This is a genomic window from Thiohalophilus sp. (assembly GCF_046483665.1).
Taxonomy (GTDB): domain Bacteria; phylum Pseudomonadota; class Gammaproteobacteria; order UBA6429; family Thiohalophilaceae; genus Thiohalophilus.
In genome coordinates, this window is sequence record NZ_JAWOCR010000054.1 from 1 (window position 1) to 57,671 (window position 57,671).

At 55.7% G+C, this 57,671-nt stretch carries 54 protein-coding genes; 30 read left to right on the forward strand and 24 right to left on the reverse strand.

The features are described 5' to 3' along the window. Positions 1-1,592, forward strand: a 1,592-nt coding sequence (locus R6U90_RS11350) for a DUF6701 domain-containing protein (protein ID WP_410352806.1), incomplete at its 5' end; no start/stop codon positions are given. 154 nt (positions 1,593-1,746) lie between these two features. Here the strand turns inward: R6U90_RS11350 and ntrC are convergent. The 8 genes from ntrC to R6U90_RS11390 all read right to left on the reverse strand — a co-directional run bounded on the left by ntrC (position 1,747) and on the right by R6U90_RS11390 (position 10,439). Then, a complete protein-coding gene (gene ntrC, locus R6U90_RS11355) occupies positions 1,747-3,138 on the reverse strand; it encodes a nitrogen regulation protein NR(I) (protein WP_410352807.1) in 1,392 nt (463 codons plus the stop codon). Positions 3,139-3,145: 7 nt separating this feature from the next. After that, positions 3,146-4,210, reverse strand: a complete 1,065-nt coding sequence (gene glnL, locus R6U90_RS11360) for a nitrogen regulation protein NR(II) (protein WP_410352808.1) — start codon at positions 4,208-4,210, stop codon at positions 3,146-3,148. A gap of 228 nt (positions 4,211-4,438) precedes the next feature. Beyond that, the gene (locus R6U90_RS11365; protein WP_410352809.1) at positions 4,439-5,035 is read right to left on the reverse strand and encodes a DUF4124 domain-containing protein; all 597 of its coding nucleotides are present in this window, start codon (positions 5,033-5,035) and stop codon (positions 4,439-4,441) included. Between the two features lie 466 nt (positions 5,036-5,501). Further along, a complete protein-coding gene (gene glnA / locus R6U90_RS11370; RefSeq protein ID WP_410352810.1) occupies positions 5,502-6,908 on the reverse strand; it encodes a glutamate--ammonia ligase in 1,407 nt (468 codons plus the stop codon). A gap of 214 nt (positions 6,909-7,122) precedes the next feature. Further along, positions 7,123-8,307: a cation diffusion facilitator family transporter gene (locus tag R6U90_RS11375; RefSeq protein ID WP_410352811.1), complete on the reverse strand. Its 1,185-nt coding sequence runs from the start codon at positions 8,305-8,307 to the stop codon at positions 7,123-7,125. Beyond that, on the reverse strand, positions 8,294-8,539 hold the full coding sequence (locus R6U90_RS11380; RefSeq protein ID WP_410352812.1) for a sulfurtransferase TusA family protein: 246 nt from the start codon (positions 8,537-8,539) through the stop codon (positions 8,294-8,296). Before R6U90_RS11380 ends, R6U90_RS11375 begins: the two co-directional genes overlap by 14 nt. Further along, entirely contained in the window at positions 8,527-9,570 is a 1,044-nt protein-coding gene (locus tag R6U90_RS11385) for a tRNA (5-methylaminomethyl-2-thiouridylate)-methyltransferase (RefSeq protein WP_410352813.1), read from the reverse strand. Before R6U90_RS11385 ends, R6U90_RS11380 begins: the two co-directional genes overlap by 13 nt. A 287-nt stretch (positions 9,571-9,857) precedes the next feature. Further along, entirely contained in the window at positions 9,858-10,439 is a 582-nt protein-coding gene (locus R6U90_RS11390; protein ID WP_410352814.1) for a hypothetical protein, read from the reverse strand. Between the two features lie 195 nt (positions 10,440-10,634). On the opposite strand from R6U90_RS11390, the gene glyQ reads away from it, so the two are divergent. The 6 genes from glyQ (at position 10,635) to R6U90_RS11420 (ending at position 16,505) form a co-directional block, all read left to right on the forward strand. Beyond that, positions 10,635-11,555, forward strand: a complete 921-nt coding sequence (glyQ, locus tag R6U90_RS11395) for a glycine--tRNA ligase subunit alpha (protein ID WP_410352815.1) — start codon at positions 10,635-10,637, stop codon at positions 11,553-11,555. Continuing rightward, the gene (glyS, locus tag R6U90_RS11400) at positions 11,552-13,624 is read left to right on the forward strand and encodes a glycine--tRNA ligase subunit beta (protein WP_410352816.1); all 2,073 of its coding nucleotides are present in this window, start codon (positions 11,552-11,554) and stop codon (positions 13,622-13,624) included. The genes glyQ and glyS overlap by 4 nt, the downstream gene beginning before the upstream one ends. 4 nt (positions 13,625-13,628) lie before the next feature. Next, complete coding sequence (locus R6U90_RS11405) at positions 13,629-13,961, forward strand: MazG nucleotide pyrophosphohydrolase domain-containing protein (RefSeq protein ID WP_410352817.1); 333 nt, start codon at positions 13,629-13,631, stop codon at positions 13,959-13,961. Between the two features lie 85 nt (positions 13,962-14,046). Beyond that, entirely contained in the window at positions 14,047-14,592 is a 546-nt protein-coding gene (gene gmhB, locus R6U90_RS11410; protein WP_410352818.1) for a D-glycero-beta-D-manno-heptose 1,7-bisphosphate 7-phosphatase, read from the forward strand. Next, positions 14,593-15,312, forward strand: coding sequence for a lysophospholipid acyltransferase family protein (locus tag R6U90_RS11415; protein WP_410352819.1), 720 nt, complete (start codon positions 14,593-14,595; stop codon positions 15,310-15,312). 158 nt (positions 15,313-15,470) lie between these two features. Further along, complete coding sequence (locus R6U90_RS11420) at positions 15,471-16,505, forward strand: class 1 fructose-bisphosphatase (protein ID WP_410352820.1); 1,035 nt, start codon at positions 15,471-15,473, stop codon at positions 16,503-16,505. Between the two features lie 18 nt (positions 16,506-16,523). Here R6U90_RS11420 and R6U90_RS11425 read toward each other — a convergent pair whose 3' ends face one another. The 6 genes from R6U90_RS11425 to dnaA form a co-directional block, all read right to left on the reverse strand. Then, positions 16,524-17,207, reverse strand: a complete 684-nt coding sequence (locus R6U90_RS11425; protein WP_410352821.1) for a hypothetical protein — start codon at positions 17,205-17,207, stop codon at positions 16,524-16,526. A gap of 16 nt (positions 17,208-17,223) precedes the next feature. After that, on the reverse strand, positions 17,224-18,528 hold the full coding sequence (locus R6U90_RS11430) for an ammonium transporter (protein ID WP_410352822.1): 1,305 nt from the start codon (positions 18,526-18,528) through the stop codon (positions 17,224-17,226). Between the two features lie 723 nt (positions 18,529-19,251). Then, complete coding sequence (gyrB, locus tag R6U90_RS11435) at positions 19,252-21,672, reverse strand: DNA topoisomerase (ATP-hydrolyzing) subunit B (RefSeq protein ID WP_410352823.1); 2,421 nt, start codon at positions 21,670-21,672, stop codon at positions 19,252-19,254. 26 nt (positions 21,673-21,698) lie between these two features. Next, positions 21,699-22,775, reverse strand: a complete 1,077-nt coding sequence (gene recF / locus R6U90_RS11440) for a DNA replication/repair protein RecF (RefSeq protein WP_410352824.1) — start codon at positions 22,773-22,775, stop codon at positions 21,699-21,701. Between the two features lie 11 nt (positions 22,776-22,786). Further along, entirely contained in the window at positions 22,787-23,887 is a 1,101-nt protein-coding gene (gene dnaN, locus R6U90_RS11445) for a DNA polymerase III subunit beta (RefSeq protein ID WP_410352825.1), read from the reverse strand. Positions 23,888-24,111: 224 nt separating this feature from the next. Then, positions 24,112-25,542 carry a chromosomal replication initiator protein DnaA gene (dnaA, locus tag R6U90_RS11450; protein ID WP_410352826.1) on the reverse strand — a complete coding sequence of 477 codons (1,431 nt, stop codon included), beginning with the start codon at positions 25,540-25,542 and terminating at the stop codon, positions 24,112-24,114. 202 nt (positions 25,543-25,744) lie between these two features. Between dnaA and rpmH the strand changes: the two genes are divergently transcribed. From rpmH to R6U90_RS11480, 6 genes are all read left to right on the forward strand, one after another. Then, complete coding sequence (rpmH, locus tag R6U90_RS11455) at positions 25,745-25,879, forward strand: 50S ribosomal protein L34 (protein WP_410352827.1); 135 nt, start codon at positions 25,745-25,747, stop codon at positions 25,877-25,879. A 14-nt stretch (positions 25,880-25,893) separates the two neighbouring features. Next, positions 25,894-26,253 carry a ribonuclease P protein component gene (gene rnpA, locus R6U90_RS11460; protein ID WP_410352828.1) on the forward strand — a complete coding sequence of 120 codons (360 nt, stop codon included), beginning with the start codon at positions 25,894-25,896 and terminating at the stop codon, positions 26,251-26,253. Further along, a complete protein-coding gene (gene yidD / locus R6U90_RS11465) occupies positions 26,238-26,459 on the forward strand; it encodes a membrane protein insertion efficiency factor YidD (protein ID WP_310692377.1) in 222 nt (73 codons plus the stop codon). The genes rnpA and yidD overlap by 16 nt, the downstream gene beginning before the upstream one ends. Position 26,460: 1 nt before the next feature. Then, on the forward strand, positions 26,461-28,164 hold the full coding sequence (yidC, locus tag R6U90_RS11470; RefSeq protein WP_410352829.1) for a membrane protein insertase YidC: 1,704 nt from the start codon (positions 26,461-26,463) through the stop codon (positions 28,162-28,164). Between the two features lie 87 nt (positions 28,165-28,251). After that, on the forward strand, positions 28,252-29,583 hold the full coding sequence (gene mnmE / locus R6U90_RS11475; RefSeq protein ID WP_410352864.1) for a tRNA uridine-5-carboxymethylaminomethyl(34) synthesis GTPase MnmE: 1,332 nt from the start codon (positions 28,252-28,254) through the stop codon (positions 29,581-29,583). Between the two features lie 26 nt (positions 29,584-29,609). After that, positions 29,610-30,425, forward strand: coding sequence for a M48 family metallopeptidase (locus tag R6U90_RS11480; RefSeq protein ID WP_410352830.1), 816 nt, complete (start codon positions 29,610-29,612; stop codon positions 30,423-30,425). A gap of 181 nt (positions 30,426-30,606) precedes the next feature. Here R6U90_RS11480 and R6U90_RS11485 read toward each other — a convergent pair whose 3' ends face one another. From R6U90_RS11485 to prlC, 6 genes are all read right to left on the reverse strand, one after another. Next, a complete protein-coding gene (locus tag R6U90_RS11485; RefSeq protein ID WP_410352831.1) occupies positions 30,607-31,161 on the reverse strand; it encodes a DUF4136 domain-containing protein in 555 nt (184 codons plus the stop codon). Continuing rightward, positions 31,162-31,803: an AAA family ATPase gene (locus tag R6U90_RS11490; RefSeq protein ID WP_410352832.1), complete on the reverse strand. Its 642-nt coding sequence runs from the start codon at positions 31,801-31,803 to the stop codon at positions 31,162-31,164. A gap of 208 nt (positions 31,804-32,011) precedes the next feature. Next, a complete protein-coding gene (gene ubiD / locus R6U90_RS11495) occupies positions 32,012-33,496 on the reverse strand; it encodes a 4-hydroxy-3-polyprenylbenzoate decarboxylase (protein ID WP_410352833.1) in 1,485 nt (494 codons plus the stop codon). 177 nt (positions 33,497-33,673) lie between these two features. Next, a complete protein-coding gene (xth, locus tag R6U90_RS11500; protein WP_410352865.1) occupies positions 33,674-34,447 on the reverse strand; it encodes an exodeoxyribonuclease III in 774 nt (257 codons plus the stop codon). Between the two features lie 27 nt (positions 34,448-34,474). Then, on the reverse strand, positions 34,475-35,290 hold the full coding sequence (locus R6U90_RS11505) for a TIGR04211 family SH3 domain-containing protein (protein ID WP_410352834.1): 816 nt from the start codon (positions 35,288-35,290) through the stop codon (positions 34,475-34,477). Between the two features lie 141 nt (positions 35,291-35,431). Further along, positions 35,432-37,474 (reverse strand): oligopeptidase A, encoded by a 2,043-nt coding sequence (gene prlC / locus R6U90_RS11510; RefSeq protein ID WP_410352835.1) that lies wholly within the window; start codon positions 37,472-37,474, stop codon positions 35,432-35,434. Positions 37,475-37,570: 96 nt separating this feature from the next. On the opposite strand from prlC, the gene R6U90_RS11515 reads away from it, so the two are divergent. Beyond that, positions 37,571-38,560 carry a serine/threonine protein kinase gene (locus R6U90_RS11515; RefSeq protein WP_410352836.1) on the forward strand — a complete coding sequence of 330 codons (990 nt, stop codon included), beginning with the start codon at positions 37,571-37,573 and terminating at the stop codon, positions 38,558-38,560. Positions 38,561-38,684: 124 nt separating this feature from the next. Here the strand turns inward: R6U90_RS11515 and R6U90_RS11520 are convergent, their stop codons facing one another. Continuing rightward, on the reverse strand, positions 38,685-39,005 hold the full coding sequence (locus R6U90_RS11520) for a hypothetical protein (RefSeq protein WP_410352837.1): 321 nt from the start codon (positions 39,003-39,005) through the stop codon (positions 38,685-38,687). A gap of 134 nt (positions 39,006-39,139) precedes the next feature. On the opposite strand from R6U90_RS11520, the gene gorA reads away from it, so the two are divergent. The 4 genes from gorA (at position 39,140) to R6U90_RS11540 (ending at position 42,196) form a co-directional block, all read left to right on the forward strand. Further along, positions 39,140-40,489, forward strand: a complete 1,350-nt coding sequence (gorA, locus tag R6U90_RS11525) for a glutathione-disulfide reductase (protein WP_410352838.1) — start codon at positions 39,140-39,142, stop codon at positions 40,487-40,489. A gap of 140 nt (positions 40,490-40,629) precedes the next feature. After that, positions 40,630-41,157, forward strand: coding sequence for a gamma carbonic anhydrase family protein (locus R6U90_RS11530; RefSeq protein ID WP_410352839.1), 528 nt, complete (start codon positions 40,630-40,632; stop codon positions 41,155-41,157). 6 nt (positions 41,158-41,163) lie between these two features. Then, the gene (locus R6U90_RS11535; RefSeq protein ID WP_410352840.1) at positions 41,164-41,844 is read left to right on the forward strand and encodes a DNA-3-methyladenine glycosylase; all 681 of its coding nucleotides are present in this window, start codon (positions 41,164-41,166) and stop codon (positions 41,842-41,844) included. After that, the gene (locus R6U90_RS11540) at positions 41,813-42,196 is read left to right on the forward strand and encodes a DUF2784 domain-containing protein (protein WP_410352841.1); all 384 of its coding nucleotides are present in this window, start codon (positions 41,813-41,815) and stop codon (positions 42,194-42,196) included. The genes R6U90_RS11535 and R6U90_RS11540 overlap by 32 nt, the downstream gene beginning before the upstream one ends. 164 nt (positions 42,197-42,360) lie before the next feature. Here the strand turns inward: R6U90_RS11540 and aroE are convergent, their stop codons facing one another. Continuing rightward, the gene (aroE, locus tag R6U90_RS11545) at positions 42,361-43,209 is read right to left on the reverse strand and encodes a shikimate dehydrogenase (RefSeq protein ID WP_410352842.1); all 849 of its coding nucleotides are present in this window, start codon (positions 43,207-43,209) and stop codon (positions 42,361-42,363) included. A 142-nt stretch (positions 43,210-43,351) separates the two neighbouring features. Between aroE and ppx the strand changes: the two genes are divergently transcribed. Then, positions 43,352-44,872: an exopolyphosphatase gene (ppx, locus tag R6U90_RS11550; RefSeq protein ID WP_410352843.1), complete on the forward strand. Its 1,521-nt coding sequence runs from the start codon at positions 43,352-43,354 to the stop codon at positions 44,870-44,872. A 32-nt stretch (positions 44,873-44,904) separates the two neighbouring features. Here ppx and ppk1 read toward each other — a convergent pair whose 3' ends face one another. Continuing rightward, the gene (gene ppk1 / locus R6U90_RS11555; protein WP_410352844.1) at positions 44,905-46,995 is read right to left on the reverse strand and encodes a polyphosphate kinase 1; all 2,091 of its coding nucleotides are present in this window, start codon (positions 46,993-46,995) and stop codon (positions 44,905-44,907) included. Positions 46,996-47,119: 124 nt separating this feature from the next. Further along, a complete protein-coding gene (gene hemB / locus R6U90_RS11560) occupies positions 47,120-48,091 on the reverse strand; it encodes a porphobilinogen synthase (protein ID WP_410352866.1) in 972 nt (323 codons plus the stop codon). A 195-nt stretch (positions 48,092-48,286) separates the two neighbouring features. Here hemB and R6U90_RS11565 point away from each other — a divergent pair, with 195 nt between their 5' ends. From R6U90_RS11565 to R6U90_RS11615, 11 genes are all read left to right on the forward strand, one after another. Next, the gene (locus tag R6U90_RS11565) at positions 48,287-48,982 is read left to right on the forward strand and encodes a phospholipid-binding protein MlaC (RefSeq protein ID WP_410352845.1); all 696 of its coding nucleotides are present in this window, start codon (positions 48,287-48,289) and stop codon (positions 48,980-48,982) included. A 77-nt stretch (positions 48,983-49,059) separates the two neighbouring features. Beyond that, positions 49,060-49,785, forward strand: a complete 726-nt coding sequence (locus R6U90_RS11570; protein ID WP_410352846.1) for an FkbM family methyltransferase — start codon at positions 49,060-49,062, stop codon at positions 49,783-49,785. Positions 49,786-50,370: 585 nt separating this feature from the next. Continuing rightward, a complete protein-coding gene (locus R6U90_RS11575) occupies positions 50,371-51,327 on the forward strand; it encodes a bile acid:sodium symporter family protein (RefSeq protein WP_410352847.1) in 957 nt (318 codons plus the stop codon). Positions 51,328-51,394: 67 nt separating this feature from the next. After that, a complete protein-coding gene (hslV, locus tag R6U90_RS11580) occupies positions 51,395-51,934 on the forward strand; it encodes an ATP-dependent protease subunit HslV (protein WP_410352848.1) in 540 nt (179 codons plus the stop codon). A gap of 22 nt (positions 51,935-51,956) precedes the next feature. Beyond that, positions 51,957-53,309, forward strand: a complete 1,353-nt coding sequence (gene hslU / locus R6U90_RS11585; RefSeq protein ID WP_410352849.1) for an ATP-dependent protease ATPase subunit HslU — start codon at positions 51,957-51,959, stop codon at positions 53,307-53,309. A 46-nt stretch (positions 53,310-53,355) separates the two neighbouring features. Then, a complete protein-coding gene (locus tag R6U90_RS11590) occupies positions 53,356-53,739 on the forward strand; it encodes a gamma-butyrobetaine hydroxylase-like domain-containing protein (protein ID WP_410352850.1) in 384 nt (127 codons plus the stop codon). Between the two features lie 138 nt (positions 53,740-53,877). Then, the gene (ubiE, locus tag R6U90_RS11595; RefSeq protein WP_410352851.1) at positions 53,878-54,621 is read left to right on the forward strand and encodes a bifunctional demethylmenaquinone methyltransferase/2-methoxy-6-polyprenyl-1,4-benzoquinol methylase UbiE; all 744 of its coding nucleotides are present in this window, start codon (positions 53,878-53,880) and stop codon (positions 54,619-54,621) included. Then, positions 54,618-55,121 carry an RDD family protein gene (locus R6U90_RS11600; protein WP_410352852.1) on the forward strand — a complete coding sequence of 168 codons (504 nt, stop codon included), beginning with the start codon at positions 54,618-54,620 and terminating at the stop codon, positions 55,119-55,121. The genes ubiE and R6U90_RS11600 overlap by 4 nt, the downstream gene beginning before the upstream one ends. Beyond that, on the forward strand, positions 55,118-55,756 hold the full coding sequence (locus R6U90_RS11605) for an SCP2 domain-containing protein (protein WP_410352853.1): 639 nt from the start codon (positions 55,118-55,120) through the stop codon (positions 55,754-55,756). The genes R6U90_RS11600 and R6U90_RS11605 overlap by 4 nt, the downstream gene beginning before the upstream one ends. A gap of 130 nt (positions 55,757-55,886) precedes the next feature. Beyond that, positions 55,887-56,093 (forward strand): hypothetical protein, encoded by a 207-nt coding sequence (locus R6U90_RS11610; RefSeq protein WP_410352854.1) that lies wholly within the window; start codon positions 55,887-55,889, stop codon positions 56,091-56,093. A gap of 91 nt (positions 56,094-56,184) precedes the next feature. After that, entirely contained in the window at positions 56,185-57,513 is a 1,329-nt protein-coding gene (locus tag R6U90_RS11615; protein ID WP_410352855.1) for a 6-phosphofructokinase, read from the forward strand. The last annotated feature ends 158 nt before the right edge of the window (positions 57,514-57,671 follow it).

Genomic DNA, 57,671 nt, shown 5'->3' on the forward strand with positions numbered 1-57,671 from the left:
TCACAATCAGCGCCGTTCGCACCGACGAAACTACCCAGAAATGTGTGCCGGCCTTTGCCAGCGACACCAAGAACCTGAAGTTCTGGACCAACTATTCCGATCCTGCCAGCGGAACGCAGCAGGTGACGCTCAATCACGATACAACCGACTACCTGCTGCCAACCAGCGAGCCCGGCGGCACCAATGTTCCCGTCCAGTTCGATGCCAATGCAGACAGCACCTTTACCCTGACTTACCCTGATGCGGGGAAGTTGACTCTCAATGCCAAATACGAAGGCAGCGGTGATGATGCCGGGCTGACCATGGTGGGTAATGACACATACGTCACCAAACCGGCCCGGCTGTATGTTTACAGCGACGATACCAACGCCGACTGTCCCAGCGGCGATGCAAGCTGTTCACTCTACACGGCCGCCGGTAACAATTTTAATCTGAAAGTGCGTGGCGCCTGTGCCGATACCAGTCTGACGCCCAACTTCCAGCTGGATAATATCAGTCTGAGTCACAATCTTGTGGCGCCGGCAGGCGGTGACGCCGGTGCGATCAATGTCACCAGTTTCGACATTAGTGATGCCGACAACGGCGAACACCTGATCAACAATCAAACCGTGTCCGAAGTTGGTGTCTTTACCTTTACTGCCAGCCTCGCCGGGGTCGATTACTTTGATGAAACCACGATCGGGGATACCACGCTCAATACCAGTGAAAATATCGGCCGTTTCAGCCCGCACCATTTTGATGTCACCGCCACCGAGGCCTGTAATGGCGCATTCACCTATTCCGGTCAACCATTCACCGTCACGGTCGACGCGCTCAACCTGGGTGGCAACCCAACACGTAACTACCGCAACAGTTTTGTGCGGGATCCGGTCATCTCCAATGCCGGTGATACCGCCAACTTCACCAACAACACGCTGGATACCGGCTATTTCACTACCAATGACGGGATCGGTGTGCGCAATGATGTGACCTACACCTTCGCGAGCAAAGAAACCGCGCCACTGGCCATCAACGAGCTGCGCGCCACCGACAGCGACGGGATCGACTCGGATGGGTATACGGAAGGCCAGGTCAATATTCGCAGCGGACGGATTGCGCTGGACAACGCTTACGGGACGGAACTGGCTGACCTTCAAGTACCCATGTTTGCCCAGTACTACGACGGCAGCGATTTTGTCACCAACACACTCGATGTCTGTGACAACGGGGTTACCATCGACCTGCTCAATCCCACCGATACTGTCACCGTTGGCGATGGCGATACGCGCGGGGAAACCTGCGTCCAGGACACCGGCGATCCCGGCGACAGCGACAGCGGTTGCGCCTTCGCCGCGCCGGATACGGATATACAATACACCGACACGCCCGACGACGGTCTCTACACGCTTTATCTCAAAGCACCCGACAGCGATGCCGGCTTTGATCCCAATAATCCGATCTACGGTAACGTCACCGTACGCGCCAATACACCGGGCTATCTACAGGATGACTGGGACGGTGACGGCAGCGAGGAAGAGCCCGAAGCCACCGCCACCTTTGGTCGTTATCGCGGTGATGACCGGATCATCTACTGGCGGGAAAGATTTCAGTGAAGATATTCACCACCAAGCCGTAGGCCCGATATAACGTTAGCGGTATCGGGCATTCTCAAAGAACGCCGGACACCGCTGCGCTATGTCCGGCCTACCATGATGTATTATACAAAATCTTTACTTCGTGTCTTTGTGTCTTGGTGGTTCAGCTCTTTTACATGTTCAGCTCTTTGATCTTGCGGGTGAGGGTGTTACGGCCCCAGCCGAGCAGTTTTGCGGCGTCCTGACGCCGGCCGCCGGTTTTTTTCAGGGCGGTTTCGATCATCACCCGTTCGAATTGCGGCATGGCCTGATCGAGGATCGCGGTATGACCCCGGGAGAGTTCCTGTTCGGCCCATTGGCGTAGCAGTTCGCTCCAGTCGCCGTCGAAACGGGTTTCGTCCTTGCCGTGCAGCATCTCGGGGGGGAGGTCGTCGATGTGCACGACCTGGCCGGGCGACATGACCGTCAACCAGCGACAGGTGTTTTCCAGCTGGCGAACATTGCCGGGCCAGTCCAGTCGCGACAGATATTCCATTACCTCGCGATCCAGGCTCTTTGCATCCACATTGAGCTCTTTCGCTGCCCGGTTGAGAAAATGCTGGGCCAGCAACGGGATATCCTCGCGTCGTTCGCGCAGCGAAGGAATGTGGATACGAATGACATTGAGTCGATGGAACAGATCCTCACGAAAGCGGCCCTGTTCCACCAGCTTTTCCAGATTCTGATGGGTCGCTGCGATGATGCGCACATCCACCTTGACCGCGCTGTGTCCCCCTACCCGATAGAATTCACCGTCGGCCAGTACCCGTAACAATCGCGTTTGCAGTTCCTGGGGCATGTCGCCAATCTCATCCAGAAACAGGGTGCCGCCATCGGCCTGTTCGAAGCGTCCATGGCGGGCCGTATTCGCTCCGGTAAACGCGCCTTTTTCGTGGCCGAACAATTCCGACTCGAGTAGATCCCGCGGGATCGCGGCCATGTTCAGGGCAATGAACGGCTGTCCGGCCCGTGGACTGTGGCGATGAAGAGCCTGGGCCACCAGTTCCTTGCCGGTGCCCGATTCACCATTGATCAATACGGTGATATTGGAGCGCGCCAGTCGACCAATGGCGCGAAATACCTCCTGCATGGAAGGCGCTTCGCCAATGATCTCAGCATCGATCTGACCTGCCGGCGTTTCGCCCAGGCCGGTTTCACGCCGATGACTGATTGCGCGGCGCGCCAGTTCTACCGCTTCATCCACATCGAACGGTTTGGGCAGGTATTCAAAGGCACCGACCTCATAGGCGCTGACCGCACTGTCCAGATCGGTGTGCGCGGTGATGATGATTACCGGCAAGCCGGGGTATTTGTCATGAATCCGGCCCAGCAGTTCCAGGCCATCCATACCGGGCATGCGGATATCGCTGATGATCACATCCGGTTCGCTGCGATTGAGTGCTCGCAATACGCTGTCGGCTTCGTCGAAACTGCGCACTTCAATCTCGGCATTTTTAAATGCTTTTTCCAGTACCCAGCGGATTGAGCGGTCGTCGTCGACGATCCAGATGGTTTCCTTGCTCATGGTTGTCTCATGCCTCAACTTCGATCGGTATATAGATAGAAAAGATGGTTCGGCCCGGCTCACTGTCACATTCGATGATGCCGTTATGCTGCTGAATCAGTGACTGGGCGATAGCCAGCCCCAGACCGGTGCCTTCGGCCCGACTGGAAACCATGGGGAAGAAAATCCGCTCCTGAATCTCTGTCGGAATCCCCGGGCCGTTATCAATAATCTGGATCTGCGCCACCAGATCATGCTGTTTCTGGCCAATGGTGAATTTGCGTGCCACCCGGGTGCGCAGAGTGATATCGCCTTCGCCCTGCAGCGCCTCGATGGCATTGCGAATGATATTGAGCAGGGCCTGGACGATCTGATCCCGATCGGCGGTTAAATCCGGAATACTGGGGTCATAGTCCCGGCGCAAGCGTATCCCCTCGGGCGCTTCGGCCAGCAACAGGCTACGCATATATTCGAGCACTTCATGGACGTTAACCGGTTCCAGCCTGGGCAGCTTGTTGGGCCCCAGGATCCGGTTGACCAGCTTTTGCAGGCGATCCGCCTCGCTGATAATCACCCCGGTGTATTCCTTGAGTTCATCGGTGGGCAACTCGCGCGCCAGTAACTGGGCCGCGCCGCGCAGGCCTCCCAGGGGATTTTTAATTTCATGGGCCAGACCACGCAGCATCTGCCGGGTGGATTCCTGCTGGGCAGACCGACTTTCGTCGCGGGCGATGCGCAACAAGCGATCCATCTGGCTGACCTCCACCAGCAGTTCCGGCGCCTGTTCCCGCTCCACCAGGGGCAGAGCGGTCAGATCCACCACCACCTCGCGTCCGTGGATCAGCTTCAGGCTCACCTCATGGCGCGTAAAGGGGTGGCCGCTGGCCAGGGCCTCGCGCAATTCGTTGGCGACATTGTCGGGGGTCTCGAACAATTCCTCGAAACGGTGTCCGATCAAATGCGGACCACTGCTGCCAAACAGCATCTCGGTTGCGGCATTGACATACCGCAGGCACAAATCCTGGTCGAACAGCATCAGTCCGGAGGTCATTGCCTCAAGGACACGTTGTTGTAAATCGGGGGATGGGGTCATCGTCTCCATACCCGGGGTGTAGCAAGAACCAAACCATAACGCACCATTTTCGATGCCCCTTTGGCAGGTTTTTGGCCGTCCCAATTATTTGCTTGTATTACAAATAGTTAGCGGATCTATACTGAACCATTTACGGGCTGCTGCGCTGTTTTGGTCGGCCCACGCGCGCTGCACACAGCAAAGCATAGCGCAGATACACTATTCACGCACCACAATGGTGCGCCCCGATCAAGGCGAGGAGGGTTTCGGGGGATTGGTCGGGGTCGGTCCGGGAATTGTCGGTTTCGGGGGATTGAGGGGCGAAGGTTGCGAGCCCGACTGTATCGTGCTGTGACGCAACAGGTGGAAGGTCACTGACTCGCTGGCGCCCACCACATTCGCGTCCCGATCCACGACCTCCAGGCGAACAGTATGGGTGCCCCGGTCAACATTGGTCAGGGTTACGGTGGTGCCGGTTTGTTCCAGAGGCTCACCATCCATCACCCAGCGCAATTGATGGCCGCCCATCAGGCCTGGCTGAATGTTAGCCCGCAGCGTCACGTTACCGGCATTATCGCGGATGGATTCGTCATTGCCCGGCGAGGTAATCGTGACCTCGTACGGCGAGGTGTCCTCCCGATCCCGCTCTGGCGGCTGATAATTGATATCGGGAGACTTTTCAAAGCGGGTAGCCGGCGCCTCCTCTACTGACATCTCCTCGCTGCCTTCGATCGGCTGGTCGCTGTATTCCACTGACCCGTCCGGATTGACTTTTTTGTACACTTTATCAGCCGCCACCGCGGGCACGGTCAACAACAGCAGAGCAATCATGCAATAGTTTTTCATAGCTCAAGAATAGCCCCCGGACGAGGCATCTACAATAGTTCTTTATTGTCAGTGTCGATTATCAACCCGATCTCCACTTTGTAAGTGAGAGCTCAGGGACGAGGTACGAGGAAAATGCAGGCTGTAAGAGGCCAGCCCTCTGGCCGACTGACGGGGCATCTATAACCGATATTTATTATCCGGTTGGCTGAATGGCCAGTAGTTCACCCTGTTAGTGAGAGCTCAGGGCCGAGGGACGAGTAACGAGGTGCGAGAAAACTGCAGGCCGTAGGAGGCCAGCCCTCTGGCCGATTGGTTGAGAATAGCGCGCTCATCGAGGCTGAATCGCCGAGGGGGCTCGGCTCCCACAAAGATAGAGTTTATTTGTCTTCTTCGTGTCTTGGTGTCTTCGTGGTTAATATTTTTACGTTCTGAAACAAAAACGCCCCCTTGCGGGGGCGCTTTGTTTTCACCTGAGATGTGGCGCTTACAGGCTGTAGTACATGTCGAACTCGACCGGGTGAGTGGTCATGCGGAAGCGGGTAACTTCGTCCATCTTCAGTAAGATATAAGCATCAATCACGTCATCGGTGAAGACACCGCCCTGGGTCAGGAACGCCCGATCTTCGCTCAGTGCATCCAGTGCCTGGTCGAAAGAGTGACAGACTGTCGGAATACTGGCAGCTTCTTCGGCCGGCAGATCATACAGATCCTTGTCCATGGCATCGCCGGGATGGATCTTGTTCTGGATACCATCCAGACCGGCCATCATCATGGCAGTAAAGGCCAGGTACGGATTGGCGGTCGGATCCGGGAAGCGCACCTCGATACGGCGGCCTTTCGGATTGGCCACGTAGGGGATACGGATGGAGGCGGAACGGTTACGGGCCGAATAGGCCAGCATGACCGGCGCTTCAAAGCCCGGGACCAGACGCTTGTAGGAGTTGGTCGAAGCATTGGTGAAGGCGTTCAAGGCCCGGGCATGCTTGATGATCCCGCCGATGTAGTAGAGCGCGGTTTCAGACAGGCCGCCGTATTCGTTACCGGAAAACAGATTCTGTCCGTCCTTCATCAGTGACTGGTGCACGTGCATACCGCTGCCATTATCGCCGACCAGCGGCTTGGGCATGAAAGTCGCGGTCTTGCCATAGATGTGCGCGACATTGTGGATCACGTATTTCATACGCTGATTCCAGTCGGCCCGTTCTACCAGGGTACTGAACTTGGTGCCGATTTCACACTGTCCGGCGGTAGCGACTTCGTGATGATGTACCTCCACCGGAACGCCCACTTCTTCGAGGGCCAGACACATGGCGGCACGCAGATCGTTCAGGGAGTCAACCGGCGGCACGGGGAAGTAACCGCCTTTCATGCCCGGGCGGTGACCGATGTTGCCGTCGGTATAGACGCGCTCGGAGTTCCACTCGGCTTCTTCGGAATCCACCTTGTAGAAGGCACCGCTCATGTCCGCGCCCCAGCGCACGTCGTCCAGCACGAAGAATTCGGGTTCCGGACCAAACAGTGCGGTATCGGCAATACCGGTGGACTGCAGGTAGGCTTCGCCGCGCTTGGCGATGGAGCGGGGATCGCGCTCGTAACCCTGGCCGGTGGCCGGCTCCAGGATGTCGCAGGTCAGGTTCAGGCTCGGCTCTTCAGAGAAGGGATCCAGAAAAGCGCTGTCAGCATCAGGCATCAGGATCATGTCGGATTCGTTAATCCCTTTCCAGCCGGAGATGGACGAGCCGTCAAACATCTTGCCTTCGGTAAACATATCTTCACCCTCGACGTGGGCCGGCACGGAAACGTGCTGCTCTTTGCCGCGAGTATCGGTGAAACGGAAATCAATGAACTTGACGCCGTTATCTTTAATCATCTTCATGACTTTGTCAGACATTTAGGGTTCTCCGGTTAGCTCAATATATTCAATGTTATCCAGAATCGCGCTGTCATTGGCGCAGTTCAAAATCTGTTGCCCGATTAAGTGCACGAACCATGCCACACTATAACAAGCTGATTCGACAGGAAATTTATCAACCCGGACCATATTATACGACATCGGAGGCACCTTAATAGTGCAAAATATTCGCTCTATGCACCATATCTGTGCGTCAACGGTAAAGTAACCTGACTGATTTCACACCGTCCACCTTCCGGGCCGCGCGGGCAAAACACTGGCGCAAGGTTTCGCGTTGATTCTGGTCCCGTTCCAGGGCCATGTCGATCGGCAGGGTCAGATCCACCTGAATACCTCCATCCAGATAGTGCAGAGTAGTGTGGACAATCCGACGGGATTCTTCAATCTCGCTCCAGGCCTTTTCCAGCTGCACGAGCAACTGGCTGCGGTTGGGCAGGTTCAGATTCAGCGGCACTTTCTCGTCGTTTTCGGGATCGATGTGTACCGTAACATCGTTAACTTCTTCCACATCAGTGATCACCTTCTTGCGCACCCGCTCGCTCACGTAATGGGCCTCGGAAACGCTCAGATAGGGATCCACCTGTATATGGACATCCACCAGAGCCTCGGATCCACTGCGGCGAGTACGCAGAATGTGCAGTGCTTCAACGCCATCGACCTCAAGAATCGCCTGGCGGATCGCCTCCTGGCGCTCCGGCTCCAGGGCGGTATCCACCAGCTCCTTGACGCTGTGGGCAGAGAGACCCCAGCCGATCCTGGCAATCATGTAGGCGACCCCGATAGCAGCGATGGCATCAAGGTATTCGAGACCGGCCATGCTGCCGGCAACGCCGAGCAACACGATCAATGAGGAGATGGCATCCGAACGACTGTGCCAGGCGTTGGCCTTGAGCATGTGAGATTTGTATTTGCGGGCGATCAGCATGCTGTAGTGGTAAATGGCTTCCTTGCCCAGGATCGCAACACCGGCCACGACCAGCGCCCAGAAACCAGGTTGCCACAGTTTGTCCGGATTAAACAGACGGATGATGGCATCAATACTGATACCAGCAGCGACAGCCATCAGGGCAATGCCCAGACCCACCGTCGCCATAGTCTCGAACCGGCCATGGCCATAAGGATGCTCGGCATCGGCTTCGCGGCTGGAATGGCGCGCGGCGTAAATCACTACAGCATCGGTCACCAGATCAGAAAAAGAGTGCACCCCGTCCGCGATCAACGCCTGGGACTGGGCAAACCAGCCAACCACCACCTTGAGGATACCCAGACTCAAATCCACCGCCGCCCCGACCAGCGTGACGCGGGTAATGTGGCGAGTACGATCGTCCCGCTCGGCGCGGGTAATGACGGGAGCCTGATCTTCTTCAGTCGTTGCCATTACCGACCTCGATTCGAATCACGATCTCATTATCCTGTTGCGTGGTATCCAGTATCCGATGGCCGTTGATTCGGCACCAGGCGGGAATGTCATTCAGCGTTCCCGGGTCCGTACAGGTGACTTCCAGTATCTCCCCGGGTGCCAGGACGGCGATCGCATCCTGCACCCGGATCACCGGCATCGGGCAGAGCAGGCGACGCGCATCGAGTTTGTGAGCACTCACAAATACCATTCCCGGGGAATCGCGTCCAGCGGCATCGGTGCAACCCGCAGGATATGCTGCTGACCGTCAGTGTAGTTCACTTCCACTTCGACCGCCTCGGCATCGCGTCCCTGGCTGAAACGGGCGGCGACCCGGGCGGCAGTTTCCAGGTCGGCCTCGCTGATATCGCCATCGATCAGGGCCAGCGGCCCCCTGTGGCTGGTGGTGCGCAGGTGCACAAACTGGTTACGATAACCTTCGAGGAACTTGTTCTCACCTTCCTCACGGCCGATGATCACTTTGTAGTTGGACGCCGGGCGCAGATGCCGACCCACCTTGAGCAGCATGATGTCATCCAGCTGATAATCCCGGCTGGACCGGTGTTGCCACATATCCACGAGCTTGTCGGAATAGTTCTTGTCGGTAAGAAAGCAGCAGCCGCCGGCCGGCTGGGCGTAATCGGTAAAGCCAAACTGTCTGGCCAGTGCTATCTGCGGCTTGCGCGAACGGCCACTGAAATCATACAGCCGTTCACGATCCACCCAGCCTTCGCGCTCCGCCAAAGTGGGAGTAAGATTTTTGGCACATAGCGGGCGCAGCAGCCGCTCACCGGCGCCCGATTCACGCTGGATCACCGGCATGGTCTCCTTGCGCTGGGACATGGGACGCTGGCCGATCACCTCGCCGGTGACGATAAAATCGAAGCCGTTGGCCTCGATCCATTCATGCGCCTTGCGCACCATGAAGCCCTTGCAGTCGAGGCAGGGGTTCATATGCTGACCGTAACCGTGTTTCGGATTGAGCAGCACATCCTTGTATTCCTCGATCACATCGACGATGTGTAGTTTGATCCCCAACTGCTCGGCCACCCACAGAGCGTTGTTGCGTTTGGGTTTGACCTGGTCTTGTTTACGGATGGCGTGGGTATGCCCCTCGACACAGAAGCCGGTGAAAAAATTGATCCCCTCCACATGCACACCCTGCTCCATCAGCACCTTCGCGGCCAGCATGGAATCGAGACCGCCTGAAATCAGGGCGACAGCTTTGCGTTGCTCGGACATGGGACTTTACCGGTGTTTCGGGGTTGGTCAGGGGAGGGGAAGGATAGCAGAAATCGGTCCGATAGAGAAAAAATCGAATTATCCGCAAATAAACGCTAATGAACACGAATAATTCATTATCTCCTCACAGAATACTGGTTCAGCAGTATAACGTGACCAGAGATATGGCCTGATAAAACGTACCGGATCAAAGCACTCCGGGGGAAGGGGGAAAGAACTGCTTTAAATGATCTTATTTGCGTTCATTAGCGTTTATTTGCGGATCCTTGTAATGAATATAAGAATTTTCAGTGTAACCTGCCATTTCCTCCACCTTTGCGGGCTTCGGGATCGGGCTGGGGGGTGGCGTTGGTGATGTCGCTCAGGGCCTGGCGAGCGACGCGGGAGCCGGTGTCCTGCCACAGTTCCAGGCTGCCCAGCGGATCCAGCTGCTGTTCCTGGCGCAGGTTACGGATCATCTGGAGGATATCCATAGCAATCACAAAGGTCTGGACCAGTTCGGCATACAATGCGGAATGGGTAATGCCACTGGAACCGAGGTGATGATAGGCACTGCGACCCAGATCGACGTAATAGCTGATCCTAACCCGCCGGCGCTCGGCGCGGCGCGGAAACAGGCCGCTGTAGAGCAGGCACTGATCACCGACATCGCGCAGCCGCTCCTGCTGTTCCCGACCCTGACAATGGGCCGCTTTGAGATAATCCAGCCCCAGCACCCGTTGCGCCATTTCCGGTCGATCCAGATAACGCATGAGGGTGAAAACCAGATAACTTTCCAGTTCCGGCTCCAGCGTGACACCCACAGCCTGTTCGGCGTCACTGACCAGACTGTGCCACTGAGACAGTGGGGTATGGTCGATATCGATCACAACGGGCCTCCTGATGTGAATCGTCCTGTAAAAACCATCGGCCCATCCGGACAGAAACTTGACTCTTTTTGCGCTGATCCCTGCTGCCGCGTATGCCGGGACGTAAAAACCACGCTCGATGAGGTTATCAGCGGCAAATCGCGCGGCTATAATGAGCGCTCTTTTCGTTGCGTTTATATTATAAAAGGTGTCCGCTTGAGCAAATCCCGCCATCCCGCCGCTGCCCGTACCTTTCAGGGACTGATCTTTGCCCTGCAACAGTACTGGGCCGAACAGGGCTGCATTGTCCTGCAACCCTACGACATGGAAGTGGGGGCGGGCACCTTTCATACCGCCACCTTTATCCGCGCCATCGGTCCCGAAAACTGGGCCGCCGCCTATGTGCAGCCCTCGCGCCGACCCACCGACGGCCGTTATGGCGAGAATCCCAATCGCCTGCAGCATTACTACCAGTTCCAGGTGGTGATCAAACCCTCACCGCTGGATATCCAGGAACTCTATCTCGGCTCGCTGAAAATGCTCGGCCTCGATCCGCTGGTGCATGACATCCGCTTCGTCGAAGACAACTGGGAATCGCCCACCCTCGGCGCCTGGGGCCTGGGCTGGGAGGTCTGGCTTAACGGTATGGAAGTTAGCCAGTTTACCTATTTCCAGCAAGTCGGCGGCCTGGACTGCAAGCCGGTCACCGGCGAAATCACTTACGGCCTGGAACGCATCGCCATGTACCTGCAGGGCGTCGAAAGCGTGTTCGATCTGGTCTGGACTGACGGTCCGCGCGGCAAGGTCACTTACGGCGACGTGTTTCATCAAAACGAGGTGGAACAGTCCACCTATAACTTCGAACATGCCGATGTGGACGACCTGTTCCGCCAGTTTGACCAGGCCGAGAAGATGAGTCAGCAACTGATCGAGGCGCAACTGCCGCTGCCCGCCTATGAACAGGTGCTCAAGGCTTCGCACAGTTTCAATCTGCTCGATGCGCGCCACGCTATCTCGGTGACCGAACGCCAGCGTTATATCCTGCGCGTGCGCAATCTGGCCCGCGCCGTGGCCGAGGCCTATTACGCCGCCCGCGAAGCCCTGGGCTTTCCGATGTGCCGGGAGGCGAACCAATGAGCCGACAGGACCTGTTGATCGAAATCGGCACCGAGGAGTTACCGCCCCGGGCCTTGCAATCACTCTGCGCTGCATTTGAAGAGGGCGTCCGTCACGGACTGCAGGAGAAGCATCTGGATAGCCCTGCCATCCGACAATATGCCACGCCCCGCAGGCTGGCTTTGTTGATCAAAGCACTGCCGACCTCAACACCGGACTGCACCATCGAGCAATACGGCCCACCGGTATCCGCCGCTTTCGATGAAGAAGGCCAGCCGACCAAAGCCGCGGAAGGCTTTGCCCGCAAGTGCGGTACCCCCGTTGAAGAATTGCAAAGCGAAGAGACGGACAAGGGTACCCGACTGGTTTATCGGGCCACCCGGCCCGGCGAGCCGACCGGCCGGTTCATCCCGGACATCGTTCGCCAGGCGCTGGACAAACTGCCAATTCCCAAACGCATGCGCTGGGGCGACCTGGACGCCTGGTTCGTGCGACCGGTGCACTGGGTCGTGTTGCTGTTCGGCAACGAGATTATCGAAGCGGAGATCCTGAGCGTCGGCAGCACTCGCGAGACCCGCGGCCATCGCTTCCATCATCCCGATCCGATTTATATACCCGCACCGGCCGAATACGAGGTATTACTGGAGAGTGAAGGCAAGGTCATCGCCGATTTCGATCGCCGGCGCACTGCCGTGCGCGCCCAGATCGAACAGGCCGCGACTCAATACAAGGCCAACGCGGTGATCGATGAGGCGTTACTCGATGAGGTCACGGCCATGGTCGAATGGCCGGTGGCCGTGACAGGTCGCTTTGATGAACGCTTCCTGGATGTCCCCCAGGAGGCCTTGATTTCTACCATGAAAACCAATCAGAAATATTTTCATCTGGTGGATAACAAAGGTCAGCTGCTCCCGCTGTTTATCACTATCAGCAACATCGAAAGCAAACAGCCCGAACAGGTTCAACAAGGCAACGAACGGGTCATCCGCCCACGCTTTGCCGACGCCGAGTTCTTCTGGCAGCAGGACAGGCAAACTCCGCTCGCACAACGCACCGACTCACTCAAAAGCGTGGTCTTTCAGCAAAAGCTGGGTACGCTCTATGACAAGACCCGGCGGGTGGAAGCACTGGCCGGTGCCATTGCCGAACAACTGGGCGGCGACAAACAGCTGGCCATCCGTGCCGCACAGCTGTGCAAATGCGATCTGATGACCGAGATGGTGGGTGAATTCCCCGAACTGCAGGGCATCATGGGCCGTTACTATGCCGGGCTCGATGGCGAACAGCCGCAGGTCGCCCGGGCCCTGGACGAATATTACAAACCCCGCTTCGCCGGCGATGATCTGCCCGGTGAGGTCACCGGCCAGGCGCTCGCGCTGGCCGATCGGATCGATACCCTGGTTGGCATTTTTGCCATTGGCCAGATCCCGACCGGTGACAAGGATCCCTTTGCCCTGCGTCGCGCCGCCCTGGGTGTATTGCGCATTTTGATCGAGCAGCAGCTCGATCTCGATTTGCAGGCGTTGCTGGAACAGTCCGCCACCGGCTTTGATCAAGCCCTTGAGGCGGAAGAAGCTTTAGAGCCGGTCATCGGTTTTATTCTCGAACGCCTTAAGGCCTATTACCGTGATCAGGGCATTCGCGCCGACGTCCTCGACGCGGTGACCGCCAATCGCCCGACCCGGCCGCTGGATATCGAGCAACGGCTCAAAGCCGTGGATCACTTTCGCCAGCTCGAGGTTGCCGAAAGCCTGGCCGCCGCCAATAAACGCATCGCCAACATCCTCAAGAAAGTCGAAGGCACCTTGCCGGAGACCATTGACCCCGGCCTGTTACAGGATCCCGCCGAAAAGACCCTGCACGATCGTCTGACCGGTCTGCAGCAAAAGGTCAACGAACAGGTCCGGCAGGCCAACTACCAGCAGGCCCTGAGCCAGCTGTCCGAACTGCGTGAGCCGGTGGACCGCTTCTTCGACGATGTCATGGTAATGGCCGAGAACGAAAAATTACGCAACAACCGCGTTGCTCTGCTGAACAACCTGCACCAACTGTTCATGCAGATCGCAGATATTTCCCGTCTGCAAGGATAAGCTCATGAATCCCGACTCCTATGAGGAAATGCTCAAGACCGTGCAGGCCTTTCATGACAAGCATGATTTCAAAGGTACTGGCGGCGAGGATCTGCCCTATCGCGTCGCACTGATGGCCGAGGAGCTTGGTGAGATCTCCGCCTGCGTGACCAAGGGCAAGGACAAGAACGAGCTGGCCGAGGAGGTCGCCGATTTGTTGATCCTGATCATGGGGACCGCCATCTCGGCCGAGTTCGATCTCAACCAGGCCTTCTGGTCCAAGATGGACAAGATCATGCAACGCGAATCCAAAATGGTAAACGGGCGCATCCGAGTTTCTGAATTTAAGGACAACTGATCACCACCAAGACACAAAGACACCAGGATTGATTTTTGATTAACTTATTCTTTTCTTGGTGCCTTGGTGGTAAATCACTATTATTATGAAACTGATTATTCTGGATCGTGACGGGGTGATTAATTACGACTCCGACGACTATATAAAAAATGTTGCCGAGTTCGTGCCGATTCCCGGCAGCCTGGAGGCGATCACCCGGCTCAACCGGGCCGGCTATCATGTGTACGTGGCCACCAACCAGTCAGGAATTGCCCGCGGCTATTACTCCGAAGTCACACTGCAGCAGATGCACGACAAACTGCGCAAGTTGCTGGCCGAGCAGGGCGGCCGGGTCGATGGGATCGTCTATTGCCCGCATGGCCCCGACGATCATTGCGACTGTCGCAAACCGCTGCCGGGCTTGCTGCAGCGTATTGCTCATCTCAGTGATCACACTTTAGAGAATGTGCCGGTCGTCGGTGATTCCCTGCGCGATATCGAATCGGCCCGCGCAGTCGGCGCCTCACCCTATCTGGTCAGAACCGGCAAGGGTGAACGGACGTTGGCCAAAGGCGAGGGGCTGGAAGGCGTTCCGGTGTATCCCGATCTGGCCCGGTTTGTCGATGATTTTCTTGCCAGTGAGGATGGTTAAATGGTGTTCCTTCGTTCCACCCTGTTCAGTCTGTCGGTGATCGTCACCAGTGTGGTGATCACCTGCATCGTACTGCTCTTTTATTTTGCGCCGTTTTCCTGGCGCTACACCATCATCAGCCAGTTCGCCCGCTATAATCTGTGGGTTCTCAAAACTGTCTGTAAACTCGATTATGTGGTCGAGGGGCGGGAAAACATCCCGGACAGTGCCGCCATCATCTTCAGCAAGCATCAGTCTACCTGGGAGACGATTGCGCTGCAGCAGGTCTTCCCGCCGCTGACCTTCGTGATCAAACGAGAGCTGCTCTGGCTGCCGTTTTTTGGCTGGGGCCTGTCCTGCATGGACCCGATCGCTATTAACCGGTCGGCCGGGCGCAACGCCATTCGCCAGATCATCGAACAGGGGACCGAACGCCTCAAGCGCGGGCTGTGGGTGGTTATTTTCCCGGAAGGCACCCGGGTGCCTCCCGGAAGCCGGGGACGTTACAAGATCGGCGGTGCCGTATTCGCATCCAAGTCCGGTTACCCGGTCGTGCCGGTCGCTCACAACGCCGGCTACTTCTGGGCCAAGGGCCAGTTTCTCAAGAAGCCCGGTACCATTCACATGGTGATCGGTCCACCCATCGAGAGCCAGAACAAATCGGCTGAACAGATTCAGACCGAAGCGGAAACCTTTATCGAGGGCGAGATGGCGCGCCTTGCTCCGGCTGATTCTCCGTAACAAGCCCCTATTCTAAATAAGATTATAATATTGCTCCGGTCTCTTGTGTTTCAGTATATCGCTTAATATTGATATACTTATACTCTTGTCCCGGCAGCTGCCAAGAATAACCTGTTTTGGCCCGGACTGAATTGACAACCGAATTTATCGAGGCAAACATGCGAGACGGAAGAATTACCATCACCCAGTTCATCATTGAGGAGCAACGTCGCATCAAGGATGCTACGGGTGATTTTACCTCCCTGCTGAATGACATCGTCACCGCCTGCAAGGAAATCTCCAACCTGGTCAATCACGGCGATCTGATCGGCGTACTGGGACAGGCCGGGACTGAAAATGTGCAGGGCGAGGATCAGAAGAAGCTGGATATCATCACCAACGATGTGTTCCTGCGTTCCAACGAGTGGTCTGGCCATCTTGCGGCTATGGCGTCCGAGGAAATGGAAGAAATCTCTCACATTCCCGCCGAATATCCGCGTGGTAAGTACTTACTTACTTTTGATCCGCTGGACGGTTCCTCAAATACCGATGTCAATGTCTCGGTCGGTACTATCTTTTCTATTCTGCGCTGTCAGGGTGACTGCCAGAATCCTGCCACTGAAGATTTTCTACAGCCTGGCACCGAACAGGTTTGCGCCGGCTATGCTCTGTATGGCCCCTCCACCATGATGGTGCTGACCACCGGCAACGGCGTCAACGGGTTTACCCTGGATCAGAATATCGGTGAGTTCATTCTGACCCATCCCAACCTGACTATTCCCGAATCCACTCGTGAATTCGCTATTAACGCCTCCAACACGCGTTTCTGGGAACCCCCGGTCAAACGCTATGTGGATGAGTGTCTGTCCGGCTCCGCTGGCGATCGCGACGAAGATTTCAATATGCGCTGGATCGCTTCCATGGTCGCCGAAGTCCACCGTATTCTGATCCGTGGCGGCATTTTCCTCTATCCAATGGACGAGAAGATGAAAGCCAGTGGGGCAACCGGCAAGCTGCGACTGATGTACGAAGCCAATCCCATGTCCTTCATCGTGGAACAGGCCGGCGGTATGAGCTCCACCGGTCGTGAGCGAATCATGGAACTGCAACCGAACAACCTGCATCAGCGGGTTCCGGTCGTGCTCGGCTCAAAGCAGGAAGTCGAGCGGGTTGTGCAATATCACAAGGAGCACGACGCCAACGCCGCTGCCTGAACGGGTAGAGCCGGCTGACTACAACAAAACCCGCGGCGAGATTTCCTCGCCACGGGTTTTTTGTTCCACCTCGGCGACCGCCTGACCCAGAATCCGATCCGCCGTCACCGGCCCCAGGTATTCACAACATCCCAACCAGGCCTGGTGCACCACTTCCCGCATCTGGTTGCGGGGCAAATTGACCTCCAGTGTTGACTCAATGCCCAGTAACCAGCTATTCAGGCGCCGCGTCTCCATGCTAAAAGAACCATTTTGCAACATTCTCTCGCGCAAAAACTTGCGCAGGCGTAATGCCGTAGCATAATCCTCCGCTTCCAGCCGTGACAGCAGGCTTTGATAGAGCTGCTCGAAAACCGGCTGGGCCGGATCCTGATCGGCTCCATGACCTGCGCCGGGGAAATCCAGCTCCCCCTGAAACAATGTCGCATACTGCAACTCGATCTCCCGTGGCAGTAGCGCCATTACCTTGGTGACATTGAGCATCATCTCCTTGCGATAGGGCCACAGCGAATTATCCGGCGTTACCAGTTGCTTGATAAATTGCTGAATCGCAAAACGCGGAGCCCGGCTGTAATACAGTTCCCAGTAATTGGCGGCCTGGCGACATTCTTCCAGCGCCATGAAGGGACTGAGTCCTACCATAATAGCCTGTTTGCGTATTGCCAGGCTGTTCTCTTGCGATTCGGAAGCCGTTGTTGTCATCGTTTCACTCTCCCTGTTACTGGTTTTTACCCTGATGCAACTGTGCGGCCTGAAATTCAGGATAGGCAATCTCGTAATGCTCGCTGAAGTCCAGCCCCCGTTGTTCATCCTCACTACTGGCACGCAGGCCACGGGTTAGCTGGATCAGACCATACATTAACAGTGCGACGGGAAAGGCCCAGGCAAACCCGGCCAGAACGCCCAGCACCTGGACCAGCACCTGGGCCGGATTGAACATATCTCCGGCCAGAAACAGGCCGGCAGCCAGGGTCCCCCAGGCGCCTGCGAACCCATGCACGGGGACGGCACCGACTACATCATCCAGCCGCAATCTTTCCATCAAAGCAGAACCTGCTACGACTACCCAGCCAGCGATCAACCCGGTAATAATGGCATACAGGGGTTCCATTGTGGCGCAACCGGCAGTAATCGAAACCAGCCCCCCGATGCCGCCGTTGATGGTCTGGGTTAACAATACCGGTTTACGTCTCAAGCCCATGCTAAACAACGCGCCTACGGCGCCGGCGGCAGCCGCCAGATGCGTATTCAGGGCAATCAGTCCAATACTGGCGTCGGCACTGGCAGTACTGCCGGCGTTGAAGCCAAACCAGCCAAGCCAGAGAATAAAACCACCCAGCGCTACGCTGTTGAGATTGTGTCCGGCAATCAGACGACTGTTGCGTTGTTTATCGTAACGGCCCAGTCTCGGCCCCAGCACGATAATACCCGCCAGAGCGATCCAGCCTCCGATCGAGTGGACGACAGTGGATCCGGCAAAATCAATAAAGCCCAGCTCCGCCAGCCAGCCACTGCCCTCGTACAGGCTGCCCCATACCCAGCTGCCATACACCGGATAAATGATGGCACACACGATTATCGCACCGATCAAGTAAGCGCCATAACGGGTTCGCTCGGCCATCGCGCCACTGGCGATAGTCACGGCCGTGGCCGCGAACATGGTCTGGAAAAATAACAGGCTGTAATCCATAGCCTCGGCATTGCCCAGCCAGAAATGACTTTGACCTAACAACCCGGTCGGATTGGCCCCGAACATCAAGCCGTAACCGACTAACCAGAATGCGAGACTGCCCAGACACAGATCCATGTAGTTTTTCATCACCACATTGACCGAGTTCTTGGCCCGCGACATACCGCTCTCCAGCAGGGCAAAACCGGCCTGCATGAAAAACACCAGGGCACCGGCGGTAATCAACCAGACGGTATCCATTGACTGTTGCAAGCCGGCTGTCGTATCTGCCATGGCCGGCGCACAACCCACCAGCCCTGTTACCAGCACAAACCATTTGCCTTGTCGTTTCATTCTCGCCCTTTGTCTTTGCTGTTGAATAAAAAATTATTCACTGCAAAACATTGAGCAATTGCTGTGCCAGTAAAAATCAGGGTATACCCGTAATATTTACCGAAGCCCGCCTCTTTTTGGCGCAAAGTTTTTTGCACTGCACCAGAATGTTCTTTACCGGGTTTTCGTCAAACCGGCATTCAGACAGCTGTTTATACTATTCTCGTAAAAATATAGAGCCCCCTGAGAAGTGGACAAAATCAGATTACTTCCGCTATGGCAACACAGCGAGACAGGTTTTTCTCTCTAATACGGGCGTGTATCACAACCAGCGGAGTAATTTATCCGGGTTTAATCAGCCACCGACGCTATGGTAACTGGCAGAGCAACCGGGATAGAGGTCGTGATCGACAGAAGAGAAATGGTGGCTGATCAAGTTCAGGATCCGAACCCGGCGGTTGACGGATTTTGTTGCGGATTTTTTATCCCAGCGACCAGGGGGGATTGCGTAAAATTAGGCTGCCTTATTGAGGTACAGCCTGCTTTCAATCATAAAGTGCCGGGCAAGCAGCAGATGCCGACAACCAGGATAGCAGGGCAGCCAAAACCCGGGTATCAGTCAGATTCAGGCAGACGTCAAGCATCATCCTGGTGTGATATCACTGCTCCCGTTAACAGGGCCAGAGACAAAACTCTTCTACTGCCGTGAACATCTGCGACACGCCTCCCATAAGAAGACGGGATTCAAACATCGAGATTATTGGCGTTCAACGCGTTGGTTTCGATGAATTCACGACGCGGTTCGACCTGATCGCCCATCAGGGTCGTGAATATCTCGTCAGCGGCAATTGCATCCTCGATCTGCACCTGTAACAGGCGGCGGGATTCGGGGTCGAGGGTGGTCTCCCAGAGCTGTTCGGGATTCATTTCACCCAGACCTTTGTAACGTTGAACATGTTGACCGCGTTTGGCCTCATCCATTAACCATTCCATTGCCTGACGAAAAGCGCTAATCGGTTGTTGTTTGTCACCACGTTGAATATATGCACCGTCTTCCAGCAAGCCGTCGAGTTGCTCGCCGAGGGTACTAATGGCCTTGTATTCACCCATTTCGAAAAATTCGCGCGTAAACACATAATCACTGCTGATCCCGTGACGAATGGCGGTAACCGTCACTTGCCAGCTACCGCTTTCATTTTCATCGCTTTTAAAATGAAACTGGAACTGTTTGTTGGTGCTGTCATCATTGGCCAGCCGCTGCTGCAGCTCGGCAAACCACTGCTGCATACCCTCGTTATCCAGCAATTGCGCATCCTTCAATCCGGGCATGTAAATCATTTTTTCCAGCACGATGGCCGGATAGCGACGGCTAAGGCGTCGAATGGTTTCATTGACCAGCATATGCTGGCGGGCCAGCACTTCCAGCGCCTCGGCACTGAGCGGCGGTGCGCTGTCATTGACATGCAACTCGGCGCTGTCCAGCGCGGTCTGCAACAGATGGGCATTCAGTTCCGGATCGTCTTTGAGATAGCGTTCCTGTTTCCCTTTTTTGATTTTGTAGAGCGGCGGCTGGGCAATATAGATATAGCCGTGTTCTATCAATTCGGGCATCTGACGATAGAAAAAGGTCAGCAACAGGGTACGAATGTGCGAGCCGTCTACGTCGGCATCGGTCATAATAATGATGCGATGATATCGTAACTTATTGATATCAAACTCTTCTTTCCCAATTCCGCAACCCAGGGCGGTAATCAGAGTGCCCACTTCCACCGAAGAGAGCATCTTGTCGAAGCGAGCCTTCTCCACGTTCAGAATCTTACCCTTGAGCGGCAGTATCGCCTGGGCACGGCGATCCCGACCCTGCTTGGCCGAACCGCCGGCGGAATCCCCTTCCACCAGGAACAGCTCGGAGAGACTGGGATCCTTTTCCTGACAATCGGCCAGCTTGCCCGGCAGGCCGGCTACATCCAGGGCACCCTTGCGGCGGGTCATTTCGCGCGCCTTGCGGGCAGCCTCCCGCGCGCGCGCCGCATCCAGAATCTTGGAGGCGATGCCTTTGGCGTCATTGGGATGCTCGAGCAGATAGTCGCTGAATTTCTCGCCCATTACCGACTCGACCACGCCTTTGACTTCAGATGACACCAGTTTATCTTTGGTCTGGGACGAGAATTTGGGATCGGGCACCTTGACTGACAAAACGGCGCAAAGGCCTTCGCGTGCATCGTCGCCGCTGGGGTTGACCTTGGCTTTTTTTGTAAGCCCTTGATTTTCAATATAGTTATTCAACGTGCGGGTGAGGGCGGTACGAAACCCCGACATATGGGTGCCACCATCACGTTGTGGAATATTATTGGTAAAGCAGTAGATATTTTCCTGATAGGAATCATTCCACTGCATCGCCAGTTCAACCCAGATATTGTCTTTTTCCAGATTCAGATAAAAAACGTTTTCGTGTAATGGTGTTTTCTTACGGTTGAGATGCTCGACGAAGGCTTTGATGCCCCCTTCGTATTCGAACACATCCTGTTTATCCGGCTCCCGTTCGTCATTCAGTACAATGCGCACGCCGGAGTTCAGGAAAGAAAGTTCGCGTAACCGTTTTGCAAGAATATCGTAATGGAATTCGGTATCGGTGAAAATTTCTGTACTGGGTTTAAAACGAATTTCGGTCCCGGTCTGTTCCGTTTCACCCAGGGGTTGTAACGGATATTGAGGCTCTCCCAGCTGGTATTCCTGCTGATAGACCTTGTTGTCACGGCGAATGGTGAGCTTGAGATGTTCAGAAAGCGCATTGACTACGGAAATCCCTACCCCATGCAGTCCACCGGAGACCTTGTAGGAATTGTCATCGAATTTGCCGCCCGCGTGCAGGACCGTCATGATAACTTCCGCGGCGGAACGACCTTCTTCTTCATGCAGATCGGTCGGGATCCCGCGACCGTCATCCCGTACCGAGACGGATCCGTCGCTGTGAATAGTGACTTCGATACTCTTGCAGTGACCGGCCAGGGCTTCATCGATGGAGTTGTCCACCACTTCGAATACCATATGGTGCAGCCCGGTTCCGTCATCCGTATCCCCGATGTACATGCCGGGGCGTTTGCGGACTGCATCGAGTCCTTTGAGGACCTTGATATTCGAGGAATCGTAATTTTGTTCGCTCATGGGTGGATTCTCCAGTCAGGTCGCGATTATACCACTTCTTGAATGACACCGTGTTCCACGTGGAACATTTTAATTATTTGTTGTTCGTCCGATTCAAGCAGACCAGCTTCAGTGGCAGTGACAAATAACTGGGCACCGGATTCCACCAGTAATCCCAGCAAACGGGCCCGCCGTTCCGAATCCAGCTCGGCGGGCAGATCATCTACCAGCAAGACCGGGATCTGCTCGCGTACGGCACGAAACTGGGCGATCTGGGCCAGTCGCATTGCACTGGCCAGCAGTTTCTGCTGACCCCGGGAAAAATGATTCTGCACTGCCTGGCGATCCTGGCGAATGATTAGATCAGCCCGATGCGGTCCACTCTGGGTAAATCCCTGCTGGCGATCTCTTTCAAACCCCCGCGCAAGAGCAGTGCGCAGATCCTGTTCCTGATTCCAGCCGGGCTGGTAGTGCCAGTCCGGTACCGATCCCAGCAACGCCTGGCTGTAATGCTCCAGCCAGGGTTTCAGTGCCGCCAGGTAATTGCGGCGCAATTGTGTAAGGCGCTCGCCCTGTTCGATCAACTGGACATCCCAGTACTGGATCTCTTCCGGCCGGGAGCGGGTTTTCAACGCGGCATTTCGCTGACGCAATACTTTATGATATGCCTGCCAGATAGACAGAAAAGAATGTTCCACGTGGAACACTCCCCAATCGAGAAACTGGCGGCGATAGCGCGGTCCCTGTTCCAGAATCCGATGAATATCGGGGTTGATCACCTGAACCGGTAGCACCGCTGCCAGATCGGAGGTTTTGTGGGCGGTACGCTGGTTGATCCGGATACGGGTCAGATCGCGACCCTTCTCCAGACCAATAGCGGTGGTTTGGCCTTCCTGACCCCGAATACGTCCGAACACGGTCAGGGTGGGCTGATCCCGTTGAATTACATGTTGAATCGACGTACTGCGAAAGGAGCGAGCCAGAGACAGAAGGTGGATTGCTTCGAGTAGACTGGTCTTGCCACTCGCATTTTCACCGTAGATCAGGTTGATCTGATCACAGGGCGTAATCTCTACCGCATCCAGGTTGCGAACCCGGTTGATCGCCAGATGAGTCAGGCTCATCGCGAAATCATCTAAAGCCGCATCGGCATGATCACATAGCGGCTGTTGGCGTCGTCATCTCCCTGGATCAGACAGCTGTGGTTGGCATCAATCATGCCGATGGAAACCTGTTCCGATTTGAGGGCAGAAAGAGCATCCAGAAAATAGCTCACATTGAAACCAATTTCGAATTCATCTCCCTGATAACTGACTTCAACTTCTTCTTCTGCTTCTTCCTGTTCCGGATTATGAACCGTGGCTTTGAGCTGATCAGGCGAAAGGCTCAGACGCATGCCCCGATATTTTTCATTCGAGAGAACCGCTGCACGATGGAAGGCTTCGTAGAGAGGCTGGCGAGCGCACGACACAATGCGCGGCGGATTTTTTGGTATAACTTGTTGATAATCTGGAAATTTTCCATCAATTAGTTTGGAAGTAAAGCTGATATCCGGTAATTCGACCCGGATGTGATTCTCTCCCAACTGGATCCGGGCCGTCGTTTCGCTCTCATCCAGCAGACGCATCAGTTCTGTAACACCCTTGCGCGGCAGAATAACCTGGCGAGGCTCACTGACCGGCAATTCCGCGTCCACTTCACAAACAGCCAGGCGATGGCCGTCTGTAGCCACCGCGCGCAGCCGGTTGCTGGCAAGTTCCAGCATCAGCCCATTGAGGTAATAACGGACATCCTGCTGGGCCATGGAGAACTGGGTCTGCTCGATCAGTTTTTTCAGTTGCTGCTGGGTGAGGGAAAACTCCAGCGGCGATTCGATGGGATCGATATTGGGAAATTCCGCTGCCGGCATGGTCGCCAGGGTAAAACGACTACGCCCGGAACGGATAATGGCCTTGTCCTGATCGATTTGCACATCCAGCCGGGCATTTTCAGGCAGGGCACGACAGATATCGATAAATTTTTTCGCCGGCAAGGTGATGTCGCCACTGTCCCCGGTGTCGACCGGCATCTGGGCCACCATTTCCACTTCCAGATCGGTTCCGGTCAGAGTTAATTTGCCGTTATCGATGGAAAACAGAATGTTGGAGAGTATCGGCAAAGTCTGCCGGCGTTCCACAACACTACCCACCGCTTGCAACGGACGTAGTAGATTTTCACGTTCCAGAGTGATTTTCATATATTAAATACCTGAATATATATCTTCTTATTGTTAGATCTATTAGTCCAGCGCAAAACAGTTGATAAGCCAGTTTTCTGTTTGATTATTATAGATTTTTCAAGCATAACAAAAGACAAATAAAGTCTGTATTAAAGTGGTAAAGGCTGTGGATAAATTGTGAGGATGCCGCACCCACCCGAAGAGGGTCAAGTTGAAAACAGCTTGTCCACAGTTTACAGACATCATGTGCTCAGAGTTCTTAACAGGTTGGAAAAATCTTCATTAATACGTTGATCACCTTCTTTGAGTTCCTCGACCTTGCGGCAGGCATGCAATACCGTGGTATGGTCACGACCGCCGAATGCGTCGCCGATCTCGGGCAAGCTATGGCTGGTTAACTCCTTGCACAGGGCCATGGCGATCTGTCGCGGCCGGGTGATAGAACGATTACGTCGTTTGGAATGCAAATCAGCCACCCGGATCTTGAAATATTCAGCCACGGTTTTCTGAATGTTATCAATAGTAACCAGCTTATCCTGGATCGCGAGCAGATCCCGCAGAGCATCCTTGGCAAAATCCATGGTAATGGGACGCCCGGTAAACTGGGCATTGGCAATCACCCGGCGCAAAGCACCTTCGAGTTCGCGTACGTTGGAACGAATACGTTTGGCGATAAAAAAAGCCACTTCACTGGGCATTTCGATCCCGGATAATTGTGCCTTGCTCATTAAAATTGCGACCCGGGTTTCCAGTTCCGGTGCTTCGATAGCGACAGGCAGCCCCCAGCCGAAACGGGATTTGAGTCGTTCCTCCAGACCATCCACTTCCTTGGGGTAGCGATCGCACGTCATTATTACCTGCTGACCCCCTTCAAGCAGGGAATTAAAGGTGTGGAAAAACTCTTCCTGGGAGCGCTCCTTGCCGGCAAAAAACTGAATATCGTCGATCAACAACGCATCAACTGAGCGATAAAAGCGTTTAAAATTATTAATCGTGTTGTGCTGCAGCGCCTTGACCATCTCGGCTACGAAGCGTTCGGAATGCAAATAAATCACGTTGGCCTGCGGATTTTGCTGCAAAATCATATTACCGACCGCGTGCATCAGGTGGGTCTTGCCCAGACCCACGCCGCCGTAAATCAGCAGCGGATTATAGGCTTTGCCGGGATTTTCCCCGACCTGGATTGAGGCTGCTTTGCCCAGCTGATTGGATTTGCCCTCAACGAAATTATCAAAGGTAAAACTGGGATTCAGGCTGCTATTATTGCGTGGCGCGGGATAAGTATTCGATTTTAAATCGGGGCTCGACGCAGGCCTGGCCGGGGCCGGGGCCGGTTGTTCTGTTTCGGTTTTTATTGCCGGGGCAACGCTTTCTTCGAAGAGCGTCTGGCTCCCGACTTCAGCAACGATAGGAACTGATAAACCGGCAAGATCGTCGGCGATCGCAGCAATTTGCGACATGAAGTTGTTTTCTATACGATCTTTCACAAAGCTGTTGGGTGCCAGCAAGCGCAGAGTATGGGAATCATAAATCGCATGCAGCGGTCGTATCCAGGTATTGAATTGCTGCGGTGTCAGCTCGCCTTGCAGACGGTGCAGACACTGATCCCATAGTGAATCCGACACAGTTCGGTTCCCCTGAAGCAGAGTAAGTTTGGAATAATTGTGACCCATGAGAGGGACCCCAAGTCTATACGGATCGAAACGAGTTATCCACAGGAGGTGAACCCTTTTTATTTGCGGATTATCCGTGGGATATTGCTTTATGGCAGTTGACAGGTGCCCCCCTCTCACAGTATTGTTGCCGACCTTTTTCGGGGCAAGTCGGCCGGCCAAAATGGCTGATAAAATGATTCAATAAACAACGGTTTAGATCATGAAACGTACTTTCCAGCCCAGCAATATCAAACGCAAACGGACACATGGTTTTCGTGCTCGTATGAAAACCCGTGGTGGTCGCCAGGTCATCAACGCCCGTCGCGCCAAAGGCCGTCACCGCCTGGCAGTCTGATCCGGAGTCAACGGATGAGCACCGGGCAATTTGCTCGGCATCAGAAGCTTCTGACCTCATCCGAGTTCCGGAATGTTTTCGCCCATCCCCGGCGTTTCAATCATCCCCATTTGATGATACTGGCTCGATCCAATCAAAAACCGTATGCCCGTCTCGGTCTGGCAATTCCCAAACGTCATATCCGTCTGGCGGTTGATCGAAATCGCATCAAGCGCCAGATCCGCGAATCCTTTCGCACCCGACAGACGAAGCTGGTAGGATGGGATATTGTTGTGATGGCGCGCAGCGGTGCCGCGCGCCTGAGCAATCGGGAGTTGCGTGAGGTGCTGGAATCCCACTGGCAGAGGCTGGCAAAAGAATGCGCCGACTCCTGATACTATTGATTGGTGGCTATCGCTATCTGATCAGCCCCTTGATGGGCCATCATTGCCGTTTTTACCCCAGTTGTTCCGAGTACGCCCAGACGGCCATCGGCCGCTTCGGTGTGTTTCGCGGCAGCTGGCTGGCGGTCAAACGCATCAGTTGTTGCCATCCCTGGCATGAGGGCGGCATCGACCCGGTACCAGAGAAGAAGAAGTAACATGGAACAACAACGTCCACTCTTATTTATTGCCCTCGCTATTATCCTGTTCCTGTTGTGGGATGCCTGGCAACGGGACTTCGGCCCGCAATCTGAATCGCAGACGACGCAACAAACCGATCAATCTGCAGACCAACGTTCCGATCGCGCCGATGTACCGATGGGCGCCGATGAGAGCGAAACGACCGCCCAAAGCGACAGTCGCTCGGCGGATGTGCCATCGGGCGGTGATGATGGGGGTCGCTTGCTCGAGAGCGATTCGCGTATTGAGGTGGTGACGGATGTCTTTCGTGCCGAGATCGACACCGTGGGCGGGGATCTACGGCATGTCGAGCTGCTCGAATACCCGATCAGCAGTGATAAGCCGGATGAACCGGTCGTACTGATGAATGACAGACTGCCGAACCTGTTTGTCAGCCAGTCCGGCTTTACCGCCAAACGTCAGCGGGAGGGCGACGACAGTCTGATCGAAGCGCCAAACCATTACAGTCGTTACCAGGCTCAGGCCGATCGCTATCGGATGCGCGGGGGTCAGGATCAACTGAACGTGGATCTGATCTGGGAAAGTCCCGAGGGTGTTGAGTTTATCAAGACCTACAAGTTCACCCGCGGCGACTATCTCGTGGAAGTTGAACATACGATTAACAATAAGACCGATCGGCTGTGGCGCGGCAATCTCTATACCCAGTTACAGCGCACCCAGGTCTCTGAAATCGACACCCCCCGGTTCGTTTACACCTACATGGGCGGGGTTATCTACTCGCCAGAAGAAAAGTACGAGAAGATCGACTTTTCCGAGATGCAGGACGAGAATCTGGAGCGCGCCATCACCGGCGGCTGGGCAGCCATGATCCAGCACTATTTTCTCGGCGCCTGGATTCCGCCGGCCGAGAAAACCCAGACCTTTTACAGCCGTTATATCAAGAATAATACCCGTTATGTCCTGGGAATGAAGTCCGCCAATGAAATCCGCGTGGCCGGCGGGGAACAGCAGACCCTGAGCAACCGGTTATTCGTCGGACCCAAATTGCAGGATCGTCTGGATGAAGTCGCACCGGGACTGGAGTTGACGGTCGATTATGGCCTGCTGCATTTCATTTCCAAGCCCTTGTTCTGGATACTCGATTTCATTCATGATTTTGTCGGCAACTGGGGCTGGGCGATCGTAATTCTGACGATTCTTATCAAGCTGGTGTTCTACAAACTCTCCGAAACCAGTTACAAATCGATGGCCAACATGCGTCGCGTGCAGCCGCGTATGAAACAGCTGAAGGAGCGTTACTCCGACGACCGGCAAAAGATGAACCAGGCTTTGATGGATCTCTACAAAAAAGAGAAGATCAACCCGCTGGGCGGTTGTTTGCCGATTCTGGTCCAGATCCCGGTGTTTATCGCTTTGTACTGGGTATTGCTGGAAAGTGTCGAGATGCGTCAGGCGCCCTGGATTCTCTGGGTACAGAACATGTCCGCGCCGGATCCCTATTTTATATTGCCGCTGTTGATGGGCATCACCATGTTTATACAGCAGAAACTCAATCCAGCACCCCTGGATCCGATTCAGGCCAAGATCATGATGTTTCTGCCGTTTGTGTTCACCATTTTCTTCGCCTTTTTCCCGGCCGGGCTGGTGCTTTACTGGGTGGTCAATAACACCCTGTCGATCGCCCAGCAGTACTATATTACCCGTTATGTGGTGAAAGTATGAGGCTGTGAAACAGTGAGTTCACGCGATCGCCCCGATCCCGATTCGACTCACGACTTCACCAGCCGACACGGGCCCCCGAGCGATACCATCGCGGCCCTGGCCACGCCGCCGGGGCGCGGGGGCGTCGGTATTATTCGGGTTTCGGGTCCGATTGCCGCAACGATCGCCGAAACGGTGCTGGGTTACCTGCCCCGACCACGCTATGCCGAATACCTTCCGTTCTATGATGCCGCACAGCAGGCGATCGATACCGGCCTGGCGCTCTGGTTTCCGCAACCCCATTCGTTTACCGGTGAAGATGTGCTGGAATTGCACGGTCACGGTGGCCCGGTGGTGATGGATATGCTCCTGGCACGGGTCATCGAGCTGGGCGCGCGCCTGGCCCGTCCCGGTGAATTTTCCGAGCGAGCTTTTCTTAACGACAAGCTGGATCTGGCCCAGGCCGAGGCGGTCGCCGATTTGATCGAAGCGGGATCCGAGCAGGCGGTCCGCTCTGCGCAACGTTCCCTGCAGGGAATATTCTCCGACTGGATTCACAGCGTGGTGGAACAGCTGACCGAATTGCGCATCTACGTGGAGGCGGCTATCGATTTTCCCGAAGAGGAGATCGACTTTCTTTCCGATAAACGGGTGACCGATCAGCTCGACTGGTTGCAGCGCGAGCTGGATGAGGTGATCAAACAGGCCCATCAGGGCCAGCTGCTGCGCGAGGGCATGCGTATCGTGCTGGCCGGTCAGCCCAATACCGGTAAATCGAGTCTGCTCAATGCGCTGGCCGGGCGCGAATCGGCCATCGTCACCCATATTGCCGGGACCACCCGCGATGTATTGCGCGAGGAGATCAGTATCGACGGCCTGCCCCTGCACATTATCGATACTGCCGGGTTGCGCGAGGGCGGGGATGAGGTGGAGCGGATCGGGATGGAACGCACCTGGCAGGCCATAGAACAGGCCGACCGGGTGCTGCTGCTGATCGACGATCGCCAGGGTTTTGGTGACGGCGAGGCCGCCATCCTGCAACAACTGCCGGCCCATCTGCCGGTGACCCGCATCCACAACAAGATCGATCTCAGCGGGGCATCGCCTCGCGTGCAGGAAGACGCCCATGGCGCACAGGTCTATCTGTCGGCAGTGGCGGGACAGGGCATCGAGCAGTTGCGGGATCATCTCAAGGCCTGCGTCGGCTACACTTCTGCAGGAGAGGGGGTATTCATGGCCCGGCGTCGGCACGTGGATGCCCTGCAGCGTGCCGCACGGCGGATAGAAAACGGGGCCAATCAGCTCACCCTACGGGGTGCCGGAGAACTGTTAGCCGAGGATCTGCGCCAGGCTCAGCAGGATCTGGGCGAAATTACCGGTGAGGTAAGCAGCGACGATCTGCTGGGGAAAATCTTTTCCAGTTTTTGCATCGGCAAATAACAGCGGCAACGGAGGAGATCCGATCCATGACGATAAAACGTTATCTGACCCTGATGCTGGGTGCGATTATGCTGGTGGCCTGTACCACCAGTCCGACCGGCCGTTCCCAGCTGATGCTGATCTCGCCGAAAACGGCAATCGCTGAATCGGAAAAAGCGTATATCAATACGGTCGGGACGCTGAGCAAGAAGAACAGGCTGGTCCGCGATGCGGAAGTAAATCAACGGGTTGTGGAAATAACCGGTCGGCTGGTTGCGGTTGCCGAGAAACAATATCCCGATTCGGCAAACTGGAAATGGAGTGTCGCGGTCATCGACGATCCCGACACTATTAATGCCTGGGCCATGGCCGGTGGGCGTATGGCAGTCTATACCGGTCTGCTCCAGCAGCTCCAATTGACCGATGCCGAACTGGCCCAGATCATGGGCCATGAAATCGCCCATGCTCTGGCCCATCACACAGCCGAAAAGATGTCGGTGGCCATTGCGACCCAGCTGGGGGTCAGCGCAGTTGGTATCGTCACCGATGCGTCGGACTCGACTCTTACCGCGGGGGCCATTGCTGCGCAACTGGCGGTGCAGTTACCCCATAGCCGGACTGCTGAATCGGAAGCCGATCGCATCGGGATCGAGCTCGCGGCCCGGGCCGGATACGATCCGCAGGCCGCCGTGACACTCTGGCACAAGATGGAAAAAGTCAGCGGCAACGGACCACCGCAATTTTTAAGCACGCACCCGTCACCCGGTGACCGTCAGAAAACGCTTCGCCAGCTGGTCCCGCAAATGCGCCAGCTGCAGCGGGCAAGCCCGGGGCCCGTGGCGCCTGTCGAACTGGCCCGGTGAATCCAATCTGGAATGCAGAAGGGGCTGTTCAGAGATGCAGGTCAGGTTCGCATCGCGCTACCTGACATTCTCTGTATCTCCTTTATACGGAAAAGGCGCATCCTCTCGCAGAGACGCCACGACGCATAGAATCTGATATTGTGCATTCTCAGCGGGCTCTGCGTCTTCGCGAGAGTATGGTTTAGTTGGGTGGATAGCGTTCGAGGATCGCCTCGACCAGATCATTAACCAGGCGGGTCAGAGTTTCGGGCGTACTGCCGGAAGTCAGCCGGCGGCTGTCAGAACCGCGCCATAACAACTTGTCGGCAGAGTCGTGAAAATCGATGGTGAGAATAATCCGATCATAGGATTCTACATCGGAAGCGGGAAAACCATAGCCGAAGCCGATACCCACATTACGGCTGAAGGTGCCGATGCCGATCGAGACACCGGAAGCATCGCTTTCGATTTCCTGTTTGATATCAATACGGTAACTGACACGCATATCCGGTTTCGTTGAGGCTTGCAAACCTTTTCGTATCAGAGTCTCGCGCAGGGCAGTGACCACCCGTTGTTGCATCAGTCTGCTGTCGATACGCGGATCGTCACTGATCTTGACCGGTTCGGTTTGAAGTTCAAAACTGTGAAGGGTCGCAAAATCCGTGTTTTGATCATAGTCGACATTGACAGTTGTACTGCAGGCCACCAGCTGAAGGGATACAAGTAGCAGGATAAATCCACGTAATACTGACATCATCTAGACTCCCTGACTGCGTTTGCTCCTCAGCCATCGAATTAATGGTTCCCATTGTTCGAGATCCCACCATACCTGCGAGGGTGCCATTTCGAAAATACCAACGCCCCGTTCCTCGGCCCGAATATAATTCTGGGTATCACGCAGGGTGGTAATAAACGGGATTTTCAAACTTTTCAAAAACGCCTGTAGTGACTGATAGATCAGGGTGTTTTCCCGCACCCGGTTGGCCACCACGGCGACACGAGTCTCATTACGGGAGACCTTGCCGGTGGTGAGAAGTTCCTTCATGAAATCAGCTGCGGCGCGAATATCAATTGGGGAAGGCAGCACCGGTACAATGATGGTTTCGACCCGGCGGACAAGGCGGGTCAGCTCCGCGCCCTGTACCCGGGCCGGGGCATCCATAATGACCACGTCTGTCGTTTTGGGTGCGCGAACCGGGTTGCGGGTTGCATCGATGCCATGAATCAGCGGACACGTATCGGGTCGGACCCCGAGCCAGGCCAGGCTGGAGCCTTGCGGATCAAAGTCGGCCAGGGCGACCTGTTGTTCCTGCTCACAAGCGTAATAACTGGCCAGATTGGTCGCGATCGTGCTTTTACCACAACCGCCCTTGGCATTGAGTAACATGATATTGCGCATCAGGTACGACCTCCTTCTCTATCTAAGGGACGAGGTACGAGGGACGAGTAACGAGGTAAGGCGTGTTGTATCGGTACCAGTCCTATCAGTCTAGTCAAAACCGGCCTTTTGTGCGAAGCAAAAGCAACAATCAGGCAGTTCCATATGTTAGCCAGCTAGACACACGGGCTAGAAAAAAATAAATCTTCGTGACTTGGTGTCTTGGTGGTTATGTTTTTTCGCCATTATCGAAAATGCCCAGTTCATCCCAGATGTCATCGATGCGTTGCTTGACGCTGTCATCCATGCTGATAGGATGACCCCATTCACGCTGCGTTTCGCCCGGCCATTTGTTCGTGGCATCGAAGCCGATCTTGCTGCCCAGGCCGGAGACCGGCGAGGCAAAATCGAGATAATCGATCGGGGTATTGTCGATCAGGGTGGTATCACGAATCGGATCCATGCGGGTTGTCATGGCCCAGATCACATCCTGCCAATCGCGTACGTTGACATCCTCGTCGGTGACAATCACAAACTTGGTATACATGAACTGACGCAGGAACGACCAGACACCGAGCATCACACGTTTGGCATGGCCGGGATACTGCTTTTTCATGCTGACCACGGCCATGCGATAGGAGCAGCCTTCCGGCGGCAGATAAAAATCGACAATCTCGGGAAACTGTTTTTGCAGCAGCGGCACAAAGACTTCATTTAACGCGACACCCAGCACAGCCGGTTCATCGGGCGGGCGGCCGGTATAGGTGCTGTGATAGATCGGATCGGGTCGATGGGTGATGCGCTCGACGGTGAAGACAGGGAATTGCTCCACCTCGTTATAATAACCGGTGTGATCGCCAAACGGGCCTTCCTCCGCCATCTCGCCCGGATGAATGACACCCTCAAGCACAAATTCGGCCGAGGCCGGGACCTGCAAGTCGGAACCGAGACATTCTGTTACTTCGGTTTTATCGCCGCGTAACAGTCCGGCAAAGCCGTATTCTGAAAGCGTATCGGGCACCGGTGTCACGGCACCGAGGATGGTCGCGGGATCGGCGCCCAGGGCCACGGCTACCGGGAAGGGTTCGCCAGGGTTCGTCTGTTGCCAGTCGCGATAGTCGAGCGCGCCTCCGCGATGCGCCAGCCAGCGCATGATCACCTTGTTACGACTGATTACCTGCTGGCGATAAATTCCCAGATTCTGTCGCTCCTTGTTGGGGCCGCGGGTGATCACCAGGGCCCAGGTGATCAGCGGGCCGGCATCCCCCGGCCAGCAGGTCTGAATGGGCAGACAGGAAAGATCCACCTCATCCCCTTCAATCACCTGTTTCTGGCAGGGAGCGCCCTTGACCTGTTTGGGCGCCATGTTCAGGACCTGTTTGAAAATCGGGAGTTTACTCCAGGCATCCTTCATGCCTTTGGGCGGATCAGGCTCTTTTAAAAAGGCGAGTAACTTGCCCACTTCGCGCAGGGCTTCGACCGATTCTTCACCCATTCCCAGCGCCACCCGCTGTGGTGTGCCGAACAGGTTGGCCAGCACAGGGATATCCGAACCTTTGGGATTTTCGAACAGCAGTGCCGGCCCGCCAGCGCGCAGCGTGCGATCGCAGATCTCGGTCATCTCCAGGTGGGGATCGACCTCGTTGGGAATTCGTTTCAGTTCGCCCCGCTCTTCCAGACGGGCGATAAAATCACGTAAATCGCGGTATTTCATAGACGTTGCCTGCTGACCTTCGCTGCATCATAACGACAGCCGGATAACATGTCATCCAGATAGTGGTTTGAATATTACTCTCGCAAAGACGCGGAGGCGCAGAGCAAGAATTAATTTGTTTCAAACTTTGCGTACTTTGCGCCTTGGCGAGAGTTATTTATCAAGATTGAAAAAGGTTCAAAGTTGAACCGTTGCCACTACCGGTGCGTGGTCGGAGGGGCGTTCGAGTTGGCGTGGGGCGGTGTCGATGGCCGATCCGGTGACGCTGTCGGCCAGGTTATCGCTGATCAGGATGTGATCGATGCGCAGGCCGAGGTTGCGGCGAAAGGCTGCGGCGCGGTAGTCCCACCAGCTGTAGCTGCCCTCGGGCTGATCGAACAGACGAAACGAGTCTTTGAAGCCCAGCGCCAGCAGCTGGCGAAATTTATCCCGCTCCGGTTCGCTGACCAGTACCGAACCCTGCCAGGCCTGGGGGTCATGCACATCACGGTTTTCGGGGGCAATGTTGAAATCACCAACTACGATGACATTGGTGTATAGCTGGCGTTGTGTCTCCAGCCAGGCCAGCAGGGCATCCAGCCAGTCGAGTTTGTAGCGATACTTGTCCGAGCCCACTTCGGATCCGTTGGGCACATACAGATTAATAAAGCGGACGTTATCGCAGGTGGCGGCGACCACGCGCCGCTGCGGATCCTCAAAATCGGGAATATCGAGCGCGATCGCTTCGGGAGTCAGGGGCTGGCGGGCCAAGAGCGCCACGCCATTATAGGTTTTCTGGCCATTGGCAATTACGTTGTAGCCGGCGGTGGCCAGTTGTTCCAGAGGAAACTGTTCATTTTGCAGCTTGGTTTCCTGCAGGCCAACCAGGTCCGGCTGGTGCGCGGCGAGCCAGTCAAGCACCTGCGGTAATCTGACACGCAGGGAGTTCACATTCCAGCTGGCCAGTTTCAGCATATCCGGGATCGGTTATATTGTTTGTCAGACGCGAAAACCGCCGTGGCGTCGGCGCAGTCGATAATCCATCCAGCCAATCCCGGCAACGATGCCGATGATCAGCACCGTCAGCAGGGTCCCCCAGTACCAGCCCGGCAGGTCGGGGCGCCATTTTTCCAGTTCTTCGGCGCTGGGAAGTTGCTCGCGGCCGAGAAATTCCTGGGCCAGATCGATACGCGCCTGGAGGGACTCATTGCGTTTTTTCTGTTGTTCCAGCTGGGTCCGGTATTGTTCAACCCCCGGAGGATCGGGGGTGGATTGTTCAGATTGTTCCCGGAGGGTTTCGATTTCGGCCTGGAGTTGTTTGATCTGGCGTTCTTTTTCGGCCAGTTGCTGCAGGTTTTCCTCGTTAAGTGCCTCACTGTCGCCGCCGATATCGATCTGTTTTTTCAGTTCGCGGATAGTGGTTCGGGCATTGGATAATTCGTCCCTGCGAATTTGCAGATCCCGTTGGAGCTTGCTCAGGCGTTCGGTTTTTTGTTTGATATCGCTGGTCAACTCATCATGTTTTTTGGCCAGAAGATCGTATTCCACGGTAGCCGGCTGACGATCGACCAGATAGGCAGCATGGATCCAGCCCTGCTTACCGTCCTTCAGTCGAACCTGTTTAAAATCTTCCTGCGTCTGCAATACCTCCAAACGGTCGCCACTGGAGAGCATCGTGGTGATCGGGCTGTTAACGTCGGGTTGCTGATGGAGGCCGATCTCGATGCGATCGGTCACATATTCGGTGGCTGCCTGGCTCAAGGGGGAACCAACGAGTAACAGGACAAGCCAGGTAAACCGGAGGTATGTTTTCATTCTGTATATATCCAGCTATTTAATTGTTTGGGCCTCCCGGCAACGCAGCAAAGAAGGATGCCGGGAGGCCAGACAGTCTGTTTGGTTACAGAGCCATTGTCATCATTCCGGTTTGTTCATACAGCAGCGCGAGCCTGTCATTCATGCCGCAATGCCGGTATGACGCAACAAGGCATCGATTTTGGGTTCCCTGCCACGGAAGTCGACGAACAGCTGCATCGGTTCCCGGGTGCCGCCCTGCTCCAGTACCGATGTCAAAAACCGCTGACCGGTGGCGCGATCAAAAATGCCCTGTTCCTCAAACAGGGAGAAGGCATCAGCGGACAACACTTCCGCCCACAGGTAACTGTAATAGCCGGCCGCGTAACCGCCAGCGAAGATATGCGCAAAACCGTGCTGGAATCGATTATACGGCGCGGGTTTGACCACTGTCACTTCTTCCCGCACCTCATCCAGCATCTCCTGTATCCGGCTGCCCTGCCGCGGTTCATATTCCAGGTGCAGGCGAAAATCGAACATCGAGAACTCCAGCTGGCGCACCATGAACATGCCGGCCTGGAAATTTTTCGCAGCATACATCTTCTGATAGAGATCCTCGGGTAAGGGTTCACCGGTTTGATAATGGCCGGTGATCACGTCCAGTGCCTCCCGTTCCCAGCACCAGTTTTCCATGAACTGGCTGGGCAGTTCGACCGCATCCCAGGCCACACCGTTGATACCCGATACCCCGATGTGATCGACCCGGGTCAGCATATGATGCAGACCGTGACCGAACTCATGGAACAGGGTGATCACCTCGTCATGAGTGAACAGGGCCGGCTGGTCACCGACCGGGGGAGTCAGGTTACAGGTCAGGTAAGCGACCGGCGTTTGCAGCTCGCCGCTGATGTGGCGCAGCCGTCCGCGGCAGTCGTCCATCCAGGCGCCGCCGCGTTTTTTCGATCGCGCATAGAGATCCAGATAGAACTGACCGCGCAGCTGCCCCTGTGCATCGCGAATTTCGTAAAAATGGATATCCGGATGCCAGGTATCGACCCCGTCGATCTCCTTGATCTGGATACCGTAGAGCCGTCTGACCACCTCGAACATGCCGGGGATGACGCGGCTCTCCGGAAAATAGGGTTTGAGATCTTCCTGCGAGATGGCGTATTTATGCTGGCGTAGCTTCTCAGAGTAATAGGCAATATCCCACGGCTTCAGCTGTTCCAGACCGTGCTGCTGGCAGGCAAAGTCGCTCAGTTCGGCGAGATCCTGCTCGGCCACCGGTTTGGACCGGCGGGCCAGATCATGCAAAAAGGAGAGCACCTGGTCCGGCGATTCGGCCATCTTGGTGGCCAGCGAACGTTCGGCATAATTGGCGTAACCGAGCAGTTGGGACAGCTCGTGGCGCAGCGCGAGGATCTCCTCCATCACTTCGGAGTTATCCCATTGTCCCGCGTTGGGCCCCTGGTCCGAAGCGCGGGTGATATAGGCCTCATGCAGTTCAGCGCGCAGATCCCGATCATCGGCATGGGTCATCACGGCATAATAAGAGGGAAAATCGAGGGTAAAGACCCAGCCTTCCTGCGCTTTTTCCTCCGCGGCCTGGCGGGCCATGGCACGGGCCGATTCGGGCAGGCCGGCCAGCCGGGATTCATCAAGGATCTGCTTGTACCAGGCCTGGGTGGCATCCAGCAGGTTTTCCTCGAATCGGGTGGTCAGGTTGGAGAGCCGTTGCTGGATTTCCTTGTAACGCTGTTTTTTCTCCGTGGGCAGATCCACGCCGGAAAGATGAAAGTCGCGCAGCGCGTTGTCGATGATCTTTTTCTGTGACGGGCCCAGTTGTGCATATTCCGGCGAGTCGGCAACGGCTTTGTAAGCGGCATACAGCTGTTCGTTCTGGCCCAGTTCGGTGGCATAGTCACTGAGTTTGGGCAGACAGGCGTTGTACGCTTCGCGCAGGGCGTCGCTGTTGACCACCGAGTTCATGTGACTGACCGGCGACCAGATCCGATCCAGCCGATCGTCCATTTCTTCCAGGGGCTGGATCAGATTCTCCCAGCTGTAGTGATCGTTGTCGGCCAGCAGCTTTTGCAGTTGCTCACGGTTATGTTGCAATAACGTGTCGATTGCCGGCTCGACATGTTCGGGGTGAATACGACTGAACGGCGGCAGGCCGGTCAATTCAAGCAAAGGATTGGACATCAATACGGTACCTGATACTGTGTAAGTGAATTTGGGCGCTCCTTGCGCGGACTAATTTAGCATGAACCGCCATCGCCTGCGGCACGGGAGACAGTTTTGGCCGAAAACAGCTTGCCTTATGCCAATCTGACACCGGCCCTGATACTGGATGCTGTCGATGCCTGCGGTTTTCAAGCCAGCGGCGCCCTGCTGGCATTGAACAGTTACGAAAACCGGGTCTATCAGGTCGGTCTGGAGGACAGGACGTTTCTGATTGCCAAGATCTACCGCCCGGGGCGCTGGTCGGACGAGGCAATTCTGGAAGAACACGCCTTCGCCCACGAGCTGGCCGATCTGGAAATCCCCGTGATTGCCCCGCTGCAACTGCCCGACGATCAGACCCTGGTGCACTATGGCGGTTACCGGCTGGCCCTCTATCCCCGTCGCGGCGGGCGTCCGCCGGAGCTCGACGATCCGGACCATCTGCGCTGGATGGGGCGAATGCTGGGCCGCATCCATGCCTGCGGCAGCCAGCGGCTGTTTCGCCAGCGTCCCCGCTTGAGTATCGAGCTACTTGGCACTGGCCCCTATGCTTATTTAATGGAACACGATTTCGTCCCCGCCGAGCTGGCTCACAACTATCGCCAGGCGGCCGAGGCTTTGCTGGAGGCGATCACGGCGATCTGGGTCGAGGTCGGGGAGTGGATCGATCCCCTGCGACTGCACGGTGACTGCCATCCCGGTAATATCCTGTGGACCGAGCAGGGGCCCCATTTTGTGGATCTGGATGACTGCATGACCGGCCCGGCGGTGCAGGATCTGTGGATGCTGCTCAGTGGCGAGCGGGGAGAGATGACCCGCCAGATGGCTCTGTTGCTGGAAGGTTACAGTCAGTTTTACGATTTCAATGCACTGGAATTACGTCTTGTAGAGGCGCTGCGGGGCCTGCGGCTGATTCACTACAGCGGCTGGCTGGCCCGGCGCTGGCACGATCCCGCCTTTCCCATGCACTTTCCCTGGTTCAATACCCCCCGCTACTGGGAAGAGCAGCTCAACATCCTGCGTGAGCAGCTGGAGAGGCTGGAACAACCCCCCCTGGAACCGTGAGAGGGAAACTCCGTCGCCTCGCCGGTAAATATCTCCAGTCCCAATCCTGTGCAGAAGAGAGCGTCCAAACCGTTGGCAGGAAAATAAAATACCAGCTCGTCGGGGCGCCCTTTTTATTGCAGAGTTATTCCGGTTTCCAGATCCCGACAGCCGGGTCGTCGGTCTGCTCGCTGCGGCCCTGGGGGGCAGCCGCAGCCGGTTGTTGCTCGGCGGCGGAGTCCTGCGCTTCCTGGGCGGCGACATGCTTGGCGAAGGCAGCCAGCTGGTCGATTACCTCGTCGCGTTCGTTGTCGCCACCAGGATAGCCTGCGGCCAGATAACCGGAGACGGCTGACAGGTACTGCAGGGCCAGCATCATGTTCTTTTCCACGTTGGGATCGTGTTGCACAATCACATTGTAGATACCGTGGATCAGATCATCGGACAGGGTGATGGAATCGCTCATATTCGGTTTCCCGTTTGGCTTTATAAATGGATGCAGGATTTTACGATCTCTATATAATATTGTCTCTACCGCCAAGACCCTGTCATTTTTCGGGTTTCAGGAAAATTCACCCCCAATCGCAGTAGAGAGTCTCTATGAGTCAACATTTCGATCTGATTTCCATCGGCGCCGGCAGCGGCGGGTTGTCCGCGGCCGAGCGTGCCGCCGAGTACGGTAAAAAAACCGCTGTCATTGAAAATAACAAACTGGGCGGCACCTGTGTGAACGTCGGTTGCGTACCCAAGAAGGTGATGTGGTTCGCCGCCGGCGTCGCCGAAACATTGCATGACGCCAGCGGTTATGGCTTCGACATCAGTATCAACAAGTTCGACTGGGGCAAACTGGTCGAGGCCCGCGAGGGCTATATCAACGGTATCACCGACTGGTACGGCAATTACCTGAAGGATTCCAACATCGAGCACATCCAGGGCACGGCCCGCTTTGCCGATGCCCACACTCTGGACGTGGATGGCGAGCAGTACACCGCCGACCATATCGTCATCTCCCCGGGTGGCTATCCGGTGATACCGGAGGTTCCGGGGGCCGAGCACGGTATCACTTCCGATGGTTTCTTTGCCCTCAAGGATCAGCCCAAACGGGTTGCTGTGGTGGGCGCCGGTTATATCGCGGTGGAGCTGGCCGGGGTGCTGAACAGCCTGGGCAGCGAGGTCAGCATGCTGTTGCGACGGGATCATTTTCTTTCCAGTTTCGACGCCATGCTGCGTGAGAGCCTGATGGAAGAGATGATGAACGCCGGGGTCAATATCATGTCCCGGGTCAACGTCGAACAAATTGAAAAACAGGCTGATGGCACGTTGAATATTCACTGTCAGAGCGGTGTCATTCTCGAAGGCTATGACTGTCTGATCTGGGCCATTGGCCGGGCACCCAGTACGGCCAACCTGAATCTGGATGCGGCCGGAGTCCAGTATAACGATGATGGCACCATTCCGGCCGATGCGTATCAGCAGACCAATGTCGAAGGTGTCTATGCGCTTGGTGATGTGATCGGCAAGGCACAACTCACTCCGGTAGCGATCGCCGCTGCGCGTCGCCTGTCGGACCGGCTGTTCAACAACATGCCCGAGCGCAAACTCGATTATGAAAACATCCCCACGGTGATGTTCAGTCACCCGCCTATCGGCACCATCGGTCTGACCGAAGACGAGGCGCGCGAACAGCATGGTGATGCAGTCAAGATTTACCAGACCGGCTTCACCGCCATGTACCATGCATTCAGTCCCCATCCCCAGCGTACCGCCATGAAACTGGTCTGCGTCGGCGCCGACGAAAAAGTCGTCGGTTGTCACATCATCGGCATGGGCGCCGATGAAATGCTGCAGGGCTTCGGCGTGGCGATCAAAATGGGCGCCAACAAGAAAGACTTCGACAACTGTGTCGCGCTGCACCCGACCAGTGCTGAAGAACTGGTGACACTTAGATAAGAGGGCCCAGGGCCGAGTGACGAGTAACGAGGAAAGCTCACCACCAGGATACCAGGGCACAAAGTAACACAAAGAATTTTGATTATTCTTGGTGTCTTTGAGTCCTGGTGGTTAAAGTCATTAATGAGGCGGATTGGATTATGGCGATCAGGGATTTTGAAGAAATCATGCCGGATCTGCATCCCGATGCCTATGTGGATGAGTCGGCGCTGGTGATCGGGGATGTGGTCATCGGGGCCGACAGCTCGGTCTGGCCGTTCACGGTGATCCGGGGCGATGTGAATGCGATCCGCATCGGCGCGAATACCAATATCCAGGATAATTCGGTGCTGCATGTCACCCACGACGGGCCGCACAATCCCGGCGGGTATGCGTTGAAGATAGGCGATAACGTCACAGTCGGTCATCGTGTCATCCTGCACGGCTGCACGATTGAAGATAACTGTTTGATCGGAATGGGTGCGACCGTGATGGATGGGGCCGTGGTTCATGAACACACCATCCTCGGCGCCGGTGCCCTGGTGACGTCTGGCAAGAAACTGGAAAGCGGTCTGTGGCTGGGCAGCCCGGCGCGCAAGGTGCGCGAGCTGAGCGACGAGGAACGCGAGTCCATTGTCTATTCCGCGCAACACTATGTTCGACTGAAAAACCGCCACCAGTTATCCTGACAGGCCATGGCACGACTCAAGCCGGCCTTTTTCGACCAACCCCCCTGCGATCTGGCCCGGGCATTGCTGGGCAAGGTGTTGCGGCATCGTTATGGCCAACACTGGCTGGCCTGTCGGATCATTGAAACCGAGGCCTATTATCTCGAGGAGCGGGGCAGCCACTCCTCGCAGGGCTATACCGATAAACGTCGGGCAATGTTCATGCCCCCGGGCACTATTTATATGTATTACGCCCGGGGCGGCGACTCGCTGAACATCAGTGCACGTGGCGAAGGTAACGCGGTATTGATCAAATCCGGCGTGCCGCATTTCGATCGTCTCTCGCCGCGCAGCAATCTGTCCATCATGCAACGTCTCAATCCCGTCAAGGGTTCTGGCAGGTTACGTCCGGAAGTAAAAATGTGCAGTGGCCAGACCTTGTTGTGTGCGGCGCTGGGGCTCAAGGTTGCTCAATGGGATCAACAACAGTTCGATACGCAGCATTTTTATATCGAGGATGTGAGTTATGTGCCTGAAATGGTGATCCAGACGACCCGTCTGGGGATTCCCGCCGGGCGAGATGAACATCTCATGTATCGCTATATTGACCACGCCCACACGGCTCAATGTACCAGTAATCCGTTGAGCAAACGCGCCTGGCACGAGGGACAGGATTATGTCCTCCACCATCTATCTGATACTCGCTGAGCTGACCGTTCTGCTGCATTTTCTGTTCGTGGCCTTCGTCACCGTCGGCGCGTTATTGTTGCTGCGCTGGCCAAAACTTATCTGGCTACACCTGCCGGCGTTATTCTGGGGAATATACATCCAGTTCAGTGGCGGCTACTGCCCGCTCACGCCGCTGGAAAAAAATTTTCGTCAACTGGCCGGAATGAAAACCTATGACGGCGGCTTCATCAATCATTACCTTATCCCGATAATTTATCCACCCGGATTGACTGCCGAAATGCAGTTCATGATCGGTATAGGGTTAATCGTATTAAATGCGTTGATTTACGTGTTGTTTATCTACGGCCAACGGCATAAAGGTAATAGTTAGCCCACTGGAAATAACGCAAAGGACGCCAGGACGCAGAGCACGCAAAGAGAAAAGTGACTTAATGGTGCTGCTGAATAATCGGCAGTGCGTTGAAGCGCCGGGAACATATACTTTAAAGGACCGGAGCAATAATGATTTACTTTGCGTTTCTTCCACGATGCCATCTAGGAGACCATCTCGCGACGTAACTGCTCAATGACGGGTTTGGTGTCGGGCCGCACGTCGCGCCAGAGGTAAAAGGACTCGGCGGCCTGTTCGACCAGCATACCCAGGCCATCCAGCACGGTGATGGCGCCATGTTGTGTGGCCCACTGCATGAAGGTTGTTGGCTCACTGCCGTACATCATGTCGTAACAGGTCGCGCCGGTGGCTAGCAGGTTGTCGGGCAGCGACGGGAGTTCGCCCTGTAAACTGGCGGCGGTAGCGTTGATGATCAGATCGAACTGTCTGTTGTCCAGTGCCTCGTAGCCGTTGCCCTCAATATTGCCCAGGTCGCAGAAGGCATGGGCCAGTTCGCGGGCTTTTTCCGCCGTGCGGTTGGCGATCACCAGTTGCGCCGGCTGTTGGTCCAGCAGCGGCGCCAGCACCCCGCGCGCCGCACCTCCGGCGCCCATCAGCAACACCCGTTTGTTCGCTATCTCGATCCGGTTGTTGAGCAAATCGTTGACCAGGCCGATGCCGTCGGTGTTATCACCATACAGCGTCATATCGATGAACTTGATGGTATTGACCGCACCGGCTCGTTCGGCGCGGTCACTGCGTTCGTTCACCAGCTGCCATGCCTCCTGCTTGAAGGGCACGGTGATATTGAGACCCTTGCCGCCGCTGGCGTCGAAGTTGCCGACAGCCTGGGCAAAGCCGCCGGGATCCACCTGGATCGCCTCATAGTGGACCGACTCGCCGGTCTGCTCGGCAAACAGGCTATGAATGCGTGGTGATTTGCTGTGGGTAACCGGGTTGCCCATCACGGCATAATTGTCGAGGCGGCGTCGGAAATCGAACAGGTCACTCATAGGTCGGGTGTCATCAGCTGGTGAGTCAGTTGTGGGTGTGAAGAATGCATCGCTTGTCGTATGTTTCCTGCTATAACATGCACCAACACTCCATGCTAGTATTATATCGTATCCGGCGACAAACAGATAAAGATCGCATAGTATGATTTTTTCACGTTCCCGAAAAGAGCAGTTTCATCGCCAGCTTGCGGCGGTGGATCTGGGCTCTAACAGTTTTCATATGATTGTTGCCCGCGCCAGTGATCGGGCCCTGCAGGTACAGGACCGGTTGCGCGAAATGGTACGTCTCGGCGCCGGCCTGGACGAGGCCGGCAATCTGGACGAGGCGGCACAGCAACGCGCGCTGGCCTGCCTGGAACGCTTCGGCCAGCGTTTGCAGAGTCTCAGGGATAGGGAGGTGCGCGTGGTCGGTACCAATACATTACGTGCCGCGCGCAATGCCGCTGAATTTTTACAACAGGCAGAGAGCGCGCTGGGCCAATCGGTGGAAATTATCTCGGGGATTGAAGAGGCGAGATTGATCTATCTGGGCGTGGCACACAGCCTGGCCGAAGAGGGGCAGCGTCGCATGGTGATCGATATCGGCGGCGGCAGTACCGAGGTAATCATCGGCGAGCGATTCGAACCGCTATTACTGGAAAGCCTGTATATGGGCTGTGTGAGCATGAGTCGGGAATTCTTTCCTGATGGCGAAATAACCCAGGTCCGGTTGAGATCGGCGGAAATGGCAGCGCAACTGGAACTGGAAGGATTCGCCCATCGCTGTCATCAACTCGGCTGGGAACAGACAGTCGGGGCCTCTGGCACAGCCAAGGCACTGGCGAAAGTAGTGCAGGCCCAGGGCTGGTGTAATGAAGGTATTACGGCCAAAGCTATGAAACAACTACGCAAGGCATTACTCGATGCCGGCCATATTGATCAGATTTCCCTCAAGGGGTTAAACGAGGAACGTCGACCGGTCTTTGTCGGAGGTTTTGCCATCATGTGGGCGCTGTTCCAGTCGCTGGATATCAAGCAGATGCTGGTTTCGGATGGGGCGCTGCGCGAAGGTCTGTTGTACGACATGCTCGGGCGGTATCAGCATGAAGACGTGCGTGAGAAGAGTGTCGAATTATTACAAAAACGCTATCAAATCGACCTCGAACATAGCTTGCAGGTAGAAAAAACGGCACTTGCTTTGCTGGATCAGGTCAGTGAATCCTGGCAACTCGACAAATCACGCCATCAGCAATTACTGGGCTGGGCAGCGCGTCTGCATGAAATTGGCCTGGCCATTGCGCACGCCGGTTATCACAAGCACGGTGGCTATCTGCTGGAGCACTCGGATCTGCCGGGGTTCAGTGTTCAGGAGCAACAGGTCCTGGCGAACCTGGTGCGCACTCATCGGCGCAAGCCGGATTCCCAGACGTTTAACGATTTACCCAAATCGGTCCAGGAGATTGCGACTAAACTAACGATCCTGCTGCGTCTGGCGGTCAAGCTGCAACGCAGTCGATTGCATGACGCTCTGCCCGATTTGAAGCTCAAGGCGAAACCCCGGCAGCTCAAGTTGATTTTTCCCTCTGAATGGCTGAAACAGCATGACCTGACCCGGGCGGATCTGGAGCGGGAAATCAGCCACCTGCAGTTACTCGATTATGAGCTGAAGATCGAATCGCAGTAATTTTGAATATCCGGGTCGCTAGCTGCGGGCGGCTAGTTACTTTTCTCGGTACCCGGATCGGCGGCCAGTTTTTCCAGCAGCTGGCGCTGTACATTACGCGGTTTCTGGTTACCCTGTTTGACCTTGCGGTAAGTGCCATCGGACTGCAGTTGCCAGGCAAGGGTATTATCCGCCAGATAAGCCAGCAGCCCGTCATTGATGACCCGCTTTTTCATTGCCGGATCCTCAAGGGGAAAGCAGGTTTCCACCCGCCGGAAGAAATTACGGTCCATCCAGTCGGCACTGGAACAATACACCTGCGGGTCGTCACCGTTTTCAAAATAATAGATCCGGGTATGTTCCAGAAAGCGGCCAACGACGGAACGTACCTGGATATTGTCAGAAACGCCGACAACGCCGGGGCGCAGGCAGCAGATACCGCGCACAATCAGATCAACCTTCACGCCGGCCTGTGAGGCCTCATAGAGTTTGGCGATGATTTTCGATTCCACCAGCGAGTTGATCTTGACGATAATACGTGCCGGCTGGCCGTTGCGGGCATTGTTCATTTCCTGATCGATCATGGCTAGCAGACGTTTGTGCAATGTGAATGGCGACTGCAACAGTTTGCGTAACTTGGTGGCCTTGCCCAGTCCGGTCAACTGGGTGAACAACCGATGTACATCCTCGCCAATGGCCTTGTCACAGGTCAGCAGACCGTAATCGGTATATACCCGGGCGGTACCGGCGTGATAGTTGCCCGTGCCCAGATGCGCGTAACGGCGGATGCGCCGGCCTTCGCGACGCACGATCAACAACAGTTTTGCATGTGTCTTGTGGCCGACCACGCCATAGACAACATGGGCGCCGGCATCCTGCAGGCGGGTTGCCAGCTCGATATTGGCCGCTTCATCAAAGCGGGCACGCAGTTCCACCACCACGGTTACCTCCTTGCCGACCCTGGCGGCCTCGACCAGCGCATCCACCAGCGGTGAGTCAGCGCCAGTGCGATACAGGGTCTGCTTGATGGCAAGCACTTTCGGATCACTGGCGGCCTGCTTCAGCAGACTGATAATGGGGGCAAAGGATTCGAAGGGATGATGCAGAAGCACATCCCCGTGGCGAATTACTTCGAACTGGTCGTCGTTGTTCTTTAACCGCTTGGGAATCCCGGGAGTAAACGGCGGATACTTGAGATCGGGACGGTCCACCAGATCATGAATTTCCAGCAAGCGATTGAGGTTGACCGGACCATTAACCTGATAGAGATCTTCGCTATCCAGCTTGAACTTCTGCAGCAGATATTCGGCCATCTCGTCACTGCAGTTGTCCGCTACTTCGAGTCGGACGGCATCGCTCAGGCGGCGCGAGGAGAGCTCGCCCTTGATGGCTCGCATCAGATCATCGATTTCTTCCTCATCGACGAACAGGTCGCTGTCGCGGGTCACCCGGAACTGATAACAACCGGTCACATTCATACCCGGAAACAGCTCGCTGACATGGGTATGGATGATGGAGCTCAAAAAGACAAAGGTATCGCCGTTGGCGAGCGACGAGGGCAGCCGGATCAGGCGCGGCAGGCTGCGCGGTGCCTGAACGATGGCAATGCGGCTGTCGCGGCCAAAGGCATCCTTGCCTTCCAGGGCGACAATGAAATTGAGACTACGATTGAGTACCCGCGGGAACGGGTGGGCCGGGTCCAGTCCCAGCGGACTCAAAACCGGCAGCAGTTCGTTGCTGAAATAACGTTTGATCCAGGCCGCCTGTTTCTGGTTCCAGCGTGCGCGTTTGAGGAAATGGATCCGTTGTTTGGCCAGCTCAGGAATCAGAACTTCATTCAGCACCCGGTATTGTTCGTCCACCAGGCGGTGAGCCTCATCGCTGATCCGGGCCAGCAGCTGTTCCGGGGTCAGGCTGTCGGCGCTGCCGCTGGTGGACTCCAGCGCCGCGCGATGCATCAGTCCGGCCACGCGGATTTCGAAAAATTCGTCCAGGTTGGTACTGGAGATGCATAGAAACCGCAGTCGCTCGAGCAGCGGCACACTCTCGTCGCTGGCCTGGGCCAGCACGCGCCACTGAAACTGCAACAGGCTCAGTTCGCGGTTGAAATAGAGATCGGGATCAGTCAGGTCAGTTTTCTCCATGTTGTCATAAAACCATAACGATATGACAAGCGGATGACAAATCCCGGCGGAAGTCTGACCCGCCGGCAAGTTCATTTTAGCATGATGAATACTGTGTCAACCGGCGTTGCGCAGGGCTGGATAATCAGCCCTGTTTCAACCAGCCGGCGGCTCGTTTGGCGAAATAGGTGAGAATACCGTCGGCTCCGGCGCGTTTGAAGGCCAGCAGTGATTCCATGATTACCGCTTTTTCATCCAGCCAGCCATTTTGCGCCGCGGCCATGAGCATGGCGTATTCACCGCTGACCTGATAGACATAGGTGGGGGCACCGAACTCCTGTTTCACTCTCTGGACGATATCCAGGTAGGGCATCCCGGGTTTGATCATCACCATGTCGGCCCCCTCATCCAGATCCAGCCCGACCTCCCACAACGCCTCGTCGCTGTTGGCCGGATCCATCTGGTAACTGTATTTATTACCGCCACCTAGATTGGCTGCCGAACCGACCGCGTCGCGGAAGGGACCATAAAAACTGGAGGCATACTTGGCCGAATAAGCGAGGATCCGGGTGTGAATTTGTCCGGCTTGCTCCAGCGCGGTGCGAATCTGGCCGATGCGCCCGTCCATCATGTCCGAGGGCGCCACCACATCGGCGCCGGCTTCGGCGTGGGAGAGCGCCTGCCTGACCAGGACTTCGACGGTTTCATCATTCATCACATAACCGCTGGTGTCGATCAGGCCGTCCTGGCCGTGGGTGGTGAAGGGATCCAGGGCGACATCGGTGATGACACCCAGTTCCGGGAAGGCGGCCTTGAGCGCACGCACCGCCCGCTGGGCCAGTCCCTCGGGATTAAAGGCCTCACGGGCATCATCGGATTTGACCTCGTCGGGGGTGACCGGGAACAGGGCCACGGCGGGGATGCCCAGCTCGAGCAGCTGTTCACTTTCACGCAGCAGCTGATCGATGCTGAGCCGCTCGATGCCGGGCATGGAAGGCACCGATTCGCGCAGCCCCTTGCCTTCGAGCACGAACATGGGATAAATCAGATCATCCACGCTCAGCTGCGATTCGCGCATCAGCCGACGGGAGAAATCGTCCCGCCGCATACGGCGCATACGCACCCCGGGATAACGGCCGCGTCCGGTCTCGATTTGCGCCACCTGCTTCTCCTGTGAAAAAGTGAACCGGTGCCCCATTCGGGCATCCAAACCTATATAATAAGCCAGAGCTGAAGAATCGGCCGGTGAGGGCCGATAACCTTACCGAGCATACCGTAACCAATATCCATTTTAAACGGGAGCCGCACCATCATGAACCAGTCCCCCTTGTCTGTCCCCCTGTCTCGTCTGCCTGTCCGGATCGGCTTTTTGCTGGTCATGTTGCTGCTTGCCGCGGGGCGCCCTGCCGTGGCGGCCGATAATGATCCCGATCAGGCCCGGCAGCTGCTTGAACAGGTCGCCCAGGAGATGATCCAGACGACCAACCAGCGCCGTGACGAGATCAGGCAGAACCCGAAAGTGGTGGAGGACCTGGTTGAAGAACTGCTGCTACCACACATCGATATGATCACGGCCTCGCGTTGGGTGCTGGGCAAGCACTGGCGGCGCGCCAGCAAGGAGCAGAAGATCAGCTTCATGAAGCACTTCCGCGGCATGCTGTTGCGCTTCTACGCCACCGCATTGGCCGATTATCTGAACGACAACACGGTCGACGAAAACCTGATCCGGTTTCAGCCGGTGCGCGCGCAAGCCGGCAGCGAGGATGTCACCGTCCGCTCACACGTTCATCCGCCCAGTGGTCAGCCTGTTCCGGTCAACTACAACATGCACCTGACCCGCAAGGGCTGGAAGGTGTATGACGTCTCCGTCGAGGGCGTAAGTGTTATTACTACCTACCGTAACAGCTTTAACGATGAAATCCGTCGTAACGGCCTGGACAAACTCATCGCCCGCCTCGCCGAAAGGGATAGCGAGTTGGTCAAGCAACCGCCAGGGGCCAATAGTTAATCAGGAATACACAAAACAGGAATTGTTTAAGAGCCCTGATGCTGTTCATGCGGCACAGTCATTGTCCAGAGATAACAATGTCAAAACCTATTTTAAAACGAATAGAGCAATCTAACGGATACAAGTTTACTAAACTGTTAGTCAAGCGGCTGGTTGGTGAAGAGCTCTGGCTCAGACCCGAAATCCGGGTTAACAGGCTAAACAGCGGAGGTTGGCTGTTTCATCCGGACAACCTGAATAGCGAATCTGTTGTCTATTCATTCGGGGTAGGGGAGAACATCGATTTCGATTTGATGCTGATTAAACAGTATGATCTGGCAGTTCATGCCTTTGATCCCACACCGTCGACGGTTGACTGGCTGTCAGCTCAGCCTGATATCCCCGAAAAGTTTGATTTCCATCCCTGGGCGGTAAGCGACACTGACGATATTATAACATTATACCCCCGTGTCAGGGGTAACAAGAAATCAAAAGTGATGTATACGCTGATCGCTGAAGAAGGTGTCGCCGATTCCGGCGTCGATGTCCCTGCATTTATGATCGGGAGTATGATGTCGAAGCTTGGCCACACTCATGTCGACCTGATGAAGATCGACATTGAAGGGGCCGAGTATGATGTACTGGATAACATGCTCGATAATTCAATCAAACCGCAGCAGCTGTTGATTGAGTTTCATCATCGTATAGCCGGTATTGGTCCGAAAAAGACGGCCGCAGTAATCCGGCGGCTGCGGGAGACAGGCTACCAGCTTTTTGCGATCTCCGAGACGGGACGTGAACTGTCATTCCTGTTGGAAAATTAACCGTGTTAAATCCGGATTTTTCACAAAATCTCCGGTTTATTGGCGATAACTTTCGCTAAAAACCGGATGATTATTTCCCCCGGGGTTCTTGCAGCTCCGTCTTAATGAATAAGCTGATGCCTTTTTTGCCTTATTGCCAACCTGGAGCGCAATGCATGAAAAAAATATTACTGCTAATGTTGGCCACGTTTTCGTTTTCTGTTTACGCGGCTCCAGGTAGTCCACAATATAAAATCACCTGGCAGCATAATGGCACAAAAATCAACTTTGCTTCAGTCTGCAGAAACCACTCGAAAGGAAGCATTGAATACAGAGGTTGTCGTAGACAAGCCAATGAACATTTCAAAGATCAATGCAAAAAATATAAAAAGCTACTTTCCACATCATCCCGGTATAACTACAAAAAATACAAAAAAAATAAAGGTATGTTCTGCGACGCGGCCGATCGATTTAACCCTATAACTCTATAATCAAGTCCGGCAGAAACACAAGCTGTTTAAGCAAGCCTGTACTCGCAAAAAATGCCTTACAGCAAAGCATAAATCACAGTGCTGACCATTTATCGTTTTGTCGTAAAATAACCCTATGTTTCTATTCCGTTTCATCGCCAATGCGCTTGCCCCGCTGACGTTGCTGGCAGCAGCGCTGGCCTGGTGGCATCCCCCGCTGTTTCTAATCTTCAAGCCGGCGTTTATCTGGCTGTTTGCCGCAACCATGTTCGCCGTGGGCATGACGCTCAATCGCCAGGAGCTGATCGCCACGCTCAAACAGCCGTTACAGATTGCCCAGGGCGTGATGACCCAGTACTTGCTGATGCCATTGCTGGCATTCGGGGTCGTCACCCTGGCGGATCTGCCGCCGGCCCTGGCGCTGGGCTTTATTATCGTCGGCTGCGCGCCGGGAGCGATGGCCAGCAATGTCATGGTCTATCTGGCCGGCGGCACGGTGGCCCTGTCAATTGCCATGACCACCGTCTCCACCCTGCTCTCGCCACTGCTGACGCCGACCCTGGTGGAGTGGCTGGGCGGACAGTTTATTCCCGTGCCGTTCGCGGCGATGATGCGCACGATCGTGATCACCGTGGTAGTGCCGGTGGGGCTGGGGTTGTGGCTGCAACCGTATCTGGGTCGCCATCTGGCTACGGCCCGGGAAGTGGCGCCGGGGATCGCAGCCATCGCGATTATCATTATCTGTGCCTACGCCATGGCCAACGCGGTCAACCACAATGCCCTGGCCATGCAGGATTACGGTCTGTCGGTGTCAGGGCTGGTTGTCCTGCTCAATGCTATGGGCTATGCCGGGGGCTGGTTGTTGGCCCGGCTGTACGGTTTTGATCGTCGTCGGCGTCTGACCCTGGCGATCGAGATCGGCATGCAGAATGCCGGACTGGGGGTCGTACTGGCACTGGCGCATTTCGCCGACCAGCCGCAAACTGCGCTGCCCGGTGCGTTGTTCGCGGTCTGGTGCATCGTTACCGCAGCCGGGGCCACGGCGTGGTTCCGGCGACGGGCCGTGAGGCTTGCGTGCGAAACCCCTGCCTGAGCCGCAGGGTTTTTTGTCTGCGTCGCTGGTGTACAATGCCCGGTCCGAATAGCAGCAGGAGCCCGCGGTGAAACAGTTTGACGGCACGACAGTGCTTTGTGTGCGACGCGATAACAAGGTGGTACTGGGCGCCGACGGTCAGGTCAGCTTTGGCGATACGGTCATGAAGGGTAACGCCCGCAAGGTGCGTCGCCTCTATCATAACAAGGTGCTGGCCGGTTTCGCCGGTGGCACGGCCGATGCCTTTACCCTGTTTGAGTATTTTGAGGGCAAACTGGAAAAGCATTCCGGGAATCTGCTGCGCTCCGCCGTGGAAATGGCCAAGGACTGGCGCACCGACCGCACCCTGCGCCGGCTGGAAGCCCTGTTGACCGTGGCCGACAAGGAGGCGATGCTGGTCATCTCCGGCAACGGCGATGTGATCGAACCGGAACACAATCTGGTGGCAATCGGCTCAGGCGGACCCTATGCCCAGGCCGCGGCCCGGGCACTGCTGGAAAACAGCGAACTGGATGCTCGCGCCATTACCGAGAAAGCCTTGAATATTGCCGCCGACACCTGCATCTATACCAATCATAACCTGGTTATCGAAGAACTCGAACATTGACCCCCGACTGTTAAGGCCTCCCATGTCCCAAATGACGCCCCGTGAGATTGTCCAGGAACTGGACAAACACATCATCGGCCAGTCCGCTGCCAAGCGGGCGGTGGCTATCGCTTTACGTAACCGCTGGCGACGCAGTTGTGTGGATGTTGATCTGCGCAACGAGATCACACCCAAGAACATTCTGATGATCGGCCCCACCGGGGTCGGCAAGACCGAGATCGCCCGGCGCCTGGCACGGCTGGCCAATGCCCCGTTCATCAAGGTGGAGGCGACCAAGTTCACCGAAGTCGGCTATGTCGGGCGGGATGTGGAATCGATCATCCGCGATCTGGTCGAGGTTTCTATCAAGATTACTCGCGAGCAGGCGATGGACAAGGTCCGCCACCGGGCGTCCGATGCTGCCGAAGAACGGGTCCTGGATATCCTGCTGCCGCCGGCACGGGGTAGCAGCTTTGAGTTCAGCGCCGAAGAACCCGCTGAAAAAAGCAGCGAGCAGGAAAATACCACCCGGCAAAAATTCCGCAAGAAGTTGCGTGAGGGTGAACTGGATGACAAGGAAATCGAAGTCGAGGTCAGCGACTCACCGATGGGCGTCGAGATCATGGCCCCGCCCGGCATGGAGGAAATGACCAACCAGCTACAGGGCATGTTCCAGAATCTCTCGGGCCAGCGCACCAGAACCCGCAAGATGACGATCCGCCAGGCCCTCAAAACCCTGACCGACGAGGAAGCGGAGAAGCTGGTTAATGAGGAAGAAGTCAAAATCAAGGCGGTGGAAAACGTCGAACAGCACGGTATCGTCTTTCTGGACGAGATGGACAAAATCGCCAGGCGTAGCGAAACTTCCGGTACCGATGTCTCGCGCGAAGGCGTTCAGCGGGACCTGTTGCCGCTGGTGGAAGGCTCCAGCGTCAGCACCAAGTACGGCGTAGTGCGCACGGATCACATTCTGTTTATCGCCTCGGGCGCGTTTCATCTGTCCAAACCATCGGATCTGATCCCCGAATTACAGGGTCGCTTACCGATCCGGGTAGAACTGGAGCCACTCACTACCGACGACTTTGTCCGCATCCTCACCGAACCCGATGCATCACTGACCGAGCAGTATCGCGCCCTGATGTATACCGAAGATGTGCAGCTTGAATTCACCGACGAAGGGATTCATCGACTGGCCGAGATTGCCTGGCAGGTCAACGAACGTACCGAAAATATCGGCGCACGACGTCTGCATACCATGCTCGAGCGACTGCTGGAGCAAATTTCTTTCAGTGCGTCGGAGCGGGCCGGCGAACAGATCAAAATCACTGCGGACTTTGTGGATGAAAATCTTGCCGAGCTGGCGCAAGATGAGGATCTGAGTCGTTATATTCTGTAGGCGCCTCCTACGCGACAGGCGCACCGAACCATGAGGTTATTCAAGCATGAACAATGTAAAACCGACTGAAATCAATCTGCACAAGGCCTCCCATATTCTGGAAATTGCCTTTGACGACGGCAGCCGTTTCGAACTGCCGACCGAATATCTGCGGGTTTATTCGCCGTCGGCCGAAGTCCAGGGCCATGGTCCGGGCCAGGAAAAACTCCAAATCGGCAAGCAGGACGTTAACATCGAACGTATCGAGCAGGTCGGGCACTATGCCGTTCAGCTCTACTTCGACGACAACCACGATACCGGAATCTATTCGTGGGATACGCTCTACAACCTGGGCAAGAACTACGATGAATTGTGGCAGCAATACCTGGACCGGCTCAAGGAAGCCGGCAAGGAACGGCCCGAACCCGAACACCTCAAAAACAGGGCCTAGGGACGAGTTACGAGGGACGAGGTAAGTTATTCACCACCAGGACACCAAGACACGAAGTAATAAAAATTTTCTTGGTGTCTTTGTGTCTTGGTGGTAAAAAATAAAACTCGGTAACTTCATCTGACAACGGCGTGCACTATGAAAAAGACCACCCATTTCGGTTACCAGGAAGTCCCGTACGAGGAGAAGGTGCGCAAGGTTGCGGGGGTGTTTCATTCGGTGGCCGGCAAGTACGATCTGATGAACGACCTGATGTCGATGGGTGTCCATCGGCTCTGGAAGCGTTATACGCTGGATATGAGCGGTGTACGCCGCGGCGATCAGGTGCTGGATCTGGCCGGGGGCACCGGCGATCTGGCGGAAAAGTTTTCCCGCATGGTGGGTTCCGAGGGTTCAGTGACACTGGCGGATATTAATGAATCCATGCTGCGCATGGGCCGGGATCGGCTGATCAACGACGGTATCGTCGGTAACCTGCGCTATGTGCAGGCCAATGCTGAGTGTTTGCCGTTTCCCGATAATCATTTCGATGCCATCACCATCGCCTTTGGCCTGCGTAATGTGACCGACAAGGACGCCGCATTACGTTCCATGTTGCGTGTGCTCAAACCGGGCAAGCCGTTGCTGGTACTGGAGTTTTCCAGACCGGTAATCAAGCCGCTCAATCCGGTCTATGACGTCTACTCGTTCAAGGTATTGCCAGTGCTGGGCAAGCTGTTTGCCAACGATCCGGACAGCTATCGTTATCTGGCCGAGTCAATTCGCAAACACCCGGACCAGGAGACCCTCAAGGGTATGATGCAAGAGGCCGGCTTCGAGCGTTGCGAGTATTACAATCTCAGCGGCGGTATCGTCGCCCTGCATCGCGGTTACAAGTTATGACCGCCGCGGCTGCCAGAACCCAGTATGCCGGCTTCTGGCGACGCTTTCTGGCTTTACTGCTTGACGGTGTGCTGTATACGGCGCTGATTCTTCCGCTTCTGGTCTCGATCTACGGGCCTGGCTATCTGAACTGGTGGCTGAGTAACAGCAGCGAGCTGGCCAGTTATGGCGTGGCCGACCTGCTTATCACCTATGTTTCCCCGTTTGTGCTGGTCATTATTTTCTGGCGGCGCTGGCAGGCCACCCCCGGCAAATTGCTGCTCGATTGCCGGGTAGTGGATGCCAACACACATCAACCCCTGAGTCTGCGTCAGGCCATCATCCGTGCACTGGGCTATATCCTCTCGGCCTTGCCTTTCTATCTTGGTTTTGTCTGGGCCGCCATTGATAAACGCAAGCAGGCCTTGCATGACAAGCTGGCCGGCAGCGTAGTGATCCAGGTGATCGATGATGATAGCGACATCAGTGTCGAGCAATGGCAGGAGCGCCTGAGCCTGTGAGTCTGGGCGCTGAAACCCTGGTCTTGCTGGAGGTAGCGGTGGAGACGGGACTGAACCGTGCGCTGCGCCTGGACCCGATGACCTTTGAGCAACTGGCGCGCTTCGAGGGCAAGCGGATCGCGCTTGTACTCAAAGGCACCGGTCTGACACTGTTATTGTTGCCCGGGCACGATGGTATCCAGGTGATGAGCGGGGACGCGGATCAGGCGGATACCGTAATCAGCGGAACCCCGCTGGCACTGGCCGAACTGAGCGTCGGGGACGCACGACGGGTTTTGTTTGCCGGGGAGGTGACGATCCGTGGTGATGTGGAAACCGGTCAGGCCTTCAAGCGTCTGCTGGATCATCTCGACATTGACTGGGAAGAACAGTTGAGCCGTTACCTCGGTGATGTGGCCGCTCACAAGCTGGGCGATCTGTTTCGTAGCTTGCAGGGATGGAGTCAGCAGGCACGACACATCCTGGGACGTAATCTGGCGGAGTTCCTGCAGCAGGAAAGCCGACAACTGGCAACCCGGGAAGTGGTAACGGAGTTTGTTCGTGAGGTTGATCTCCTGCGCGATGACAGTGAGCGCTTGCAGCAGCGGGTTGTTCTGCTGCAACAGCAGTTGCCACAAGCTGGTGAGACTTCATAAATCCCGCTTTGCCGGCTATATAAAAGTTAACTTGCACAGGAACGAGAGCTCCGCAAAATAGAGTGCGATGCATTTTTTAATGCATTGGGTTATGCTTTGCCTTTCAGACTGCTTTGAAGGAGCAGGAACCATGAGTCAGATCCTGAATGTCGCCGGCGAATCAAGCGGGGCCAGTGATGCCGCTTTGCAGGCGAGGGTTTCCAGCATACGGTCGCCAGGGTCGTCTGCATGGGAGCTGACACAATGGCCGGCCACGCAGCGGGCCAGTCACGGCGCCTGTTTCATGGCGGCCAATGCTGATCTGCAAAGCAGCAGGGTCAATGAACCCGACCAGTAATTTTCTACAATGCCTGCCGTGAGCAGGCATTGTTGTTTGGATCAGGATAAAAAACCGTACCACCATATTCAGTTGATAAAGGGGAATAGATATGGCTACCAAGAAAAAAGCCAAAAAGAAGGTCGCAAAGAAAAAAGCTGCGGCAGGGCGAGTAAAAAAAGAAGCACCGAAAAATGCCTTTTACGCCCAATCCGGCGGGGTGACCGCCGTGATCAATGCCAGTGCGGCGGGAGTGATCGAAACTGCGCGCAACAACAAGAACAAAATTGGTAAGGTCTATGCCGGGCGCAACGGGATTATCGGGGCGCTGACCGAGGACCTGATCGATACCAGCAAGGAGTCCGCCGCAGCCATCAAGGCATTGCGCCATACGCCGTCCGGCGCTTTCGGATCCTGTCGCTACAAGCTCAAGAGCCTGGAAGCCAATCGCCGCGAATATGAACGACTGATTGAAGTTTTCGAAGCGCATAATATCGGTTATTTCTTTTATAACGGTGGCGGCGATTCGGCGGATACCTGTCACAAGGTTTCCATGTTGTCGGAAAAAATGGGTTATCCGGTGCAGGCCATCCACGTTCCAAAAACCGTAGATAACGACTTGCCTATCACCGACAATTGTCCCGGCTTCGGCTCGGTGGCCAAGTACATTGCCGTCTCGACCCGTGAAGCCAGCTTTGACGTACAGTCCATGGCCAAAACCTCGACCAAGGTATTTATCCTTGAGGTAATGGGGCGGCATGCCGGCTGGATCGCCGCCGCCGGTGGACTGGCTTCAAGTGAAGATACCAATATTCCGATCGTGATTCTGTTCCCGGAAGTGAAATTCAATCAGAAGAAGTTTCTGGCCAAGGTCAACGGCCTGGTCAAGAAGCACGGCTATTGTTCCGTGGTAGTGTCGGAAGGAGTTCGCTGGCCGGACGGTAAGTTCCTGGCCGAATCCGGACGCAAGGATGCCTTCGGCCATGCTCAGCTCGGTGGCGCTGCCACGGTCATTGCCGACATGGTCAGCAGTGAACTGGGACACAAGAACCACTGGGCAGTGGCTGATTATCTGCAGCGTGCCGCAAGGCATATCGCTTCCAAGACCGATGTGGACATGGCCTATGCCATGGGCAAGGCGGCCGTGCAGTTTGCCATCAAGGGGCATAACGCGGTAATGCCCACGGTGGATCGCATCTCCAACAAGCCCTTCAAGTGGAAAGTCGGTATGGCCCCGCTGTCCAAAGTGGCCAATGTCGAGAAAATGATGCCGAACAATTTCATTACCACTGACGGTTTTGGCATCACTAAAAAATGTCGCGACTATATGCAACCGTTAATCAAGGGAGAAGACTATCCGCCCTACAAGGACGGCTTGCCCAAATATGTCCGGCTCAAGAACGTGGCTGTAACGAAAAAACTGAAAAAGTTTACGATATAGTCCGGTCAACAAAAATAACCATAAAGCAGTAAGCAGTTGGGGCGGTTAAACCGCCCTGTTTTATTTTAAAGGTAAAGCAATGAGATCGCGGTATTTGAGCCTGCGTATCTGCGAAAGTGAACGGTTCTGCTCAAAGCGCCGCACAGTTGCGGCAAGCC

Bases quoted from the DNA above. Each gene is read 5' to 3' on its own strand.
- R6U90_RS11425 (WP_410352821.1), bottom strand. From the start codon at position 17,207: ATGACAACAACGGCTTCCGAATCGCAAGAGAACAGCCTGGCAATACGC.
- dnaA (WP_410352826.1), bottom strand. From the start codon at position 25,542: ATGGGTCACAATTATTCCAAACTTACTCTGCTTCAGGGGAACCGAACT.
- hemB (WP_410352866.1), bottom strand. From the start codon at position 48,091: ATGCGCCGTATGCGGCGGGACGATTTCTCCCGTCGGCTGATGCGCGAA.
- R6U90_RS11530 (WP_410352839.1), top strand. From the start codon at position 40,630: ATGGCGATCAGGGATTTTGAAGAAATCATGCCGGATCTGCATCCCGAT.
- R6U90_RS11535 (WP_410352840.1), top strand. From the start codon at position 41,164: ATGGCACGACTCAAGCCGGCCTTTTTCGACCAACCCCCCTGCGATCTG.
- recF (WP_410352824.1), bottom strand. From the start codon at position 22,775: ATGAGCCTGACTCATCTGGCGATCAACCGGGTTCGCAACCTGGATGCG.
- glnA (WP_410352810.1), bottom strand. From the start codon at position 6,908: ATGTCTGACAAAGTCATGAAGATGATTAAAGATAACGGCGTCAAGTTC.
- gyrB (WP_410352823.1), bottom strand. From the start codon at position 21,672: ATGAGCGAACAAAATTACGATTCCTCGAATATCAAGGTCCTCAAAGGA.
- glnL (WP_410352808.1), bottom strand. From the start codon at position 4,210: ATGACCCCATCCCCCGATTTACAACAACGTGTCCTTGAGGCAATGACC.
- R6U90_RS11480 (WP_410352830.1), top strand. From the start codon at position 29,610: ATGACGATAAAACGTTATCTGACCCTGATGCTGGGTGCGATTATGCTG.
- R6U90_RS11375 (WP_410352811.1), bottom strand. From the start codon at position 8,307: ATGGCAACGACTGAAGAAGATCAGGCTCCCGTCATTACCCGCGCCGAG.
- R6U90_RS11615 (WP_410352855.1), top strand. From the start codon at position 56,185: ATGGCTACCAAGAAAAAAGCCAAAAAGAAGGTCGCAAAGAAAAAAGCT.
- ntrC (WP_410352807.1), bottom strand. From the start codon at position 3,138: ATGAGCAAGGAAACCATCTGGATCGTCGACGACGACCGCTCAATCCGC.
- R6U90_RS11420 (WP_410352820.1), top strand. From the start codon at position 15,471: ATGCGAGACGGAAGAATTACCATCACCCAGTTCATCATTGAGGAGCAA.
- R6U90_RS11590 (WP_410352850.1), top strand. From the start codon at position 53,356: ATGAACAATGTAAAACCGACTGAAATCAATCTGCACAAGGCCTCCCAT.
- ubiE (WP_410352851.1), top strand. From the start codon at position 53,878: ATGAAAAAGACCACCCATTTCGGTTACCAGGAAGTCCCGTACGAGGAG.
- aroE (WP_410352842.1), bottom strand. From the start codon at position 43,209: ATGAGTGACCTGTTCGATTTCCGACGCCGCCTCGACAATTATGCCGTG.
- R6U90_RS11610 (WP_410352854.1), top strand. From the start codon at position 55,887: ATGAGTCAGATCCTGAATGTCGCCGGCGAATCAAGCGGGGCCAGTGAT.
- R6U90_RS11365 (WP_410352809.1), bottom strand. From the start codon at position 5,035: ATGAAAAACTATTGCATGATTGCTCTGCTGTTGTTGACCGTGCCCGCG.
- ppx (WP_410352843.1), top strand. From the start codon at position 43,352: ATGATTTTTTCACGTTCCCGAAAAGAGCAGTTTCATCGCCAGCTTGCG.
- R6U90_RS11380 (WP_410352812.1), bottom strand. From the start codon at position 8,539: ATGGTATTTGTGAGTGCTCACAAACTCGATGCGCGTCGCCTGCTCTGC.
- R6U90_RS11570 (WP_410352846.1), top strand. From the start codon at position 49,060: ATGTCAAAACCTATTTTAAAACGAATAGAGCAATCTAACGGATACAAG.
- R6U90_RS11485 (WP_410352831.1), bottom strand. From the start codon at position 31,161: ATGATGTCAGTATTACGTGGATTTATCCTGCTACTTGTATCCCTTCAG.
- R6U90_RS11575 (WP_410352847.1), top strand. From the start codon at position 50,371: ATGTTTCTATTCCGTTTCATCGCCAATGCGCTTGCCCCGCTGACGTTG.
- yidD (WP_310692377.1), top strand. From the start codon at position 26,238: ATGCGCCGACTCCTGATACTATTGATTGGTGGCTATCGCTATCTGATC.
- rpmH (WP_410352827.1), top strand. From the start codon at position 25,745: ATGAAACGTACTTTCCAGCCCAGCAATATCAAACGCAAACGGACACAT.
- R6U90_RS11490 (WP_410352832.1), bottom strand. From the start codon at position 31,803: ATGCGCAATATCATGTTACTCAATGCCAAGGGCGGTTGTGGTAAAAGC.
- R6U90_RS11385 (WP_410352813.1), bottom strand. From the start codon at position 9,570: ATGTCCGAGCAACGCAAAGCTGTCGCCCTGATTTCAGGCGGTCTCGAT.
- gmhB (WP_410352818.1), top strand. From the start codon at position 14,047: ATGAAACTGATTATTCTGGATCGTGACGGGGTGATTAATTACGACTCC.
- ubiD (WP_410352833.1), bottom strand. From the start codon at position 33,496: ATGAAATACCGCGATTTACGTGATTTTATCGCCCGTCTGGAAGAGCGG.
- dnaN (WP_410352825.1), bottom strand. From the start codon at position 23,887: ATGAAAATCACTCTGGAACGTGAAAATCTACTACGTCCGTTGCAAGCG.
- gorA (WP_410352838.1), top strand. From the start codon at position 39,140: ATGAGTCAACATTTCGATCTGATTTCCATCGGCGCCGGCAGCGGCGGG.
- yidC (WP_410352829.1), top strand. From the start codon at position 26,461: ATGGAACAACAACGTCCACTCTTATTTATTGCCCTCGCTATTATCCTG.
- R6U90_RS11415 (WP_410352819.1), top strand. From the start codon at position 14,593: ATGGTGTTCCTTCGTTCCACCCTGTTCAGTCTGTCGGTGATCGTCACC.
- R6U90_RS11565 (WP_410352845.1), top strand. From the start codon at position 48,287: ATGAACCAGTCCCCCTTGTCTGTCCCCCTGTCTCGTCTGCCTGTCCGG.
- R6U90_RS11600 (WP_410352852.1), top strand. From the start codon at position 54,618: ATGACCGCCGCGGCTGCCAGAACCCAGTATGCCGGCTTCTGGCGACGC.
- prlC (WP_410352835.1), bottom strand. From the start codon at position 37,474: ATGTCCAATCCTTTGCTTGAATTGACCGGCCTGCCGCCGTTCAGTCGT.
- hslU (WP_410352849.1), top strand. From the start codon at position 51,957: ATGTCCCAAATGACGCCCCGTGAGATTGTCCAGGAACTGGACAAACAC.
- rnpA (WP_410352828.1), top strand. From the start codon at position 25,894: ATGAGCACCGGGCAATTTGCTCGGCATCAGAAGCTTCTGACCTCATCC.
- R6U90_RS11505 (WP_410352834.1), bottom strand. From the start codon at position 35,290: ATGAAAACATACCTCCGGTTTACCTGGCTTGTCCTGTTACTCGTTGGT.
- R6U90_RS11540 (WP_410352841.1), top strand. From the start codon at position 41,813: ATGTCCTCCACCATCTATCTGATACTCGCTGAGCTGACCGTTCTGCTG.
- R6U90_RS11430 (WP_410352822.1), bottom strand. From the start codon at position 18,528: ATGAAACGACAAGGCAAATGGTTTGTGCTGGTAACAGGGCTGGTGGGT.
- R6U90_RS11405 (WP_410352817.1), top strand. From the start codon at position 13,629: ATGAATCCCGACTCCTATGAGGAAATGCTCAAGACCGTGCAGGCCTTT.
- ppk1 (WP_410352844.1), bottom strand. From the start codon at position 46,995: ATGGAGAAAACTGACCTGACTGATCCCGATCTCTATTTCAACCGCGAA.
- R6U90_RS11520 (WP_410352837.1), bottom strand. From the start codon at position 39,005: ATGAGCGATTCCATCACCCTGTCCGATGATCTGATCCACGGTATCTAC.
- glyS (WP_410352816.1), top strand. From the start codon at position 11,552: ATGAGCCGACAGGACCTGTTGATCGAAATCGGCACCGAGGAGTTACCG.